The organism is Pseudomonas sp. XK-1, assembly GCF_038069885.1.
Taxonomy (GTDB): Bacteria; Pseudomonadota; Gammaproteobacteria; order Pseudomonadales; family Pseudomonadaceae; genus Aquipseudomonas.
In genome coordinates this window covers 113,785-171,455 of the sequence record NZ_JBBPES010000002.1, presented here as the reverse complement: position 1 = coordinate 171,455, position 57,671 = coordinate 113,785, and the positions used below count along the sequence as shown (strand labels likewise).

Genomic DNA, 57,671 nt, shown 5'->3' with positions numbered 1-57,671 from the left:
CTGCGCCTGCGCATCGACAACCTCGATGAAAAGATTCTCGAGCTGATCAGCGACCGTGCGCGCTGCGCCGAAGACGTCGCGCGAGTGAAGATGAAGGCCCTGCCGGAAGGCGAGAAGCCGGTGTTCTACCGCCCCGAGCGCGAAGCCCAGGTGCTTAAGCGCATCATGGAGCGCAACCAGGGCCCGCTGGGCAACGAGGAAATGGCGCGGCTGTTCCGCGAAATCATGTCCTCCTGCCTGGCCCTGGAAAATCCGCTCAAGGTTGCTTACCTCGGCCCAGAGGGTACTTTCTCCCAGGCTGCGGCGATGAAGCATTTCGGTCATGCGGTGATCAGCGTGCCGATGGCCGCTATCGATGAAGTGTTTCGCGAAGTGGCCGCCGGTGCGGTGAACTTCGGTGTGGTGCCGGTGGAGAACTCCACCGAAGGCGCGATCAACCACACCCTGGACAGCTTCCTCGAACATGACATGGTCATCTGCGGCGAAGTCGAACTGCGCATTCACCACCACCTGCTGGTCGGTGAAACCACCAAGACCGACAAGATCACCCGCATCTATTCCCACGCCCAGTCCCTGGCTCAGTGCCGCAAGTGGCTGGACGCGCATTACCCCAATGTCGAGCGCGTGGCGGTGTCGAGCAACGCCGATGCGGCCAAGCGGGTCAAGAGCGAGTGGAACAGTGCGGCCATCGCCGGCGATATGGCGGCCAGTCTGTATGGCCTGACCAAGTTGGCGGAGAAGATCGAAGACCGTCCGGACAACTCCACGCGCTTCCTGATCATTGGCAGCCAGGAAGTGCCGCCGACCGGCGACGACAAGACCTCGATCATCGTCTCCATGCGCAACAAGCCGGGCGCGCTGCACGAGCTGCTGGTACCGTTCCACAACAACGGCATCGACCTGACCCGCATCGAAACCCGCCCCTCGCGCAGCGGCAAGTGGACCTACGTGTTCTTTATCGACTTCGTCGGCCACCACCGCGACCCGCTGATCAAGGACGTGCTGGAAAAGATCAATCAGGAAGCCGTGGCGCTGAAAGTGCTGGGGTCGTATCCGAAGGCGGTGCTCTAAGGCAAAGCTCCCTCATCCGAACGCGGCCCGCCCCGGCCCCTCTCCCGGAGGGCGAGGGAGGCTCGATCACGGCGCTTTTCGAATAGTGTCCGGTCAGCTAGATCTTGCGCAGGCTTAAAGTCACAGCGCTTGTCTCCCCCTCTACCTCCGGGAGAGGGGCCGGGGTGAGGGAAGGGGCATAACAGATAAATTAAGGAGGCAAGGATGCCATCCCGACATAAACCATTACCCGCGTGGCACAAGCAACGCGCCCGCGAGCTACGTGCTACTGCGACGGATGCCGAGTCCTTACTCTGGCATCACCTGCGTTCGGGGCAATTGGATGGCCTCAAGTTCCGCCGCCAGCACCCGATGCCGCCTTATATCCTCGACTTCTACTGCGAGGCGGCAAAGCTGGTGGTGGAGCTGGACGGTAGCCAGCACGGCGAAGAGGTCGATGCCCGGCGGACATTGAGCCTTGAGGCGCAAGGGGTTATGGTGCTGCGTTTTTGGAATGATCAGGCGCTTAGGGAAACAGTGCCGGTCCTGCAAGAGATTTATCGGGTGGCGATGGAGCGTGTGGCGCTTTTGCGGGAATAGAGTGCAGTCGCGGCCCTCACCCCCGGCCCCTCTCCCGAGGGAGAGGGGAGTTTGACTGCAGCGTGCTTGTAATCGCATCTGGTCAGCAGAATTCGGCTGCGCAGCGCGGGTTCCAAGTCACAGCGCTCGTCTCCCCTCGCCCTCTGGGAGAGGGGCTGGGGGTGAGGGAGGGGCGCAACGCAAAACTCAAACCGAGTGGCCCCTGGCGCGCGACTCAAGAATTGGCTGTATCGAAGAGGCAAGCAATGAGCTGTGATTTCCTCGCCCTGGCCCAGCCAGGCGTACAAAAGCTGTCGCCCTATGTGCCGGGCAAACCGGTGGACGAGCTGGCCCGTGAGCTTGATCTGGATCCGGCCAGCATCGTCAAGCTGGCCAGCAACGAAAACCCCTTGGGCCCCAGCGCCAAGGCGTTGGCGGCGATCCGCGGCGAGCTTGCCGAGCTGACCCGTTACCCCGATGGCAATGGCTTCGAGCTGAAAAGCCGTCTGGCCGCGCGCTGCGGCGTGCAGATCAGCCAGGTCACCCTGGGCAATGGTTCCAACGACATTCTCGACCTGGTCGCTCGCGCCTACCTGGCCCCCGGCCTGAACGCGGTATTCAGTCAGTACGCCTTTGCCGTTTACCCCATCTCGACCCAGGCCGTAGGCGCTCAAGGCAAGGTGGTGCCGGCCAAGGACCATGGCCACGATCTCGAAGCCATGCTGGCGGCCATCGACGCCAATACCCGCGTGGTGTTTATCGCCAACCCGAACAACCCGACCGGTACCTGGTTTGGCTCCGACGCGCTGGAGCGCTTTCTTGCCCGCGTGCCGCAGAGCGTGCTGGTGGTGCTCGATGAGGCCTATATCGAGTACGCCGAAGGCGATGAGTTGCCGGATGGCCTCAAGTACCTGGCCCGCTATGACAACCTGCTGGTCTCGCGCACCTTCTCCAAGGCCTATGGCCTGGCGGCGCTGCGGGTCGGCTATGCGCTCAGCTCGGCGCAGATCGCCGATGTGCTCAATCGTGTCCGTCAGCCATTTAACGTCAACAGCCTGGCCTTGGCGGCGGCGTGCGCGGCGCTGGATGATGCCGATTACCTGGCGCAAAGCCGTCAGCTCAACGATGCCGGCATGGCGCAGCTGGAGGCCGGCCTTCGCGAGCTGGGTCTGAGCTGGATACCCTCGAAAGGCAACTTTATCGCCGTGGACTTTGGCCGTGATACCGCCGCGATCAACCAGGCGCTGTTGCACGAGGGCGTTATCGTGCGCCCGGTGGCCGGTTACGGTATGCCGAATTTTCTGCGGGTTTCCATCGGTCTGCCGGCGGAGAACGCACGCTTTCTCGAGGCCCTGGCCAAGGTGCTGAGCGCGTGAGTGCAGCGAAGTCGTCTGTTGCAGCTGCGCCCATGATTGGTCGCCTGCTGGTGATCGGTCTGGGGCTGATCGGTGGCTCTTTCGCCAAGGGGCTGCGCGAGCGCGGTCTGTGCCGCGAAGTCGTGGGCATGGATCTGGACCCCGAGTCGCGTCGTCTGGCGGTGGACTTGGGTGTGGTGGATCGCTGCGAAACTGATCTGGCTACCGCCTGTCAGGGTGCCGATGTGATCCAGTTGGCGGTGCCCATTCTGGCCATGGAAAAACTGCTGGGCGAACTGGCCGCGCTCGACCTGGGGCAGGCCGTGCTCACCGATGTCGGCAGTGCCAAGGGCAATGTGCTGCGCGCCGCGCGCCAGGCCTTTACCGGCAAAGCGGTGCGCTTCGTGCCTGGGCATCCGATTGCCGGCTCCGAGCAGAGTGGGGTGGAGGCGGCCAATGGCAAGCTGTTCCGCCGCCACAAGGTGATTCTCACGCCCTGCGAGCAGAGCGACGAGCAAGCCCTGGCCCTGGTCGACAGTCTGTGGCGCGAGCTGGGCGCGGATGTCGAGCATATGGAGGTCGAGCATCACGACCAGGTGCTGGCCGCGACCAGCCACCTGCCGCACCTGCTGGCCTTTACCCTGGTGGACTCGCTGGCCAAGCGCAGTGAGAACCTGGAGATTTTTCGTTACGCCGCTGGCGGTTTCCGCGACTTTACGCGGATCGCCGGCAGCGACCCGGTGATGTGGCACGACATCTTCCTCGCCAACCGCGAGGCTGTGCTGCGCACCCTGGATGTATTTCGCGACGACCTCGACGCCTTGCGTGAGGCGGTCGACGCAGGGGATGGGCATCAACTGCTGGGCGTGTTTACCCGCGCCCGGGTTGCCCGTGAGCATTTCGGCAAAATTCTGGCCCGCAGGGCTTATGTGGACGCTATGCACTCGAATGATCTGATTTTCCTGGCCAGCCCTGGCGGCAAACTCTCCGGGCGTATTCGCGTACCGGGTGACAAATCCATGTCCCATCGCTCGATCATGCTCGGCTCCCTGGCCGAGGGTACTACCCAGGTTGAAGGCTTCCTCGAGGGTGAGGATGCGTTGGCGACCATTCAGGCGTTTCGCGATATGGGCGTGGTCATCGAGGGCCCGCATCACGGCCGCGTGACCGTGCATGGCGTTGGCCTGCATGGTCTCAAGGCACCGGCTGGCCCGCTGTATATGGGCAATTCCGGCACCTCGATGCGCCTGCTCTCGGGTCTGCTGGCCGCGCAACCCTTCGACACCACCCTGACCGGCGATGCGTCGCTGTCCAAGCGCCCGATGAATCGCGTGGCTAAGCCGCTGCGGGCGATGGGCGCGGTGATCGAGACCGGCCCCGAAGGCCGGCCGCCGCTGACCATTCGTGGCGGCCAGCGCCTGACCGGTATGGATTACGAAATGCCCATGGCCAGTGCCCAGGTCAAATCCTGCCTGCTGCTGGCGGGTCTGTATGCCGGCGGTACCACCTCGGTCACCGAGCCGGCACCGACCCGTGACCATACCGAGCGCATGCTGCGCGGCTTCGGCTACCCGGTAACGGTCGAGGGCAGCACCGCCAGCGTCGAGTCGGGCCACAAGCTGACGGCTACCCATATCGAAGTGCCGGCGGATATTTCCTCGGCGGCCTTTTTCCTGGTCGCCGGCAGCATTGCCGAGGATTCCGAGCTGGTGCTGGAGCATGTCGGCATCAACCCGACCCGCACTGGTGTGATCAGTATTCTCAAGCTGATGGGCGGCGATATCACCCTGGAGAACCAGCGTGAAGTCGGTGGTGAGCCGGTGGCGGATATTCGCGTGCGCAGCGCCAAGCTGAAAGGCATCGATATCCCCGAAGACCTGGTGCCCCTGGCCATCGACGAGTTCCCGGTGCTGTTCGTCGCCGCCTCGGTGGCCGAAGGCCGCACCGTGCTGCGCGGTGCCGAAGAGCTGCGGGTCAAGGAATCCGACCGTATCCAGGTCATGGCCGATGGTCTGATCGCGTTGGGCGTCAAGGCCGAGCCGACCCCGGATGGGATTATCATCGAAGGTGGCAGCCTTGGTGGCGGCGAAGTCTGGGCTCACGGCGATCACCGTATCGCCATGGCCTTCAGTGTCGCCTCGCTGCGTGCCACCGCGCCTATTCGCATCCACGACTGCGCCAACGTCGCCACATCCTTCCCCAACTTCCTGGCGCTGTCGGCCCAGGTCGGTCTGCGGGTCGCGGAGGAGGGTAAGGCATGATCGTCGCTCCGGTTATCACCATCGACGGCCCCAGCGGTTCGGGCAAGGGCACCATCGCCGGCCTGCTGGCCAAACAGCTGGGCTGGAACCTGCTGGATTCCGGTGCGCTGTATCGCCTGCTGGCCTTCGCAGCGCGCAACCATGGCGTCGACCTGACCAACGAAGAAGCGATGAAGCTGCTCGCCGCTCATCTGGATGTACAGTTCGTCGCCGGCGGCGGTGGGCACGGCCAGCGCATCATTCTCGAGGGCGAGGAAGTCACGGACGCCATTCGCAACGAGCAGATCGGTGCCGGGGCTTCCCTGGTGGCCTCCCTGCCGGCGGTGCGTGAGGCGCTGCTGACGCGTCAGCAGGCGTTTCAGGAAATGCCCGGCCTGGTCGCCGATGGCCGCGACATGGGCACCGTGGTATTTCCCGACGCGCCGCTCAAGGTGTTTCTCACCGCCAGCGCCGAGGAGCGTGCGCGCCGGCGCTACTTGCAGTTGAAGAATAAGGGCGATGATGTTAATCTCGCGAGTCTTCTTGATGAGATTCGGGCGCGCGATGAGCGTGATACCCAGCGCGCAGTGGCTCCGCTTATACCGGCAGCCGATGCGATCCAGCTGGATTCCACCGAGCTTTCCATCGAGCAGGTCATGGAACGTATTCTGAGTGAAGTCGCCAATCGCGACCTCGCCGGATAACAAGAGCCCCGGCTGCTTAAGTCGGTCAGCTCGCAAGGAGGCCACGGGAACCCAGTCCTAGACCCGTAGGCTTCTTTTTATATGAACGTACCCACATTGTCTGGAATGTGGTTTGGGCGGATTCCCCGCCCTGAATCAACAGGAATTAAAATGAGCGAAAGCTTTGCTGAACTGTTTGAAGAAAGCCTAAAAACCCTGAATCTTCAGGCTGGCTCGATCATCACCGCCATCATCGTCGACATCGATTACCAAGCTGGTTGGGTAACCGTTCACGCTGGTTTGAAGTCTGAAGGCCTCATCCCGCTGGAGCAGTTCCACAACGACGCTGGCGAGCTGACCATCAAGGTCGGTGACGAAGTTCACGTTGCTCTGGACGCGGTTGAAGATGGCTTTGGTGAAACCAAGCTGTCCCGCGAAAAAGCCAAACGTGCCGAGTGCTGGATCGTTCTGGAAGCAGCTTTCGCCGCTGAGGAAGTGGTTACGGGCGTTATCAACGGTAAGGTTAAGGGCGGCTTCACTGTCGACGTTAACGGCATCCGTGCGTTCCTCCCAGGTTCCTTGGTCGATGTCCGTCCGGTGCGTGATACCACTCACCTAGAAGGCAAAGAACTCGAATTCAAAGTCATCAAGCTGGACCAGAAGCGCAACAACGTTGTCGTTTCCCGCCGCAGCGTGCTGGAAGCCGAGAACAGCGCCGAGCGCGAAGCTCTGCTGGAATCCCTGCAGGAAGGTCAGCAAGTCAAAGGTATCGTCAAGAACCTCACCGACTACGGCGCGTTCGTGGATCTGGGTGGCGTCGACGGCCTGCTGCACATCACCGACATGGCTTGGAAGCGCATCAAGCATCCGTCGGAAATCGTCAACGTTGGCGATGAAATCGACGTCAAGATCCTCAAGTACGATCGCGAGCGCAACCGTGTTTCCCTCGGCCTCAAGCAGCTGGGCGAAGATCCATGGGTTGCCATCAAGGCGCGTTACCCGCAGGACACCCGTGTCACTGCGCGCGTAACCAACCTGACCGACTACGGCTGCTTCGCAGAGCTGGAAGAGGGCGTGGAAGGCCTGGTGCACGTATCCGAAATGGATTGGACCAACAAGAACATCCATCCTTCGAAAGTCGTTAACGTCGGCGACGAAGTGGAAGTTATGGTTCTGGATATCGACGAAGAGCGTCGTCGTATCTCCCTGGGTATCAAGCAGTGCAAAACTAACCCGTGGGAAGACTTCTCCGGTCAGTTCAACAAGGGCGACAAGATCTCCGGCACCATCAAGTCGATCACCGATTTCGGTATCTTCATTGGTCTGGATGGCGGCATCGACGGCCTCGTTCACCTGTCCGACATCTCCTGGAACGAAGTAGGCGAAGAAGCTGTACGCCGCTTCAAGAAGGGCGACGAGCTGGAAACCGTTATCCTCTCCGTTGATCCGGAGCGTGAGCGCATTTCCCTCGGCATCAAGCAGCTGGAAGAAGACCCGTTCTCCGACTACGTTGCTGTTAACGATAAAGGCACCATCGTGCGCGGCATCGTTAAAGAAGTTGACGCCAAGGGCGCGATCATCACCCTGGCCGATGGCATCGAAGCCACTCTGAAAGCCTCCGAAATCAGCCGTGACCGCGTTGAAGACGCGCGCAACGTACTGAAAGAAGGCGAAGAAGTTGAGGCCAAGATCATCAGCGTTGACCGTAAGAGCCGCGTAATCAGCTTGTCGGTCAAGTCGAAAGACGTTGAAGACGAAAAAGAAGCCATCAAAGAAATGCGCAAGCAGGAAGTTGAAACTGCTGGTCCGACCACCATTGGTGATCTGATCCGTGCGCAAATGGAAAACCAGAACTAAGTTCAGGTAATCCAGAAAAAGGGCGACTTCGGTCGCCCTTTTTTGTGCCTGCAGAAAAGTGCAGCCTAGTCGGGCGTTGTTGTCGGGCGGCTATGCATAAGCCTGTGGGGGTGAGGCTGCGCTTGTTATGCATACAGCCTGTGGGAGGCGCTTGAGCGGCGACGGCGCGGTGTGGTTGATGCCCTGTCGCGGATGAAGCCCTTTCCACGTACGCGGTGACGCGTATATCGCCAGTGGAACAGGGCGCTGCTTCCAGGAGTTCGGCCCGTAGGGTGCGCCGTGCGCACCAGGGTTTCCTCGGTCGCATTGGGGTAGTACCCGCCTCCTACCCCGCGCCGCTCTTTGCCAGCTGGCCCAAGCGCCACCTAATTGGCGTATGGCAAGCCCAATATCAATCCATTCCTGCATAAAAACTCACCCAACCATCGCATTACCCACAAATTTTCAGGCTGTTCAAAACTGACTCAGCATGCTAAAACCGTTCTATCTAGTGATCTAGCCGCTTGAAAAAGAAGGGAAAACCATGACCAAGTCGGAGTTGATCGAGCGCATCGTTACCCACCAGGGTCAGCTTTCATCCAAGGATGTCGAGCTGGCCATCAAGACCATGCTGGAACAAATGTCCCAGGCATTGTCGACCGGTGATCGCATCGAAATCCGTGGCTTCGGCAGCTTCTCGCTGCACTACCGTGCGCCGCGCGTAGGTCGCAATCCCAAAACCGGCCAGTCGGTGCGCCTCGATGGCAAATTTGTTCCGCATTTCAAACCGGGCAAAGAGCTGCGCGACCGAGTGAATGAGGACGAGTAATCGTCCTTTGATGTATTCGGGCTACAAATAGCCTGAAAGCGCGATTCTTTGCGCTGTGGTGTCATTGCTTCTGTAGTTCTCATTTCTTCTGCAGAAACATCAGTCGCCGCCGAGCCTCTCCCAGGCTTGCGCACAACGTCCTTCCTTCACGTTATGGATTTCTGTATGGCGCGGTACAGTTCCGCGCCAATGATCACGCTACGCAAAACTTTTGTGCTGCTGTAATCAATTTGTAGTGGTTATGGGAACATTTCAGGCAAAAAACTGCCATATTTCTCCTAGGCGCATAGGGAAGCGTGCTCTCTGTGTCGCAAGTGTGACAAGTGGAGTCTCATGGAGGCGCGATAGAAACCTATTTTTTATGGAGCTTCCCTGAAAATGCAGGACCAACCCCAGCGATCCTTTCACGACGACGAGATCGATCTGGTCGAATTGTTTCACTCCCTCTTCAAGCAAAAGTACCTGATTCTGGCTGTGGCTGGTGCGGTGACCCTGGTGGCGGCTGCTTATGCTTTTCTGGCAACGCCGTATTACCAGGTGCAGAGTGTGCTGCGTCCAGTGGATCGGGGCAGCATCGACGAGCTCAACGGTACCGGTGTCTACGAGCTGACGCCCGTGGAGGCGCTTAATCTGGTGGGTGCAGGTTTGTCTTCCTATGAGAACCGTCTTGCGTTCTTTCGGGGTAATCAACAGCTCTTTGCCGGGTTGATCGAGCCGGGTCGTTCACTAGAGCAAACTTTTGAAGAGTTCAATCGCTCGGCATTCACCATGCTGCAAGTCGACCCTAAAAAAACGGCCGGTCAGAGTGAGTTCGTCGGGCTGTCGCTGACGTACCCGCGCGGCGTGGATGGTGTTGAGGTGGTCAATGGGCTGGTAGCCTTTGTGCTGGATGCGGAACGTGCGCGAATCGACGCCGATCTCAAGGTATTGATCGCCAACCGGCTGTTCAATATCGAGCAAAAGATCGAAGCGGCGCGCGCCAGCTACGAGGCGAGCAAGGAGACACAGATTGCTTCCCTGCTTGAGCAAGATGCTTTGAGCCGTGCCCAGCTGCAGGACGAGCTGCAAGCCTTGCGGGCAGAGCTGAAAACTCGCCGCCAGTCTCGGATCATGGTTCTCGATGAGGCCATCCAGATTGCCGATTCATTGGGCATCAAAAAACCGACTACACCCTCGTCCATGTCTGACTCGCAGCGCCAGGGGCAGGTGGTGCGCACCGAGGTAAATAGCCGGGAAATCCCGCTTTATTTTATGGGCAGCGAGGCGTTGAGAGCCGAGCGGGATGCTTTGAGTGCGCGTCGTTCGGATGATTTTGTAGAGCCGCGAATTTCGGAGATTGAGAAGGAACTGGCGTTGTTGAGCCACAACCGTCAGGTCGAGGTTCTGGAAAAGCGCGAAAACGAGGATCTTTATCTCAAGGACCTCGCCGAGTGGCGCCAAGAGGCTGCGCAACTTAAAGGCATCAAGTTCGACAGCAGTCAGCTACGGCTGGTTAGGCTCGATCAGCAAGCGCTTGAGCCGCTCTCGGCGGTCAAACCGAAGAGGGCGTTGGTCATGGTTTTGGGTCTTGGCGTTGGCTTGATGTTGGGTGTTTTTGTTGCGCTTCTACGCAATATATTTCGTCCCAAAGCCAAAGCGCCTGGGCTGGCCTAGCTTGAAGCGTGGGGGCGTCTCGGGCGATTGTCTGAATCCGGCTAGCGGTTTAACTCAAAATCGCAGGAATGTTGTCTGCAGGCATTATTCCTGCGAAGTGTTGTATCGTCGATGGGCTGCCGGCGGGGTGGGCGCTGGGCCTTTTAATCGCAGTGCAGCGAAGCCCTGCAGTCATGCATTCTCCCAGTGTTGCCGCTTCATGTTTTGTTTACCCGTGCGGTAGGGGTCACACTAAATTCCCTTGCTTATTGTGCGTCTTACAATGTTGTCAAGGCTTGTAATCTCATTCAGTGCTGGCACAATGCCGCGCATCACTGCTAACAGGATTGGCGCAAGCCCTTGTGCTGTGTGCTTTCGAGCACCGGCCGAGTCGGATAACAAAAAATCAAGGATCGTGATCCCCTTGTTGGCGAATCAGTGAAGCCCTAATAAAAGATGGATCTTCGTCGTGAATGCAATTTCCCCTGCAAGACAACAAGCCTCAAGTGATGAAATCGATCTGGCGGCATTAGTCCGCGCACTCTGGCAGCAGAAGCTGCTGATCGCGCTGGTAACTACCGCTGTCACTTTGGCGGCAGCAGCCTATGCATTTTTGGCTACAGCTGAATATCAGGTGCAAAGCATACTGCGCCCAGCAGTGATCAAAGACCTCGACGCGCTTAACCGCACCGGTGTCTATGAGCTCACACCAGATCAGGCCATGCAGCGAGTGGGGGCTTCCCTGGAGTCCTACGACAGTCGGTTGGAGTTTTTCCGTTCCAATCAAGAGCTGTTTGAGGCCTTGCGCCAGCCCAATCGCAGTCTTGAGCAGACCTTTGAGCGCTTTAACGATAAAGCCTTCGTGATGCTCCAGCCCGACCCCAAGAAGACGAACAACCTCAGTGCCTATGTCGGAATTCAGCTGACATACCCTGAAGATGTCAACGGCGTCGCCTTGGTCAATGGGCTTGTCGAACATGCATTCCAGTTGGAGCGCGAGCGTATTGCCTCCGATCTTGCTGTGGTTATCCAGAATCGGCTCAACCAGCTCGAGTTGCAAATAAGTGCTGCACGTGCGAGCTACGAGGCGACTAAAGAGTCGCAAATTGCCAGCCTACTTGAGGCTGATAGCTTAAAGCGCGCGGAGTTGCAGGATGAGCTCAAAGCCTTGCGCCAACAGCTCAAGACTCGCCGGGATAACCGTATTACCCAGCTGGACGAAGCCATTCGTATTGCCAAGTCGCTCGGCATTACCAAGCCGACCACTCCTTCGGCGCTCGGCGAAGGCGAGCGTTTGGGGCAGGGCAGCGTGATCCGTACCGAGGTTAACAACCAGCAGATTCCTCTCTATTTTATGGGGGCTGATGCGCTAGAAGCCGAGCGTAATGCCCTGCTGCAACGGCGCTCGGATGACTTCACCGAGCCACGTGTTGCGCAAATTGCCAAAGAGTTGCAGCTACTGGCGAACAATCGCCAAGTTGAAGTGCTCAACAAGCGTGAGAACGAAGACCTTTTTCTTAAGAAACTGGCGGTGTGGCGTGAGGAAGCGGCACGTTTGCGCAATCTCAACGTCGATGTCTCAGGCCTGAAACTGGCCAGCCTCGATCAGCGGGCCACCCAGCCAATCAAGCCCGTCAAACCCAAGAAGCTGCTGATCCTGGCTTTGGGTATGGTTCTGGGGGGGATGCTCGGTCTGTTCTTAGCCTTGCTGCGCAATATGCTGCGCAGTAACACTGCAGGGCCGAAGCTGGCCTAACTTTTGCCGTTCGATATCCGAATACCTAAGGAACCTCGCGGCTGGCAGTAGAGCTGATGTCCTGCAATTCTTTGTAGCGCCAGCAACACGCAGGTTGTTGGAATAGTTAATGGACTGACGCAGATCGATAACATGGACTACCCGGAAATTCTGCATCATGGGGCCACGGGCGGTGTGACGGGTTCCTGCCATCAGTTGCTGATGGATGCTCAGCACAGCCTGCTGATCGATTGCGGCCTGTTTCAGGGAGCTGAAACCTCGGCCGATGGCAAGTCCGCAGCTGATCGCCTAGCCATCGAATTCCCGCTGGATACCATCAAGGCCCTGGTCGCGACCCATGTGCATATCGACCATGTCGGGCGCATTCCCTATCTCGTGGCTGCCGGCTTTAAAGGGCCGATCCTCTGCAGTGAGCCATCGGCCAAGCTGATGCCCATCGTCCTGGAAGATGCCTTCAAGCTCGGCTTCAGTCGTGATCAGAAACAGGTCGAGCGTTATATAAAGCTGATCGAGCAGCGCATTATTGCGTTGCCTTACAACGCCTGGTTCACCCTGCATGACAGCGAGGCGCTGATCTGTCGTATTCGCTTGCAGCGCGCGGGGCATATCCTCGGTTCGGCCTATGTGGAAATCGACCTGCATTACCCCGCCCGCGGAGAGAAGAAACGCATTGTCTTCTCCGGCGACCTGGGTGCCCCCCATGCGCCCTTGCTACCGGCACCGAAGCCCCCTTACCGTGCCGACATTCTGGTCATAGAAAGCACTTACGGCGACCGCCTGCACGAAAACCGCCGCACCCGCCGGCAGCGTCTGGAAAGCGTTATAGAGCAAGCCCTGGCCAATAACGGCACAGTCCTGATCCCCGCCTTCAGCATCGGCCGTACCCAAGAGCTGCTCTACGAGCTAGAAGACATCATCCACAGCAAAAAACTCAATACCCTCAGCAAAGGACAGGCGAACAAAGCCGCGATTAATCCCCCTCTCCCTCCGGGAGAGGGGCTAGGGGTGAGGGACGAGGTTAAGGGTCGCGCCAATAATAACGACCAGCCAGAAATCGACTGGCCCACACTCCCCATCATTCTCGACTCTCCCCTGGCCACCCGCTTTACCCAGGTCTATCGCGAGCTGAAACCCTTCTGGGATAACGAGGCACTGCAGCGAGTCAAGCAGGGCCGCAACCCGCTGGGCTTCGAGCAATTACTCACAGTCGATAGCCACCAGGCCCATTTGGCGATGGTGCGCCATCTGGCTTCTACCGCTCGTCCGGCCATTGTGATTGCCGGGAACGGGATGTGCAGCAGCGGTCGAATTGTGAATTATCTAAAAGCGATGCTGCATGACCCCCGGCATGACGTTCTGTTTGTTGGTTATCAGGCCCAAGGCACACCCGGCCACGCGATCCAGCTATATGGTGCACGGGGCGGATATGTGGATTTAGACCAAGAGCGCTATAAGATTGCCGCCAAAATCAATACCATAGGCGGCTACTCGGCCCATGCGGATCAGCAAGGCTTGCTGCGCTTTGTAACAGGCATGCGCCGCTGGCCTGAGCAAGTACGGATCGTACACGGCGAGGCCAGGGCCAAAGGGGAGCTTGGCGAGCACCTAAAGGCGCTCTACAAGCAAGCCCAACGTAACCTGGAGCTATTAATCCCCAGTGGTGTTAACGATGCCTCACTTTAGGAGCCAGCTTGTGACCCACATGGGTGTTGAAAATGTCCGTTTTTGTAGGACTAGCTTGCTGGTGATCCAGAACTCTAGGCGATCCCACAGGCCGTCACCTGGCAACACACATCAATGAGGCCTCTATGGCCTAAAATCCTTTCTGGACTCCCCTCGCGTCTGACCAGATGGGAACGGATCATGCTTCCGGCTCAATAGCCAGTTGCAAACAGGAGTGAACGGTCGGTGAGGCAGGTGTCGCATCGGCAGGGTTGTTACGTATATGAATGTACCTGTTGCAAATACCCCCTGCATGGAAGGGCCTGCCCCAGCGTGGTACCTCGTGCACTGCAAGCCCCGCCAGGATGAGCGCGCAGAAGAACACCTGGTGCGCCAAGGCTATGTCTGTTATCGACCGAAGCATTGCTGCGAGCGGGTTGTGCGCGGCCGTGGGCAGGCCGTCGTCGAATCGCTGTTCCCCGGTTATTTATTTATTCAACTGGCAGCTGATGCCAACTGGGCACCTCTGCGTTCAACCCGTGGGGTCAGTCGCGTAGTGGCTTTTGGCGGCATGCCGCTGCGGCTCGACAACAGCTTGATCGTGCAGCTGCAACAACGCACGGCTGCCCCCGTTAAAGCGGCCCTTGAAGCCGGGGACAGTGTACGCATTACCGAAGGCGGCTTTGCCGAGCTGGAGGCCATCTTCGTGGCTATGGATGGCGAGCAGCGTGTGCTGCTGTTGCTCAATATGCTCAATCGCCAGCAACAGATCAGCATGCCGCTGGCGAACATCGTTAAAAACTGAATAAGCCTCGACACTGGCTGTGAACAAGGGTGTGCACCCTGCTAAGCCAGCAAAATTTGATGATTGCGACGTTCTCAGGAAACCAACGGTAAATCCTGGGGCGGTAGCGTTTCTGGCATCAAGTGGAATGAGGCCAAGCCTTGTTGAAGGCTTGCACTTAGCACTGGTCTTTGGCTGTACAAGGGGAAGAGCTGGTTTCAGGGAAGCACAGCCAAGTATGTATTTTGTTTTTAAAATGGAGAAAAAGATGTTTAAAAAGACGTTAATTTGTAGTTTTTTTGCTGTGCTTGCGGGTTGCGATAACTCATCGGTAGAGCAAGGTGCGACTGAGCTGAAAACAAATGGCAGCACTACAGCAATATACTTTCCGGGGGGAGGTGTCGATTTTGGTAAAAAACCGCTTTTTGACAACAGTAAGAAAGATGAATCTGGTGCACATGTAGGTTCGATTACATACTCCTTTGATCAGTCAGTAGAGGCACTCTCAAAAGAAACGAGGGCCGTAATGATTGCTCAAGGGTATTCTGAGAGTAAGACCAAGAGCGATAAATGCGATCCATGCATGATTTACTCAAAGGATGGTGTTGATATCGCTTTTGCCTATAACTCGGTGAATCGTGAAGGTGCCGACGACGGTGCGCGCCTGTTGATATGGTGGAAAGGCGAAAAGTAAGCAACGTTGTGATGAAAATAACGCGCGCTAGGTTAGATGTTTACTAACATTGGTGCGCATTATTTTTATGACAAAAGTCAAGTTGGGTCGGTGTGTGAAGCCCTGTCAATGCGTATGTTTAAATTGGATTAATATTAATTGTTTAAAAATGACTCTTTTAGGCGTTATTTTTTCAATTCATCCTGGATGATGGCTGAACAATTTTTGCGCATTCTCTCTGGGGTTTTTGTTGGGATCTATATTGCCCGATATCTCGGGCCTGAAGATTTCGGTGTACTGAGTTATGTATTAGCCATTGCGACGTTCATGATAGCCATTTCCCGTTTGGGGATGGATGCTATTTTGGTGCGGGAGTTAGTCAGTACGCCAGAAAAAGAGCAGCTGTTAATGGGCACTGCCTTTTGGATGATGGTTGTTGCCGCGTTGGGTTGCTATACATTGGTTGGTGCCGTGATATGGAACACTGCTGAGCTTGTGAGTGTAAAGATTTATGCGAGTATTATTGCGGTCAGTACAATATTTACTTCTTGTTTGGTTGTGGATTTTTATTTTCAATCACAAATAAAGGCCAAATACTCGGCGATCTGTAAATCTATTGCATTGTTCTTGGTGTCAGTTGTAAAACTCTATCTGATTTTTATTCAGGCGGATTTGATATGGTTTGTTGTTGCGTTTTTAATGGATTATGCAGTATTGGGCATAGTATTCATTTTCGCGGCAATCGGCGGTAAGGGTTGCGGGTTTTTAAAATATTTTTCTTGGCCGGATGCAAAGCAGATGCTTAGAAGTGCCTGGCCATTAGTGTTGGGTGCTGTTGCTATTCAGATATATATGCGCATTGATCAGGTAATGATCAGAAATATGCTCGGCTTGCATGAAGTAGGGATATATTCCGCTGCCGTGAGGATCTATGAAGCGTGGGCTATCGTAACGGCGATCATTACTGTTTCGCTTCTGCCCGCCATCGTTAAGCTAAAACAGGGTAATGAGGAAAATTATCATACGCGGATGACGCAACTTTTCAGGTTGGTCATCTGGCTGAGTGTTTTCGCTGCCGTTGCAGTGTCTCTGGTAAGCGAACAGTTAATGGTTTTGGCATTTGGCGAAGAGTATCGGGACTCTGCCCCTGTCGTAGATATCATAATGTGGACAGCGGTATTTGCTGCCATGGGGTCTGTTTCGGCACGCTACTTCAATGTTGAAAAGATGGAAAGAAAGTTTGCTCTGAGGACAGCGTTGGCAGCAGTGCTCAATATTGGTTTGAATTTTTTGTTAATTCCGATTTACGGTATAAAAGGGGCGGCAATTGCCACCTTGAGTTGTACATTTTTTGCAAATTATATGATGGACTGGTTTGATCGGGATCTGAAGTTGTTGCTCAGAATTAAGCACAAAGCAATGTTCGGCCATCCATTTAGTTGAGGGGATTATTCTAATGAAACCTGTCGTGCTTTTAGACTGTACCCTGCGTGATGGTGGTTACTATAACGCTTGGGACTTTTCCCAAGAACTGATTGAAGACTATCTTCAGGCCATGCAAAGCATCGGCACGGACTACGTCGAGTTAGGGCTTCGTTCGTTTAATAGCGAAGGTTTCAAAGGCGGTTGTGCCTACACCACCGATAACTTCATCCGTAGCCTATCGATTCCGCAAGCCTTGAAGTTGGGGGTGATGATCAACGCCAGTGAAATACTAGGCACCCACGATGGTCTGCACGCAAGCTTGCAGCGTTTATTTTGCGCGGCAACGGAGTCGCCGGTTACGCTTGTTCGCATCGCCTGCCATGTTCATGAGTTTGAAAAAGCGTTGCCTGCGGCCACTTGGCTAAAAGAGCAAGGTTACACCGTCGGCTTCAATCTGATGCAGGTTGCCGATCGGGCGCTTGAGGATATAACCCAACTAGCAAAAATGGCCAGTGCTTATCCCTTGGATGCACTTTATTTTGCCGACTCCATGGGCAGCATGAGCCCGGCACATACCCGCCAGGTGGTGGAAGCCTTTAAAGCGGGCTGGTCGGGCCCCTTGGGCATTCACACACATGACAATATGGGCCAGGCATTAGCGAACTCGGTGGCTGCGGTTGAGGCTGGCGTGACGTGGGTGGACGGCACTGTTACAGGTATGGGGCGTGGCCCCGGTAATGTCAAAACCGAATACCTGGTACTCGCCCTCGAAGCCCAGCGCAGCCCGACAGCCAATATCACCCCCTTGTTGGGGGTGATCCGCAAGCACTTCCAGCCAATGCAGGCTCATTACGGCTGGGGCAGTAACCCGTATTACTACTTGGCCGGCAAACACGGTATTCACCCCTCGTATATTCAGGAGATGCTTGGTGACAGTCGCTACAGCGAGGAAGACATACTCGCGGTAATCGATCACCTGAAAACGGAAGGAGGCAAAAAATTCAACCTGACCACGCTGGAGGCGGCTCGACACTTCTTCCGTGGCGAGCCGAGAGGCAGTTGGAACCCCGCAGACATGATCAAGGGGCGTGATGTTCTGATACTAGGGACTGGGCCCGGGGTGCAGGCACACCGCCCTGCACTGGAAAGCTTCATTCGCCAGAAAATGCCTTTTGTCATAGCACTGAACACGCAAAAAAGCCTGGATGATGAACTCATCGACATTCGCGCAGCCTGCCACCCGGTACGCCTGCTGGCCGATTGTGATGAGCACGCGCGTCTACCGCAGCCTTTGGCAACTCCGGCGTCGATGCTGCCGGAAGATGTACAGGCGGCGCTTGCGGGGAAGCAACTGCTGGACTTTGGCCTGAGCGTCCAGCCTGATGCTTTCGCTTTTCACCAGAACTTCGCCCAACTGCCGACGTCCCTGGTGATTGCCTATGCCTTGGCGATTGCTACCAGTGGCCAGGCTAAATCAATTTATCTGGCTGGTTTTGATGGATATGGTGCAGATGACCCGCGCCGGCAGGAAGCCGACAAGATCTTTCATGCCTATCAGGCGGCGGCAGGGGCTCTACCGCTATTGGCCATTACACCGACGCTGTATGAGCTGAACAGTACCTCCGTCTATTCACTTAATGCCTAGCCTAGAGTTCAAGTTTATGAGAACTGTCATCATCATTCCGGCACGTTTCCAATCGTCACGTTTTCCGGGTAAACCGTTAGTGCCACTGCTGGGCAAACCCATGATTCTTTGGGTCGCAGAACTCTGTGCAAAAGCACTGCCGAAACAGGATGTGTACATTGCTACTGAAGATCAACGCATTGCCGACGTTGTAGAAGAGGCAGGGTTTAACGCGATTATGACCAGCGATAAAGCGCTGACGGGTACTGATCGCTTGGCCGAAGCCGCTGCTAAAATTGATGCGGATATTTACCTGAACGTCCAGGGGGATGAGCCATTACTTGATCCGCAAGATATTTTGAATGTACTGGCGTTCAAAAAGCGTTATCCGAATGACGTCATCAATGGCTATTGCCCGCTAGGCGTTGGAGAAGATCCACATAGCGTCAATATTCCCAAAGTTATTTTTACTGAAGCCCACCAGTTGGTGTATATGTCGCGCCAAGCATTGCCGGGTTTCAAGAGTAAAGAGAACCAGCCTGCAACTTATTATAAGCAGGTCTGTATTTATGCTTTTAGCCGGGAAGACCTGCTGAAGTACAGCGAGTTCGGGCGAAAAAGCACCTTGGAGCAAAGCGAAGATATTGAAATACTGCGTTTTCTTGAGTGGGGAACCTCTATTCGCATGATTGAGACCCAGCCGGGAAGTTTGGCGGTGGATATACCTGAGGACGTTCTTGTTGTTGAAGATGCCTTACGGAAAAATATTTCTGTATAAGTTGTTAGGATGGAATTTTTATAGCTCGATGTAAAGGATTTTCCTTGAAACTAAAATATTTTAAGTGGCATGTGTTTATTCCGATTTTTCTATTATTTTTTAGCTACGTTTTTGGTGTGGCTGTTGAACTTCTTGGTGGGGCTCAGTTGTTTGTTAGGGCTTTTGTTCTGGTCTTTTGTGTCGCCAGTAGTTTATTTATGGCAATTAGTTTTAATTTACGGAGTTGTATCTTTTTTATATTTTTTTTGATTTATGCTTCAGTGCTTTATTCGATAAATGGTGGGGTGATAGTTCTAAATTTTGTATATCTGGCTGTCGTGTTGTTTTACTTTTACTCACTAAGAGTTGGGCGTGATGACTTTTTGTATTATTCGTTAGTATCAGGTTTTTTGGTTGTTTTTTTGTATCTTGTATACTTGTTTGTTAACGGGGTTAGCCTTGAGCCAGTGGTGCTGGGGGGGCGAGCACGCTATTACTTTGGGTTTACGAATCCTAATAAAGTAGGCATTGTTGCCTATTCTTTTATTGTGTTGTCTGCGTTGTATTTGTTTGGGCGAAATAACTTTTTACTGTTTTTGATCTGTATTCCTTTTGTTGTTGTTGCTGTTTATAGTGACTCTAGAACTGCGCTGTATGCGCTGGTTTTGTTTGCAGGATTGGCATGTTTTCCATCCCTGACGCGTTTTAGGCGATTAATGTTTTTGATTCCAATTATTTTTTTTATTGGTTCATTTTATATCGCGACACTGAATGAGAGTGATTTTTTAAATTTAGCCCTCAGTAATAGGCCGATTGATTTTCATGATTTTATAAGTAGTTTGGGGGCTTACGATTTTATAGTGGGTTCTAGTTCTGATGGGTACAGGGTGGATAATTCTTATATATTAGCGTATTTTGCTATTGGTCCTATAGGTGTTTTGTTGTTTCTCTGCTTATTATTTAGGGCAAGTTGTGGGGTTTTTAGCAGCCTGGAATTTTCTTTCATGGTGTCAATAATGGCATATGGCCTGATGGAAGGGGTGTTGGTGAGAGTTGAGTTTCCTGTGGTGATATATTTTTATTACTTGATTTTGGGGCGTGACAATGCGGTTTCCAGAGTTGGCGGAACAGCTTGATTATGCATGTTTCAGGCGGTGGCTGTATTTAATTGAGCGCGATTTTCTTTAGAGGCTTTTAGTATGGGCTGTTTAAGTATCTATGATGTAATTATTTTTGATTGTGACGGTGTAGTTCTTAATTCCAATAAAGTTAAAACTGATGCGTTTTATGAATCAGCGCGTTCGTATGGTGAGAGCTATGCGCGGGCTTTGGTTGAGTATCATGTGAGAAATGGTGGAGTCTCACGTTATAAGAAGTATGAATATTTTTTTACCGACATACTGAAAGTCGATATTGTTCAGGAGGAGTTAGATTTTTTATTGAGTGACTTCGCTATTAAAGTAAGGCAAGGGCTATTGTCTTGTAATATAGCAGATGGATTGGAGGAGCTACGTAGTCAGAGCCAGCATGCCAAATGGTTTATCGTCTCCGGAGGAGATCAGGCTGAGCTGCGAGAGATATTTTCGTTGCGTGGCTTAGAGCGTTTTTTTGACGGAGGTATCTTTGGTAGTCCTGATAGTAAAGACTTGATTTTGCATAGAGAGGTAGCAGGAAAATTAACAACTGGTGTAGGACTCTTCATTGGAGATAGTCAGTACGACTACGAGGCGGCTACACGTGCGGGCCTGGATTTCATATTTGTAAAAGAATGGAGTGAGTTTTCAGGAGCTGAAAGCTATTTTGAAGGAAAGAAATTAAAATTTGTGAATTCTATTTCTGAGTTGTGCTTGTAAGGATATTTGCTTTGAAAGAAGCGGCTAAGTATATGCGTTCTGGGCGGTTAGTTGACCCGGATGCAAAAAATAATGACTTGGAAGCTAGTTACTCCAAAGACTTCGTTGAGGAAGTTGATAAGGCTGCAGGTGGTGTGTCTTGGTCCTCTGACTATATCAATGAAATCTTCATGCACTTCTACTTAAGAGTGCTCGAGATTGCTTCGCTGTTTAAGGCGAATAATAGTGAGCGTGTTGTGCTCAAGCGTTACAAGGGCGAGTGGTCAAGTGCTGTAGTAGCAGCCAAAAAAGAAGGTCTTTATGTGGGGCTTCTTGATCTGGCCTGTTTCTATATTTTAGGGACACTGCTGTATGCCGTATCTTTTTTTGCAGTTGTGCTTAGTGCGTTTGTTCTTCCAGGGCTGGCACTGCTTACTAGAAAAAGAAGGCTGGCTGAGGTCGCGCCTGAATTTTCAGTTGTCCGTAGTCCGGCGGCCTTTGACAAAATGCGCTTTTTGAGTGATTCGGGGAAAGTGGATTTTTATTACGACGACCTTCTTCAGAAGCAGCCCGCTGTCGCGTCGCTCTATGGCTTCGGGACAGTGAGTGAAAGAATACTTTCTCTGCTGATTGTGCCGATTCTGACGTTTCGAGATTACTTCAGGGTGGCGAATGATTCTCGAAAGTTACTGGGCTGGGCGGGGGGGGGCTTTGCTCTTTATTATTTTTCGAAGCGAATCGCTCATAAATGCACCTTCGAGTATTACCTAGACTTGTTGATTAAACGAAGTGGCCTTGATACGTACTACACCGGAAACAAGGAGGATCGCTTCGCAATTCTTGAGAAGCGCTTGTGCAGGAAATATGAAGTGCGCTGCGTATGCGTACCGCATGGTATTGAATATGCATTTAAAACCCCGGCGGGATTGGTTGGCGACGTTTTCTATTGCACGACCGAGCATGCGCGGCAGCATTTATCTAATTTGTATGCGGGCGCACAGGTGTTTGTCTATGACAAGGATGTTGCACAGCAAATGTTCTCGCGTCACCAGGTGGTTGCACCCGTCAAAGGAATAGTTTTTTTTCCCGAGTCCAGAGGGGCGGACGTAAACCTCTCAATACTAGGTGATTTGCTTGGTTTAGGTTATGACATAGCCGTCAAGCTTCACCCTAAGGATGATGTGGCGAATTACAAACACTATGCCGAACAAATAACATTCGTCAGTGATTTTGATTCTTCAATATCGAACAAGATTTGTTTGGCTAGGAAGTCCACGGTATTGGTGGAGGCGATTTATAACAATTCAACACCCATAGCGATATTGACGGATCCGCGCGACAGGGGATATGTCGAGCATATGTTGCCCTCGTTGTCCGATGATCAGATCATGCGAGTCTATTCGGTTGAGGAATTGGCTAGTGTACTTGCTAAATTGCAGGCGTCAGCTTAAAAATATTCATGATTCAGTTTGGTGAGGATGTTTATATGTTCAACGGTAAAAAGTTACTCATAACTGGCGGGACGGGGTCATTCGGTAACGCAGTTCTTAAGCGATTTTTGCATACTGATATCGATGAAATTCGCATTTTCAGCCGCGATGAGAAAAAACAAGATGACATGCGCAAGCAGTATGCCAACTCTAAACTGAAGTTCTATATCGGTGATGTGCGTGACTACCGCAGCGTGTTGAATGCGACTCGCGGTGTGGACTACATTTTTCATGCCGCTGCATTGAAGCAGGTACCATCCTGCGAGTTTCACCCGATGGAAGCAGTGAAAACTAATGTGCTGGGCACTGAGAACGTGCTCGAGGCGGCTATCCAGAATGGCGTCAAACGGGTGGTTTGCTTGAGTACTGACAAGGCTGTTTACCCCATCAATGCCATGGGTATTTCCAAGGCGATGATGGAGAAAGTCATGGTTGCCAAGTCGCGCAATGCTGATGACGACAAAACAGTAATTTGCGGCACTCGTTACGGTAACGTCATGGCCTCACGTGGTTCGGTGATCCCGCTATTTATCGAGCAGATCCGCGCGGGCAAAGCGCTGACGTTGACCGACCCGAACATGACCCGTTTCATGATGACGCTGGCCGATGCTGTGGATTTGGTGCTGTATGCCTTCGAGCACGGCAACAATGGTGATCTTTTCGTTCAGAAGGCTCCTGCCGCTACAGTGGAGACCCTGGCGCGGGCACTGACACTGATGCTCGACAAACCTGAGCATCCGATTCAAGTGATCGGCACCCGTCATGGCGAGAAACTCTACGAAGCGTTGCTCAGTCGCGAGGAAATGGCCTGTGCCGAGGATCGCGGTGAGTACTTCCGTGTGCCGCCAGACCTAAGAGACCTGAATTACTCCAAGTTCGTGGAGCAGGGCGAGGAGAAAATTTCCCGCACTGAAGATTACAACTCACACAACACAGAACGCTTGGATGTTGAAGGTATGCAGCGCTTGCTCCTTAAGTTGGATTTCATGCGCGCCATTCAGCGTGGCGAACACGTTGCGGCCGAGGAGTAAGCGATGAAAGTGCTGATCACGGGGGCCGATGGCTTTGTCGGCAAAAACTTGCTGGCTCACCTTGGTGAGCGCAGCGACGTTGAGGTGCTCCGCTTCACTCGCGATGACCCAATGGCTGTGCTGCCGGCCTTGGTGGCCCAGGCGGATTTTGTTTTCCACTTAGCAGGGGTCAATCGTCCTGAAGACCCTGGTGAATTCAAGCGCGGCAATACAGATCTAACTCGTGCGCTCTGCGACGCGATTGTATCTAGTGGCCGTCAGACTCCGTTGCTCTACACCTCATCCATCCAGGCGGAGCTGAACAACCCCTACGGGATCAGCAAGCGTGGGGCTGAGGAAGCCATGCAGGCGCTGGCTGCCCAGCATGGATCGCCGGTCTATTTATTTCGTTTACCGAATGTGTTTGGCAAATGGGCGCGCCCGAACTACAACTCGGCGGTTGCGACTTTTTGCCACAACATTGCGCGTGATTTACCGATACAGATCAATGATCCCCAAGCCTGCATCAGCCTTGTGTACATTGACGATGTAATTGAGAGTTTCATGGCAGTAATGGAGGGTAAGCGGGTTGGTCAGTCCTTCGTAAGTGTCTCGCCAGAGTACAGCATTACCGTTGGCGAGCTGGCTAAGCAACTTCATACCTTCCGTGACAGTCGGGCGTCGATGATTACCGAGCCAGTTGGTACTGGATTGGTGAGAGCATTGTATTCCACCTACCTCAGCTACTTGCCGCCCGAGCGCTTCACCTATGAAGTACCAAAGTATGGCGATCAGCGTGGCGTGTTCGTGGAAATGCTCAAGACCAAAGACTCCGGGCAGTTTTCCTACTTTACCGCTCATCCGGGCATTACCCGTGGCGGACACTACCACCACTCCAAGACCGAGAAATTTCTGGTCATCAGAGGCAAGGCCTGTTTTCGGTTTCGCCAAATTGTATCGGGCGAATTTTATGAGTTGTTCACTGATGGTGAGCAACCGGAAATCGTCGAGACAGTACCCGGCTGGACCCATGACATCACCAATGTCGGCGATGAGGAAATGATCGTGATGCTGTGGGCAAACGAGATTTTCGACCGTGAGCATCCAGACACCTTCACTCGTCCAGTTGGTACCGAAGCCTAAGTCGCTTTGAACAAGGATTTGCAATGAAAAAGCTGAAAGTTGTTACCGTGGTAGGCACTCGCCCGGAAATTATTCGCTTGTCGCGGGTCATGGCCAAGCTGGACGAGCATTGTGATCATGTGCTGGTGCATACCGGTCAGAATTACGACTATGAATTGAATCAGATTTTTTTTGATGATCTGGGTATTCGTAAACCGGATCACTTTCTTAACGCCGCCGGTGCTTCAGGTGCCGAGACTATCGGTAACGTAATCATTGCAGTGGATCGTGTGCTGGCTGAAGTGCAACCCGAGGCTTTGCTGGTGTTGGGCGATACCAATAGCTGCATGGCGGTGATTCCAGCCAAGCGTCGCAAGATCCCGACTTTTCATATGGAAGCTGGCAACCGCTGCTTCGATATGCGCGTGCCTGAAGAAATCAACCGCCGGATTGTCGATCACACGGCCGATATTAATCTGACTTACAGCACTATCGCGCGTGATTACCTGCTGCGCGAGGGCCTGCCGCCAGATATGGTGATCAAGACCGGTAGCCCAATGTTCGAAGTGCTCAATCACTACCGTGATGGTATCGAAGCTTCGGACGTAATAGAGCGCCTAGGCCTAGAAGCAGGCAAGTTTTTTGTAGTCAGCGCCCACCGTGAAGAAAACATCGACTCCGACCAGAACTTCCTCAAGCTGGTCGCGGTGCTTAATACCGTGGCTGAGCATTATGGCTATCCGGTGATCATCTCCACCCACCCGCGTACCCAGAAGCGCGTGGACGCCATGGGCGTGCAGTTTCATGCAAACGTGCGCCTGCTCAAACCGCTGGGTTTCAAGGACTACAACAAGCTGCAGCTCACCGCTAAGGCGGTGCTGTCGGACAGTGGCACCATCAATGAAGAGTCCTCAATCCTCAATTTTCCGGCATTGAATATCCGTGAGGCCCATGAGCGCCCGGAAGGCATGGAAGAAGCTGCGGTGATGATGGTGGGGCTGGAGGTTGAGCGTGTCATGCAGGCGCTGCAGATCCTGGAAAGCCAGGAACGTGGTGGTGATCGTAGCTTGCGTCTGGTGGCAGATTACAGCATGCCCAATGTCGCAGACAAAGTGGTACGGATTATTCATAGTTACACCGACTATATAAATCGTGTGGTGTGGAAGAAATTTTAAATGCGGATTTTGTTTATAAGTCAATTATTTGATCCGGAGTACTCAATAAAAGGCCTCGGTTTTTTGCAGGAGATGCAAAAACAGGGCTTTGAAGTAGATGTTATTACGACCTTTCCAAATTATCCGACGGGTAAAATATTTCCCGGATATAAAGTAAAGCCATGGCAAATTGAAATGCATGGTGGTGTGAGGGTCATCAGGGTGTTTTCCTATATCTCTCACTCCCGATCGAAGCTTTCGAGAGCGTTGAATTATGCATCATTTATGGTCAGTGCATTTTTGGCAGCTGCGATAATTCGTAAGCCCGATGTTATATATGCGTACCATCCTCAGTTGACAACAGGGCTTATTGCTTCGGTATTCAAGAAGGTCAGCAGTACGCCCTTTATCACCGACGTGCAAGATCTTTGGCCTGACGCGCTTGCGGCAACTGGCACGCAGAGTAAAGGTCTTGTATACAGTGGGATCAATAAGATTTGCAATTTTGTGTACAAGACCTCGACGCGGATTGTCGTGTTGTCAGATGGGTATAAAAATGTATTGATTGATCGGGGTGTACCGGCAAACAAGATTGTTGTTGTATACAATTGGCATGCCGACGAATCTGTAACTATTGACGGTCGAGAAGAACGTCTATTGCCCCAGGGCTTTGATCATACATTTGTCTATGCGGGAAACTTAGGTGCCGCCCAATCGCTTAAAAATGTCATTTCTGCATTCTCCAATAGCGCAGAAAAGTCTGTGTGCTTAGTCGTCATAGGGTCGGGTGTTGAAGAGGACGAGCTGATCAGTCATGCACGTACAATAGGTGCGAAGAATATCTTTTTTCTTGGTTATGTATCTTCCCAGAAAATAAAAAAATATCTGAGCCAAGCAGATGTTCTTGTTGTGCACTTAAGAGACGAACCATTATTTAAAATTACGATACCTTCCAAGATTCAGGCGTATTTGAGCTCGCAAAAGCCCATTTTGATGGCGGTTGGAGGGGAAGCAAATCAGATTATCTGTGATGCAGAGGCCGGGGTGAGTGCGGAGCCAGACGATATCTTGAGCATAGAGTCAGCGATTATAGAACTGCTATCTAGACGCAATGAATGGGAAGAAATGGGACGCAATGGCCGGCGGTTTTATGAGACTGAAATGTCACGGGGTCGAGGTGTGAGCAAGATCGTTTCATTATTGAAAGACCTGCAAAACTGATCAGTAGACAATCCAGGCAGTTTATCTATCGAGGCGATAGTTTATGAAGTTAAGATTTGCAGATGAGCGTGATATTGATGCTGTGGCAAGCGTGCACCTTGCTGCCTTCCCTGGTTTTTTTTTGACAAGCCTGGGGAGGAGGTTCTTGATCGAGATGTATAGAGGCTTTTTAAGTCATCCCAGTGGTATTTTTTTTGTAGCTGAAGAACAGGGGGAGGTCATGGGGTTTGCCGCTGGGACCAGTGCTCCTGACGAGTTCTTTTCAGAGCTGCGTCGACGTCGAGCGATATTTTTTCTCTTGTGGGCTCTGCCTGCATTGTTGCGTCATCCCGCGATAGTTATTCAAAAATTACGCTCAGCTATTTTTTACCGTGGTGATAAGCCAGCAGGTTTGGAGGGGGGGGCGCTGTTGAGCAGTATTGGCGTGTGCCCCGATGTTATTGGTAAGTCCGTTGGTAAAAGGCTTCTTCATGACTTCGAGAGCGAAGCGTTTTCCCGTGGAGTAGGGTTCGTCTATCTGACCACTGACGAAGCTGGAAATGATCGAGTCAACAAGTTCTATAAAAATAATGGATATTTTGTTGAGTCTAGATTTTGCCAAGGAGCCAGTCGTGCAATGTTGCGATATGTTAAAAATAGTCAGTCGCAATGAGTGTTAATGGGTCAAGTTAATTTTTTATCAATTTTACTTAATGCCAAATTTAAAATATAGGTGGGTTACAATTTGAGCACAACAGCGTTTATCCCATTCGCTTTGCCAGAAATCGGTGAGGAAGAAATTCAAGAGGTTGTGTCTGCCCTACGTTCCGGTTGGGTGACTACTGGTCCTAAGACTCGACAGTTCGAACAGGACTTCTCGGCGTTCCTCGGTAGTGATGTTGAGAGCATAGCTGTCAACTCGGCTACGGCAGGCCTGCACTTGGCGCTAGAGGCTATTGGTATTGAGCCAGGCGATGAAGTTATTTTGCCAAGTTACACATTTACTGCAACGGCAGAGGTAGTACGCTATCTCGGCGCAATCCCGGTAATGGTGGATGTGCTTGATCAAAATTTTAATATCGATCCCCTGGCTGTAGAGGCGGCAATAACCCCGCGTACTCGCGCAATTATGCCTGTGCACTTTGCAGGCTTGAGTTGTGATATGGATGCCTTGCTTGCGATTGCACAACGTCACGGACTGAAGGTTGTGGAGGACGCTGCGCATGCCCTGCCTACTACCTGGGCAGGACGTAATATAGGTACTTTGAGCTCAGATGTGACTGTCTTTAGCTTCTATGCCAACAAAACCATGACCACGGGCGAGGGTGGTATGGTTGTGACTCGCAACCCGGAGATTGCCAAGCGGTGTCGCATAATGCGCTTGCATGGCATCAGTCGGGACGCTTTCGATCGCTATGTGTCAACTTCGCCAGCCTGGTTCTATGAGGTGGTTGCACCTGGTTTCAAGTACAACATGACCGATGTGGCTGCAGCCATGGGTATTCATCAACTACGTCGGCTGAAGGGTTTTCAACTGAAGCGTGAAGCAATGGCGTTGGTATATGATGCGGGGCTTGAGGGGTTGCCGGTTATTTTGCCTTGCCATGCACCGGCTGGCGATATCCATGCTCGTCATCTTTATCCTGTGCGTTTGTTACCTGAAGCCGGTATTAGTAGAGATGAGTTCATTGTGAAAATGTCTGAGCAGGGAGTGGGGTGTTCTGTTCACTTCATTCCTCTGCATTTACATCCTTATTGGCGAGAAAGCTGTAAGCTTACTCCAGATATGTTTCCCGTTTCACAGAAACTATTCGAGCAAGAGGTTTCCATTCCACTCTATACACGCATGACCGAGGAAGATCAGCAGCATGTAATTAATGCTATTCATAAGGTGCTGCAGGATGTCTAAGCGAGTATTTGATTTGTTCGGCTCGGGAATAGGCTTGATTTTTTTATTCCCTGCGTTCCTGTTGATTATGCTCTGGATAAAGCTAGATTCTCCTGGGCCGATTTTTTTCAGACAAGTACGTGTTGGCCGCTTTGGTGAGCCATTTCGTATTCATAAATTTCGGACTATGCGAGTTGATGCTGAACAGTCCGGTCGCTTAACTGTTGGTGTTGACAGCCGGATCACTCGCTCAGGGCTTTTTCTGCGCAAGTACAAGCTTGATGAGCTTCCTCAGTTGATCGATGTGTTGATTGGGCGTATGAGTCTTGTGGGGCCGCGGCCTGAAGTCCAAGAGTTTATTGATTATTATCCTTCCGCGGTGCGCGATAAGGTGTTGTCAGTAAGGCCAGGAATAACTGACTGGGCGTCGATTGAAATGGTCGATGAAAATCAGTTGCTGGCAGGCTATGATGATCCACGTCAAGCGTATATTGATATTGTGCTCCCCATCAAGCAGCGCTTCTATCTTGCGTATGTAGACCAGCAGGGTTTTATTACGGATATAAAAATTATTCTCTCGACTATTCTGAAAGTATTCTCAAGATAATGGTCCTCCTCGCAATTGGTTAGTGTGTTCGGGCTATATCCTAGTCTAGGTATTCTCCGATTGTATTTACCAGCGGCGACTATTAGCATTGAGGGCTTTGGAACGGTCTGCCACGGTGGTACGCACACTAGGAGCTGGGGTAATACTTTTACGGTCTGCGCAGCCCCAGGTTCCGCGGCAGGCCTCTAAGCCGTCGAGACCTGCCCTAAGGGCTAGGACTTTTCTGTTTACAGCTAGGAGCAGTTGGAGCCATTGCCCGCGGGCTGAAAATTAGGTCACGTAGGCGCTTGAACTGGAAGTGCTCGCTGGACGTGATGGCGGCCGTTATGTGGAAACTATGTTGATTTAACAGTTGGACCTGCCCCAGCGCAATAGCCGTGTTGCGCTGAGCTTCTGCAACCAACTCGATTGTTGTTTGCTTCAAATATTATTGTCCCTTTGCGGTGTTCTCACTCGGTACTAACAATAATGAAAATACTGGTGACTGGTACTACTGGCTTTGTGGGTCGGGCTTTGTGTAAACGGCTAGAGAATGAGCCTGAGCGCTATCAAGTAGTTTGCGCACATAGGCAACGGGAGGGTGCGGTTGATAGTTGTTTGATTGACCTTGCCACTGTTGCAGATTGGAGTTCCTGCTTGACTGGAGTTGAGGTAGTGGTGCATCTCGCCGCTGCCGTTCACGGTGCGGATGGTGAATCTCCGATAGCTATGAATCATCATGCGCGGATCAATGCACATGGCACCTTACAACTTGCTCGGCAAGCGGCCGATGCTGGTGTGAGGCGATTTGTGTTTGTTAGCACTATCAAGGTGAATGGCGAGGAAACCGAGTCGGGTGAGAGTTTTACGTCAGTGAGCGCAGCAAACCCGTGCGGCGCTTATGCGTACTCCAAATATCAAGCGGAGAAAGGACTGTTCGAACTGGCATCTCGTATGGCGATGGAGGTCGTCGTCATCAGGCCGCCATTGGTTTATGGGGCCGGGGTCAAGGCTAACTTTCGCAGTTTGTTGAGTTGGGCGCAGAGCGGTTTACCTTTTCCCGTGCCCGCTCAGTCGAATGTGCGGACTCTGGTGTCGGTCGAGAATTTAGTGGATCTGTTAGTGGTGGTACTAACTCATCCGGCGGCTGGGAATCAGGTGTTGTTGGCCGGAGATGGAGAGTCGTTTTCGACCGGAGAATTGTTTACGATTTTAGCCAGTGCTTTAGGCCATACGCCAGTATTATTGCGGTTGCCAATGCGCGCAGATGGTTTGTTGGGTAGAGTGTGGCCTGCATATCGAAAACTGTCACGCTCGCTAGCGGTCGATATTGGGCGCACCCAGGAGTTGCTCGAGTGGTCTCCACCGATTAAGCCTCGCCAAGCCTTAATCGAAACTGCTTTGGCTTTCCGCGAGGAGGGGCGATGACTTTGGCATTGTTCTTGTTAGTGGGGGCTTTTTCTTTATCTTTCCTGTTGACCATGACTTATCGTCGTTTTGCACTTCGTTTTGCGCTGTTCGATGTACCTAATGCACGCAGTTCACATTCTGTATCGACTCCGCGTGGAGGTGGAGTTGCTATTGCATTAACAGTTCTTGTTGTTGGACCACTCTGGTTTTGGAGTAGCGGTGATGCCATACCGGCAGAGTGGCAGGCAGTGTTAGTTGCGGGAGCTTGGTTTGCCTTCATCGGTTGGCTTGACGATTTAGGTGTATTTTTTTCTACCTTGCCTCGTCTCGGCGCGCAGTTTTTTGGTGCGTTCCTAGCCTTAAGTATGCTTTCAGGCGTGCCGCCCATAATGTTTGGGGGTATTCCGTTGGGTACCGGCTGGTTGGGGGTAGTAGTTGGGTTGCTGTATATGGTCTGGATGATCAATCTGTACAATTTCATGGACGGTATCAATGGGCTTGCTAGCCTTGAGGCTGTAACCGTTTGCGTTGGGTTACTTATCATTAGCAGTGTTTCACATTGGGAGCAGGGATTGAGCTTTATGCTTGCGGTCTTGGCTTCGGCATCTGCCGGTTTTGCTCTATGGAACTTCCCTAAGAGCAGAATATTTATGGGCGATTCTGGTAGTTATTTTCTCGGTGGAACCTTGGCAACGCTTTTGCTGGCTGGTAGCTGGGTGAATCTTGATTGGTTGTGGTGTGGCTTAATCATGTTGGGCGTTTTTATCACCGATGCCACGTTGACCTTAGCGCGAAGATTGGCCCGAGGGGAGAGGCTTTACCAGGCACACCGTGAGCATGCATATCAGCATGCTGCCCGGGCTTTTGGGAAGCATGCACCAGTTACGCTGGCGGTTTGTGTTATCAATGTAGTCTGGCTTTTGCCGATGGCGCTATTGCTTGCTATCGGGGTTTTGTCTGCTCACATGGCAATTATCATCGCTTATGCACCATTGTTGTTGCTTGCGCTTTATTTGCAGGCAGGCTTGCCTGAGCGGAATAAACCTGATGGATTGGTCGATGGACCATCATGATGAGAATCCTCGATGTCCATGGGTATATTGCTGCGCAATAGCTTTCTCGGTACAGAGTTGGGTCCTTGGTGTGCTCTAGCTGCAGGCAGTCTGAGTGGCTCTGCAGGAGCTGTGGAGTTGGTTAATTTTGCTGAGGTTGTCGATTGCCTATGCTGCTCTATTGGTGCTGGCAGTTGAACTGCCGTACCTGTGAGCGAGAGTCTGGGTCGTGAGTGAGCTGACATTACTAATTATCGGCGCGGGCGGGCATGGCAAAGCTGTTGCTGAGGCGGCGCTACTGAGTGGCGAGTGGCGAGTGGCAGCGGATCGCGTTTGCCGATGACCGTTGGCCCGCGTTGTGCGAAACCTTTGGCTGGCCTGTTGTGTCCGATGTAGCGGGCTTGACTGTGCTGAAAGTTGCGGTGGCGGGCGCTATAGCTGCGGTTGGTAATAATGCTGTGCGCGAACAGTGCGTTAAGGCCATTCATGCAGCTGGGCTGCCTCTGGTAACGGTGGCGCATCCCCGTGCCTGCGTGAGTACTGCCGCTGTTATAGGCGCGGGTACGGCGATCATGGCGTTGGCGATGGTGGGAGTCGACGCGGCTATTGGCGAGGGCGCTATCGTCAATGCCAATGCAACTGTTGATCACGATGCCAGTCTCGGGGATTTTGCCCATCTTGGGGTTGGTGTTCAGTTGGCCGGTGGGGAGAATATTGGTGCCCGGGCATGGCTACAAGCTGGCTGTAGCGCGGGGTATAAGGTCGTAGTCGGCGATGGTTGATATGTGCGCAGGGAACGGTAATGCGAGCTGATGCGTAGACTTTAGCCAGCGGTTGATGGACTGTCTGCTTTGTCGATACGGCGTTTGATATTACTCTGCACACCGTATGGTGTTGCGTTAAGCGTTTTGCAGAGCGGTTCTGTCTATGCGTTAGTAATGGCTAGTGTGCCGTCCCTAATAGCTTCAGCCGTGGGCTTTGGTACGTCCGGTGCACCCTACGACGTGGCTAACGCGTTTTAGCACGACCCGAAGGGCGATCATGTGCGTCAGGCTCATCTACAACACGTACACTGCATCTGGCCCTCCTCATGTGGGAGGGCGTTACTGCTAGGGTGCTTGGCTCGGCTAGCCCACCGATAGTGCGTGGCTGATTACAGTTACCTGACGCTCTTTTGGTTGGATGGCTGTTGTCTCCCTACTGCAGATGAGACAGCTATTACAGGGGAGGGAGAGTTTTTTTATTTGTAAGTGCGCTGTATTTGCTGCAAGGGTTTCATGTTAATGATTGTGTTTTTTACTCGGCGGGGGGGCGTTGACTCGCCGTTTTTGTGCTCCAAGGATTGAGGTGTTTTTGTGTTAAGACTTGCTGAAATTTTGCGCAATCGTCTCGTCAAGTTGCCTCGCCGCCACAAGCGATTGATGCAGGTTGCAATGGATGTGGTACTGGTCTGGGCTGCGTTGTGGCTGGCATTTGTTGTGCGCCTGGGGGATGCAAGAAGTATCGAGCCCTTTGCAGGGCATGCCTGGTTGTTTGTGCTTGCCCCGTTTATCGCGATTCCTTTATTTGTTCGTTTTGGCATGTATCGGGCTGTCATGCGTTATTTCGGCAATGATGCCTTGGTAGCGATTGTAAAGGCCGTTTCACTATCAGCCTTGATTTTAGCGTTGGCGGTGTACTGGCATCAGGGTGCACCAAAATTGATTCCTCGTTCTATGGTGTTTAATTATTGGTGGCTGAGCCTAGTCATGATCGGCGGCTTGCGCCTGATGATGCGCCAGTATTTTATGGGCGATTGGTATTCGTCGGATAAACCCTATCGTCTCCAAGGGCGTGATCAAGGGTTACCGAAAGTTGCGATCTACGGCGCGGGTGCGGCCGGTAATCAGTTGGCCGCAGCGCTGCGGCTTGGTCGAGGGATGCGGCCCGTGGCTTTTATCGACGATGACTCCGGTATTGCCAACCGAGTCATCGCCGGGCTGCGGGTTTATACCTCCAAACATATTCAGCAAATGATCAATGAGACGGGGGCCGAGGAGATACTGCTGGCAATTCCGTCCGCTTCGCGCGCAAGACGGCGAGAGGTGCTGGAGAACCTTGAGCAGTACCCTTTACATGTGCGCAGCATACCGGGCTTTATGGATCTGGCCAGCGGTCGGGTCAAGGTCGACGATGTGCAGGAAGTAGACATTGCCGATCTGCTTGGGCGCGATGCGGTACCGCCGCAACAGGCTCTTTTTGAGCGCTGCATCCGTGGTCAGGTGGTTATGGTGACGGGAGCCGGTGGCTCCATAGGTTCGGAGCTGTGTCGACAGATAGTGGCGAGCGGGCCGACGACTTTGCTGCTGTTCGAGCATAGCGAATTCAATCTTTACAGTATTCATAGCGAACTTGAGCGGTTCCTCAGGCGTGAGTCATTGCCGGTGCGGCTGGTGCCGATTCTGGGGTCGATTCGCAATGCCGGGCGCCTGTTCGATGTGATGCGGACCTGGAAGGTAAACACGGTTTATCACGCAGCGGCTTATAAGCATGTGCCTATGGTCGAGCACAATATTGCCGAGGGCGTTCTGAATAATGTGTTGGGCTCAACCTTTACTGCACAGGCGGCAGTTAAGGCTGGAGTTGAGCATTTTGTGTTGATCTCCACCGACAAGGCTGTGCGGCCTACCAATGTTATGGGCAGTACCAAGCGCTTGGCCGAAATGGTTTTACAGGCATTGAGCCGCGAGTCAGCTCCTGTGTTGTTCCGTGATGGCGAGTCTGTGCATCGGGTCAACAAGACCCGTTTCACCATGGTGCGTTTCGGTAATGTGCTGGGGTCTTCGGGCTCGGTTATTCCGCTTTTCCGTGAGCAGATCCGTAAGGGTGGGCCGGTCACCGTCACTCATCCGAATATCACCCGCTATTTTATGACCATCCCCGAAGCCGCGCAGTTGGTGATTCAGGCGGGGGCTATGGGGCAGGGCGGTGATGTGTTCGTGCTGGATATGGGCCAGCCGGTAAAGATTGTCGAGTTGGCGGAGAAGATGATCCACCTCAGTGGTCTTAGTGTGCGATCGAGCAAGAACCCACATGGCGATATCGCTGTTGAGTTCAGTGGCTTGCGTCCCGGTGAGAAATTGTATGAGGAGCTGCTGATCGGCGATAACGTCAGCCCGACCGATCATCCGATGATTATGCGCGCAAATGAAGAGTGCTTGTCTTGGGAGGCTTTCAAGAAGGTCTTAGCCAATTTACTCAATGCAGTGGAGCACGATGATTACGACCGCGTGCGCCAACTGCTGCGCGAATCGGTGAGCGGCTACGCGCCCGAGGGTGAGATCGTCGATTGGATCCACCTACAACGCCGGATTGAACCCTAGTGCGCGATTTGTAGGTGATGGCTGCTAGTACCTATAGCGTTCGGTAGGAGCCTGCTTGCTGGCGATCTCCTCTTGCAACCTCGGAGTCACCCCGCGAGTAGTATTGCGGCCTAGGCAAAAATTATTGCGAGCCAGATCACTAGCGCGTGTTTTCGCTGGTATGTCGAGTTGGTTGGTACCAAGGAATTAGAAGGAATATTTGTGCGTTTGACTCAGCGATTGACGGTCCCTAGCGCGATGTTACCCAAAGCCTGGTTCTTGGTTTTAGTACTTGGTTTATTTGTGCAGTTGACCGGGCTACTGTTCAACAGCGATGGCAGCCGCTATGCAACGCAGACTTACTTGTTGCTATTTGTCCCTGCATTGATTCTTCTGTTCTGGCAGCGCTTGTCTTTGCATACCTGGCGTCAGGTACCTGGCGTATTATTTTTGTGCCTGCTAGCTTGGGTGTTGGCGAGTAGCTTATTCAATCCAGGCTCAAATAATGATGCAGATTATTGGCTGAAGATAGTATTGCTGATACTGCTCTACGTCTTTGCTGTGGCCTCTCTGGTCAGCCATAAGAGAGCCTTTACTGGGTTGCTGGTGGCCGTGGTGACGTTGGTCGCTGTGTTTGCCTGGCTGACGATTTATTACCAATTTGTTGTATTGGATAAGCCTTTGGGGTACGCGGTGCTGCGCCATGCTCGGCTATATGAGCTAGGTTGGCGTGGACTGGCGGATCTTAAAAACCCGATTATCGCCGGCCTCTATTACGGCGTGTTCGCGGTGCTTCTGACTTATCTCTTGGTTGGGTTTAAGGTGCGCGCTTGGCAGGCTGCTCTACTGGTTGTCGGTATGGCGGGGCTGTTAGTCTATGTGTTGTTCACGGCCTCCCGTGGTGCCTGGTTTTCTACTGCAGCAGGGTGTCTAGCCGCGCTGTTATTGTTTCCTAATATCAAGTCGCGAACACTGATCGGGCTTGGCTGCTTAGTGGTGGCTGCCGCTGTTTATTTGTTTTGGCCAGAAATTCAGCATGAACGTGAGATAGGTGTAAGTGGCCGTGATCTCATCTGGGGTAACTGGGCTGATCGTCTTCCAGAGTTTTGGTTAATGGGGGCAGGGGCCGGTGCGGATTTAATATTTAATTTTCCGAACTCCAATCGGGGTTTTCTGCATGCCCACAGCCTCTATTTGCAACTGTGGTACGAATACGGCATCGTCGGTTTTGGTCTTTTTGTTTTGCTGTTACTGAGCCTGCTATGGAAGGGCTGGCAGTGTAGAGCTGAACCTTTGGCGCGCCTCGGTTTGGCGTTGTTGGTGTTGGCCATGGTGGCTATGGTTTCGGACGTTTATGCAATTTTCCATCGTCCAAGCCCATTTTGGGTGCTGTTCTGGTTCCCTGTAGGCATTCTACTTGGCGTAAGTCGGCACGACGGGAAGGCGTCTTTAAAGCAGAGTGCTCAGGAAAAGCCTGAAAATGCTCTCTGATGTTGACTAAACACGTCGATTTCATTCGCTAAACTGCTTGCTGAAACAGGCGGACATTGTGGGCACCGAGTACGCCGGTAAGCGTAAGCAAATTCGCAATCCAAGGATTAGGCCATATGGCTTCAGATCGAGTACTCGTCACCGGTGGTGCCGGCTTTATCGGCTCTGCCGTAGTGCGCCATCTGATTGACAAAACCGCTACCGAGGTTGCCAACCTCGACAAACTGACCTATGCCGGCAATCTGGAGTCGCTGGCTTCAGTGTCTGGTTCGCCTCGTTACCATTTTTATCAGGTGGATATCTGCGAGGGGCGCGCACTGGATGCGGTGTTTGCCGAGTTCAAGCCGACGGCGGTGATGCATCTGGCGGCGGAGTCCCATGTGGATCGCTCCATTGATGGCCCGGCGGATTTTATCCAGACCAATATTGTTGGCACTTACAGCCTGCTGGAGGCCGCCCGCCGCTATTGGAGCGCCTTGGCAGGCTCACAGAAGGCGGCGTTTCGCTTTCATCATGTTTCCACCGATGAGGTGTATGGCGACCTTGAGGAGGCCAGCAGCCCGTTCACCGAAACCACAGCCTATGCACCAAGTTCGCCTTACTCGGCCTCCAAAGCCAGTTCCGACCATCTGGTTCGTGCCTGGCAGCGTACCTATGGCCTACCGGTGTTGTTGACCAATTGTTCGAACAACTACGGGCCTTACCACTTCCCGGAGAAGCTGATTCCGCACGTTATCCTCAATGCGCTGGCTGGCAAGCCGTTGCCCGTATATGGCGACGGCTCGCAGATTCGTGACTGGTTGTATGTGGAAGATCATGCGCGGGCGCTGTGTGAGGTGGTCAGCCGCGGGGTAGTGGGCGAGACCTACAACATCGGTGGGCATAACGAGAAGCGTAATCTGCAGGTGGTGGAAAGCATTTGCGACCTGCTCGATGAGCTGGCACCAGCAACCGATGATCGCGACGCAAGGACTGGGCGTCCCCGCCTCTCCTACCGAGAGCTGATTACCTTTGTAAAGGACCGGCCGGGGCATGACCGTCGCTACGCCATCGACGCCAGTAAGATCGAGCGTGAGCTGGGCTGGAAGCCGGAGGAGACATTCGAAACGGGACTGCGCAAGACCGTGCAGTGGTACCTGGACAACCGCCAGTGGTGGGAGCGGGTACTGAGCGGCGAATATCAATTGGGCCGTTTGGGAGAGCAGGCATGAAAGGCATCATCCTCGCCGGTGGTTCCGGTACGCGCTTACACCCCATTACCCGGGGCGTTTCCAAGCAATTGCTGCCGGTTTACGACAAGCCGATGATCTACTACCCCTTGTCGGTGCTGATGCTGGCCGGCATTCGCGAGGTATTGATCATTTCCACCCCGGAAGATTTGCCGAATTTCCGCAAGCTGCTGGGCGATGGTTCCGAGTTCGGCATCGAGTTGAGCTATGCCGAGCAGCCTTCGCCGGATGGCTTGGCGCAAGCCTTCCTGATTGGCGAGTCGTTTATCGGGGATAGCAGCGTCTGCTTGATCCTCGGCGACAATATCTTCTACGGCTATGGCTTCAGTTCCATGCTGCGCGATGCTGTCGGCCGTGAAAGCGGTGCCACCGTATTCGGTTATCACGTTTCCGACCCCGAGCGCTTTGGTGTGGTGGAGTTCGATAGCACCGGCAAGGCGATTTCGATTGAGGAAAAGCCCGCCATGCCGAAGTCCAACTATGCGGTGACCGGTTTGTATTTCTACGACAATTCGGTGGTGGAAATTGCCAAGCAGGTAAAACCGTCCGGTCGCGGAGAGCTGGAAATCACCGATGTGAACAACGCCTACCTGCAGCGCGGTGATTTGCATGTCAGCTTGCTTGGCCGTGGCTTCGCCTGGCTCGATACGGGCACCCATGACTCGCTGATGGATGCCGGCTACTTTGTGCACACCATCGAAGCGCGCCAGGGCCTGAAGGTGGCCTGTCTGGAAGAAATCGCCTATCAGCAGGGCTGGCTTTCGGCCGAGCAGTTGCAGCGGCAGGCCAACGCCCTGAGCAAGAGCGGCTATGGGCAGTATCTGCTCACCTTGTTGGCACAGAAGGCGACGCAATGAAGATTATCGAAACTCAACTGCCAGGGGTGCTGATCATCGAGCCGAAGGTGTTCGGTGATCATCGCGGTTTTTTTCTCGAGTCTTTCCAGGTCGAGCGTTATCGCCAGGCGGGGATCGATTTGCCCTTTGTCCAGGACAACCATTCGCGCTCGCAGCGCGGGGTTTTGCGCGGTTTGCATTTCCAGCGCAGCCGCCCTCAGGGCAAGCTGGTCAGTGTCAGCCGCGGTGCTGTGTACGATGTGGCTGTGGATATCGACCCGAAATCACCGACCTGCGGCGAGTTTGTGGGGGTGGAGTTGAATGATGAAAATCATCGTCAACTCTGGGTCCCGCCAGGCTATGCCCATGGTTTCTGTGTGCTGAGCGAGGTCGTGGACTACCAATACAAGTGCACCGACCTGTACTTCCCGGACGATGAAGGCGGGCTGATCTGGAATGATCCTGATGTGAATATTCCCTGGCCAATCAGCGATCCGCAGTTGTCCGCCAAGGACATGCGCCACCCTGTGTTGCGTGACCTGGTGCGTGAGTAACGGTGCTGGGGGGCAAGTGCGATAAGCTGCGCAGCTAGAACCCTGAGAGGATGTTTGCTGTTGCTGGGAATATGCTGTCGAACCTGCCATCTTCCCCCTCACCCCAGCACTTTCCCCAAGGGGTGAATGTGCACGTCGCTAGATGGCGGTGACAGGATCTAGGGCGGCTTCGGACGGTGACCGTTCAGGAGCGCAGCGACAAGCCGCCTGCTTATGTCGCGACGATCAACCATGGTGCACTGCCTGCGGCGAGTCACACCCTGCGGGCCGCCAACCCTGTGCGGGATATTTGCACAACCCTGAGATTTTTATATGCGTGTATTGATTACCGGTGCCCATGGCCAGGTCGGTCATGAGCTAATGCGCCTGGTGCCTGCGGGGTTCGAGGCGACAGGGATGAGCTCGGCGGAGCTGGATATTGCCGATGCGGCGCAAGTGTCGGCGGTGGTGGATCGGCTACAACCGCAGCTGATCATCAATGCGGCGGCTTACACCGCTGTGGACAAGGCCGAGAGCGAGCCGCAACTGGCTTACGCAGTGAACCGTGATGGAGTCGCGCACTTGGCCAGCGCCGCTGAGGCGCGGGCCATTGGGCTGCTGCATTTGTCCACCGATTACGTGTTTTCCGGGGATGCCACCACACCTTATTCCGAACAGGATGCACCTGCCCCCACCGGGGTGTATGGCGCGAGCAAGCTGGCGGGTGAGTCGGCGCTGGTGGCGGGCTGCAGCCGCTACATGATTCTGCGCACCAGCTGGGTGTTCGGTGCCCATGGCAACAACTTCGTCAAGACCATGCTGCGGCTGGGGCGTGAACGCGATGAGCTGTCTGTGGTGGCCGACCAGCAAGGCTGCCCGACCTCTGCAGCGAGTATCGCCCGCGCGCTATGGACCCTGGCTCAGCAGTACCGCGATAGCGGTGCGTTGCAGTGGGGGCTCTATCACTACAGCGGCATGCCTGCCTGCAGTTGGCATGGTTTTGCCCAAGAGATTTTCGCTCAAGCGCACGAGCTGGGCATATTGCCGCGGGTGCCAGTGGTACATGGCATCAGCACGGCGCAGTACCCCACGCCGGCGAAGCGCCCGGCATGGTCGGTCATGGATTGCAGTCGCCTGCAGCAGGCGCAGCAGATAACACCTGCCGACTGGCGCACGGAGCTGCGGGCGGTTTTGTTGGAGTTGGCGGGGCAGTAGCTGCCGCAAACAGTTTTATATGGGTGAGAGCAAATTTTTTCCTTCGGTTATTTGACAGCTTTCCAACAGCGGCTAGTTTTGAGGAAACGCGGAGCAGGAAGTCCCGCGTTTCTGAATAACAACCACGGAAGGACGCTCACCATGTTGAAACTGAAACTCTCTGCTCTGTTGTTTGCCCTGCTTGCCTCTATGTCGCTGGTGGTTTCGGCGGCCGAGGTATCCTCGAAGTCAGCCAGTCCGGGCGAACCTGTTCAGGTCGCCACCGCTGCCATGGTCAATCTCAATACCGCCGACGCTGCTACCCTGCAACGCGAGTTGCTGGGCGTTGGTCAGGTCAAGGCGGAGGCCATCGTGGCTTACCGCGAGGCGCACGGTGACTTTGCTTCGGTGGACGAGTTGCTTGAGGTCAAAGGTATTGGGCCTGCGATTCTGGAAAAGAATCGCGACAAGTTGAGTATTAACTGACGCCCCTGGGCGTGTATCGAAGACCGGTTATTCACCCGAATGCCGTTTACTTAATTCAAGTAAACGGCATTTTTTGTGGGCCGCATTTATGCACAGTTCTAGGTAGATCCTATGTTCCTGCGCCGGTCTCGCAGAACTTAGGAGCAGGGGACGTCTAGTCCATGCCTGCGATGACTTTGCCGAGCATGCCCTTTCGCGGCCATGGGCCGCTCCTACGAATCCCCTGAGCCCCCATGTCTGCCTCGCTCCCATCCCGTTCCCGGACTGCGCTGGCGCTTGTTCGGGCTACAGCTCACACCTGATTCCTTTGCCCGAGCTTTGGGGCTGTGATTGCGCTGGGGTGGGGTTACCCTGTGGGCGGTTGGTCGAATCGGGAAGGGCGTTGCGATGTTTGTGTTGCTGGCTGCGGATGCCGTGCTGCTCGCTCATCTGCTGTTTATTGTCTTTGTGTTGTTCGGCGGTCTGCTGGTGTGGCGCTGGTATCGGCTGATCTGGCTGCATGTGCCAGCGGCGTCGTGGGGCGTGACGGTGGAAGTGCTGCACCTGCAATGCCCGCTGACGCCCCTGGAGAACAGTCTGCGTCAGGCTGCCGGGCAGGCGGGTTATGCCGGCGGTTTTGTCGAGCATTACCTGGTGCCGGTGATCTATCCAGCGGGTCTGACGCCGCAGGTGCAACTGTGGCTCGGGGCTTTGGTGCTGCTGCTGAATGCGCTGATTTATGCCGGGCTGCTTGTGCGCCGCAGGCCCTGGCGACGCTGCTAGTCATGGAGGATTGGTCCCATGCCCATTAGCCATCGGGTTGCAGGAGCGGTTGGGCGGCACCCCGCTGGGCGGCACTCTGCCATGCCGGTGATTCGCACGCATGGCGTGCTCCTGCATCTTTGCGACATTTGAGCCTGGCCTTCATTTTGGCTATGCCTGAATTGGCTGTTGTCGACATGCTCAGCCCTTGTAGGAGCGGGCTTGCCCGCGAATCGTGGCCAATGGCTCAGATGCACGGCATGGCTTTCCGGGTTGTGAACGCTGCTCCGCGGCTGGTGCTATGCCGTCATTCATAAGGTTGATGGAGCATGGGGCGGGATAATTCCTTCGCTACACTGGGGCCATCTACCACAGCACAACAAGGCAGCCTTTATATGCAAAATCGCATGATGATTACCGGCGCGGGTTCGGGTTTGGGTCGCGAAATCGCTCTGCGGTGGGCGCGTGAGGGCTGGCAGCTGGCGCTTTCCGATGTTAACGAGCCGGGCCTGGCCGAGACCCTGCAGCTGGTTCGGGCCTCTGGCGGCGATGGTTTTACCCAGCGTTGCGATGTACGCGATTACAGTCAGCTGACGGCGCTGGCTCAGGCCTGCGAAGAGCGTTTCGGCGGCATCGATGTGATCGTCAACAATGCCGGCGTGGCGTCGGGCGGCTTCTTCAGCGAGTTGTCGTTGGAAGACTGGGATTGGCAGATCGCGATCAACCTGATGGGCGTGGTCAAGGGCTGCAAAGCCTTCCTGCCGCTGCTGGAAAAGAGTAAAGGCAAGATCGTCAACATCGCCTCCATGGCGGCGCTGATGCAGGGCCCGGCGATGAGCAACTACAACGTGGCCAAGGCCGGTGTGGTGGCGTTGTCGGAAAGTCTGCTGATCGAGCTGAAGATGCTGGAGGTGGGCGTGCATGTGGTGTGCCCGTCGTTCTTCCAGACCAATCTGCTCGACTCCTTCCGCGGCCCGACCCCAGCGATGAAGGCGCAGGTGGGCAAGTTGCTGGAGAGTTCGCCGATCAGTGCCAGCGATATTGCCGATTACATCTACCAGGAAATTGCCAAGGGCGAGTTTATGATTCTGCCTCACGAGCAGGGCCGCATGGCTTGGGCGCTGAAGCAGAAGAACCCGCAACTGCTGTACAACGAAATGACCACCATGGCCGACAAGATGCGCGCGGCAAAACCCAAGCAGGGCTGAGCCACAGGGGCTGTCCCAATAGCGTGTTGCATGGGCGATTCAGGCTTAGCGCCTTTTCGCATCGCTGGCACGAGTAGGGGGAGGCGGGCCGCCTAGGCCGTGCGCACCAACGCAGGCAACGAACACTGGTGCGCGCGGCGCACCCTACGGACCCAGACCACCTCAAACTCTGTGGCGATCATTGAACGCAGCACGCTATTGGTACATAGCCGGCCATAGCGGTTAGTTGATTTATCGGTCAGCTTTATTGCGTCCCGGGCTTGCCTGTCGCAGGTCCGGGGGGTAGGGTTTGCCGTCATGTCGGCCTGGCCGCGAAACCGATGGATGTTCTGTGAAACCTTTCCCGCGGGCCATGCTGTTGCTGGCCCTGATTCTGGCGGCGATCAATCTGCGCCCCGGCATCACCTCCCTGGCTCCACTGATCGAGCGCATCGCTGCCGAGCTGGCCTTGAGCCGCAGCCTGATCAGCCTGACCACAGCGCTGCCCGTTCTATGCATGGGGCTACTGGCTCCGTTGGCCCCGCGCCTGGCGCTGCGCCTCGGTCTGGAACGCACCCTGGCCCTGTGCATGGGGGTAATCGCCCTGGCGTTGCTGCTGCGTCTGGCTGGGCATAACAGCCTGATCCTGATCGGCAGTGCGGTGTTGCTGGGGGCGGCCATTGCGGTGGCCGGGCCGCTGCTGTCGGGTTTTATCAAACGCTATTTCATGGCCAGCATGGGCAGTGTGGTGGGCTGGTATTCCCTGAGTATGGCCGTGGGCGGGGCCGGAGGCGCGGTGTTGACTGCGCCGGCCACCCAGCTGCTGGGGGATGACTGGGCGCGTGGCCTGGCGGTCTGGGCCGTACCGGCCTTGCTGGGCCTGCTGCTGTGGCTGTGCCTGCCGAATCGGATCGAGGCGACGGATGCAGGGGAGGGCAACGTCGGTCTGCCATGGCGACAGCCCAGGGCCTGGTTGATCAGTGGTTTTTTTGCCTTGCAGGCCGGTTTGTTCTACGCCCTGGCGACCTGGGCGGTCGCACGTTATCACGAGGCCGGGCTAAGCCTGATGCACAGCAACAGCCTGTTCAGCCTTTCGATGTTGATGGGCTTGCCCGGCTCCTTTCTGATGCCCTGGTTGGCCCAGCGTTTTGACAATCGTTATCTGCTGCTCCTGAGCTGCGGGCTGCTGTCTTCCCTGAGTCTGGGGATGATCACCTTTGCGCCGACCTTCCTGCCGGAGCTGTGGGCGGTCACTATCGGCCTGGGTCTGGGCGGCTCTTTCGCCCTGTCTCTGGTGCTGCCGCTGTATGAGGCAGGCTCGCCCTTGGCGGTCAGTCGCTGGACCGCCATGATGCTGTTCGTCGGCTACAGCCTGGCCTGCCTGACGCCGGTGCTGACGGGACTGGCCCGGGATCTGGCCGGCAACTACCAGCTGCCCTTTATGGTGCTGACCAGCCTGGCGGCAGTGATGAGCCTGCTGGCCTGGATCATGGGTCGCGAAAGGCGGTCGCGCGCTTCGCGTTGACGGGCGTGCGTTGTGTCGGTGGATTGGGGTTGACTTGGTGCGCACGGCGCACCCTACATGAGATGCGCGGCCACGGTCCCGTAGGGTGCACCGGCCTGATCGGGTAGTCATGGCGTTCGCCTGCCTATTTCGCTTATTTAGCTGCAGTTCCTTCCTTGCTTACTGGTGCTGTGATAGAAGGCAGCCTGGTTTTTTTGGAGTGGCGATGTGGAGTCCGAGTCCATCGTTTATGGCTGTATCCGTGACTGGCCGTCGGACAGTCCAGCGGAGAGCCGTCTGCGTCGCGAGATCAATCGGCAGGTGCTCGATCAGTTGCCGGCGGGCGATGCCTGGAGCTTTCTCGGCCGGGAAATGTTCGCCTGCTGCGAGCAGCCGGGGGATGGTCTGTACCAGACCCAAGTGATCCACTTCGGGGCCAGCTACCGCACCGTTGAGTACGAGTGGAGCCTGTGGATCAAGCAGTTCGAGGCCTTGCTCAAGCGCCTGTACTGGGCCAGTGCGGTGGTGCACCTGGAAACCGAGTTGAACGGTACCCACACCTTTCGCTGGGAGTCGGACAACGGTTTTCACAGCCCCGACGAGGGCGAGTTGCGCGTGCGCTGTGCCTGGGAGCGCGAAGGCGGCCTGCGCAGTTAACGCAATGTTTCAGAGCCGTAGGTTGGTCTGTGCGGCAGCTTCGCTGCGCTTAGCGCCAACCTACGAGCATGCGTTTGCCCCCCTGTATTTATTCCTCCAGTTCCTGCAGCCATTCCTTGGGCACATCGCGCCTGAGTGCCAGCTGGCATTGCTGGCTTTCCGGGTCGAAGACAATCACTGCCTGGCCTTTGTCCAGGGCATGGCGCACGCGTTCGATGCGGGTGTGCAGCGGGGTTTCATCGCCGTTGTCGGTGCCGTCACGGGTGACGAAATCCTCGATCAGGCGGGTCAGGGTGTCAGCTTCGAGCAGGTGAAAAGGGATCAGCACGGTCAGTTCTCCAGAACGCAGCGGCGATGCTAACGCGCGCCGGCCCGGCTGGCCATGGCTGGCCGGGCTTCCGTTAGAGCGCGTTATCGGCTGCAGGCTGTTGCAGCAGGCGTTCCAGGGTGCTGTAGAGGCGCGCGCTGTCCAGTGGTTTGCCGAGGAAGTCGTTCATCCCGGCGTCGCTGCCGTGCTGGCGGTGTTCGTCGAGGATATGCGCGGTCAGCGCGACGATGGGCACCGCGGGCAGATTATGCTGGCGCTCGAGGCGGCGGATCTGCCGGGTGGCCTCGAAGCCGTCCATTTCCGGCATCTCGCAGTCCATCAGAATCAGCTGCGTGGCGCTCGGGTCGCGCTGGTATTCATTGACCGCGGCCAGGCCGTTGGTAACCAGGCGCACGTTATAGCCGCGCTTTTTCAGAAAGCCCTGCACCACCAGCTGGTTCACCGGGTTGTCTTCGGCCACCAGGATGCAGGGCGCGCCGCCGCTGTCGTGACGCGGCTGTGGCAGGGGGCGGATTTGCGGGCTGCGCGGTTCCTCGTAGAGTTCTTCCAAGGCCCCACGCAGCGCCGTGACGGCCAGCGGCTGAGCCAGACTGAGCAGGCGCAGGCCTGCGCTGTTGGGCGTCTGCTGGCACTGTTCGGGGGAACTGAGCAGCAGGATGCGCTGGCCGGGATGCAGCAGGGGGCGCAGGGCGTCCAGCCAGTGCTGGGTGCTACCGGGCCATGGGGCCATCAGCACCAGCAGCGGCGGAGCGGCGAAATCCTGCAGATAGCCCTGCAGGCTTTCCGGGTTCTGGCAGCGCTCGGTGCGCATGCCCCAGCGTCCGAGCAGGCGGCTGAGGGCGTCCAGACCCAGGCCGTCGAGGGAGGTGAGCAGGGCGGTGCGGCCCTTGAGCAGCTCGCAGAGCGGGTCGGCCGGCTGTTCCTTGATGGCCTGGGGGATATCGAAGGCAAAGCGGGTGCCCTGGCCCGGGGTGCTTTGCACCTCGATTCGGCCGCCCATCATTTCCACCAGTTCCTTGCTGATGGCCAGACCCAGGCCGCTGCCGCCGTAGCGGCGGGTGGTGCTGGAGTCGCCCTGGGCGAAGGATTCGAACAGCTGGGTCAGGGACTCATCGCTGATGCCGATGCCGCTGTCGCTGATGGCGAAGATCAGGTGGGGGTTGCCCTGGGAATCGCTGCGCCGCGAGACGTTGAGCGATACATGGCCCTCGGCAGTGAATTTGAGGGCATTGCTCAACAGGTTCATCAGCACCTGCTTGAGCCGCGTCGGGTCGCCCTGGATGCGCCGCGGTACGCCTGCCTCCAGGCTGATATAGAGACGCAGGCGCTTGTCCAGGGCCTGGCCGGTGAACAGGCTGAGGGTGTCGGAAATCAGCTCCTCCAGATCGAAGTCGATATGTTCCAGGCTGAGCTTGCCGGATTCGATACGGGCGTAATCGAGGATGTCGTTGATCACGGCCATCAGTGAGCTTCCCGAGCTGGAAATGGTGTCGACATAGAAGCGCTGGCTGCGATCCAGCGGGGTTTCCTTGAGCAGTTGCAGCATACCCAGCACGCCGTTGAGCGGGGTGCGGATCTCGTGGCTCATCTTGGCCAGGAAGCGGCTCTTGGCCAGGTTCTCGATTTCCGCCTGTTCGGCGGCGCGGCGCGACTGGAAGCCTTCTTCCTTGAGCATATTGATGCGGTCGGCCAGGCCGATGGACAGGGTGATCAGCTCGATGGTCACGCCCACCTTGACCACTGCATCGCCATACAGGCCCAGCAGTTCGAGGCCCAGAGAACCGGACGTGGCGATGATAAAGGATGCCAGCAGAATGCCCCAGGCGAGGATGTAGTACGAGCCATAGCGCAGGCCCTTGCGCCATACGTAGGCCCCGCTGAGCAGCAGTACCAGGGACACCGCCAGCACGGTGAGGCTGGCGAGGATGTTCCAGGCCTGCAGGCCGATCAGCGGCAACGACACCAGGCAGCTGCCGACCAGCAGCATAAACAGGCGCAGGCCCAGATCCAGGCGCGGGAAATACTGCTGGGTGTGCAGGAAGTGGCGGCTGAACTGGGTGGCGGTGAGGCAGTGAATGTACATCAGGATATAGATGCTGACCGACTGCAGGCCGACATGCTCGGGCAGCAGCTTGAACAGCATGCCGTCGAAGCTGGCGGCGAACAGACCGATATTGAAGCTGTACACCAGGTACCAGAAGTAGGCCGCCTCGCGCAGCGAGATAAACAGGAACAGGTTGTAGCAGAACATGGCGAACAGTACGCCGTAGAAGGCCCCGTTGATGCCCATCAGGTTTTCCTGGGCGGCGGCGCTGGCGTGGTAGGTGCTGAAGAACAGCGGCACGAAGACCGTGCTGGTGGTTTCCACACGGATCAGCAGGGTGCTGCTGCCGGGCTGCAGGTCGACCGGGAACCAGAAGTTGCGCACCTGTACCGGGCGCTGGGAGAAGGCGTACTTGTCGCCGCTCTCCTGCGTCTGCCAGTTGCCGTCGGGGCCGGCGAGGTAGAGCTGCAGGTGATCGAGCAGCGGGTAATTGACTTCCAGGTAACCGGCCAGGTCGCTGGGCAGGCGGTTATCCAGCTGCACCCTGAACCACCAGACCGAGTCGTTCTTGCCGAGGTTGGCGTGTTCGCCGGCAACCGGGGTAAAACGCTGGTCGGGCAGGTTGCCGACCTGTTCCAGGGTCAGGCTACCGTCGGGATCTTCCAGGTAGCCCATGCTCGGCCCGAGAGAAAGGCGCAGGTCGTTGCTTTCGAGCAGCGCAGGCTGCAATGCCCAGGCGGGCCCACATAGCCAGAGCAACAGCAGCGCAAGCCAGATATGAGGCATCCGCAAACCTCTTGGTTCTTATTGGGCCGGTGGCAGCCAGTTTTGATGCTGTCACTTTGCCCGGATGCGCGTTGCCCTTCAAGCGTCCTGATCGCGGTGGCCGAGCAGGCTTTCCACGGTGGGTACGCGGGTATCGCTCTCCATCTGCGCGTCGTGTTCCAGTTGGTGGCTGAAACGCTCCAGGGAGCCCTGGGCCGGTTGGGCGTCGCTGGCAAATACCGGTGGGCTGAGCAGGTAGGCGGCGAGCAGGCTGCTGAGGGCCTTGAGACTGTCGATATGGGTGCGTTCGTAGCCATGGGTGGCGTCGCAGCCGAAGGCCAGCAGCGCGGTGCGGATATCGTGGCCGGCGGTGACGGCCGACTGCGCATCGCTGTGGTAGTAGCGGAACAGGTCGCGGCGCACCGGGATCTCATTTTCGCTGGCCAGGCGCAGCAGCTGGCGCGACAGGTGATAGTCGTAGGGGCCGCCGGAATCCTGCATCGCCACGCTGACCGTGTGCTCGCTGGACTGCTGGCCCGGGGCGACCGGGGCGATATCGATGCCGACGAACTCGCTGACATCCCAGGGCAAGGCGGCGGCGGCCCCGGAGCCGACTTCCTCGGTGATGGTGAACAGCGGGTGACAGTCGATTTCCGGCTCCAGCCCGCTCTCCTGAATGGCCTTGAGCGCGGTGAGCAGGGCGGCGACGCCGGCCTTGTCGTCGAGGTGGCGGGCACTGATATGGCCACTTTCGGTGAATTCCGGCAGCGGGTCGAAGGCCACGAAGTCGCCCACCGAGATGCCCAAGGATTCGCAGTCGGCGCGGGTGGTGCTGTAGGCGTCCAGGCGTAGCTCGACGTGGTCCCAGCTGATCGGCAGAGTATCCACCTCGGTATTGAAGGCATGTCCCGAGGCCATCAGCGGCAGCACGCTGCCGCGAATCACCCCGTGGTCGGTGAACACGCTGACCCGGCTGCCTTCGGCAAAGCGGCTGGACCAATGGCCGACTGGGGCCAGGCCCAGGCGGCCGTTGTCCTGCAGGGTGCGGACGATGGCACCGATGGTGTCCAGGTGCGCCGATACCGCGCGGTCCGGGCTGCTCTGCTTGCCCTTGAGGGTGCCGCGAATGGTGCCGCGGCGGGTCATCTCGAAGGGGATGCCGATCTCCTCCAGGCGCTCGGCGACATAGCGCACGATGGTATCGGTGAAGCCGGTGGGGCTGGGGATGGCGAGCATCTCCAGCAGCACCTTCTGCAGGTACGCGAGGTCGGGTTCGGGGAGTTTCTGCATATAGGTTCTCCTTGCGAAAACTGTCTGGGTGGCTTGCGATCCGCTATCAAGTCCGCTCCCGGACTGCGCTGCGCTTGTCCGGGCTACGGTTGAGCTGTAGCCGGCTTGGCGCAATCCGGGAACTGGCAGCGCGGCGCAGGCTTAATCCACCTGGCTAAGCGGAAACAGCAGGTCGATAAAGCGCTCGGCGGTGGGTTGCGGCTGGTGGTTGGCCAGGCCGGCGCGTTCGTTGGCTTCGATAAACACGTAGTCGGGTTGATCGGCTGCCGGTACCAGCAGGTCGAGGCCAACCACGGGGATGTCCAGGGCGCGAGCGGCCTTGACCGCGGCATCGGCCAGCGTCGGATGGAGGGTCGCGGTGACATCTTCCAGGCTGCCGCCGGTGTGCAGGTTGGCGGTCTTGCGCACGGCCAGGTGCTGTCCGGCGGGCAGGATGCTGGCGTAGTCGACGCCAGCGGCATGCAGGGTGCGCAGGGTCTCGGCATCCTTGGGAATACGGCTTTCGCCGTCGGTGGCGGCCTGGCGGCGGCGGCTCTGGGCGTCGATCAGATCGCCGATGCTGTGCCGACCGTCGCCCACCACTTGCGCCGGCCGGCGGATGGCGGCGGCCACCACCTCGAAGCCGATCACCAGGATGCGCAGGTCGAAACCTGGGTGAAAGCTTTCCAGCAGCACGCGGCTGTCGAAGGTGCGGGCGCGCTCGATGGCATCCTGCACGTCCAACGGCGTGCGCAGGTCCACCGCCACCCCCTGGCCCTGTTCGCCATCCACCGGTTTGACCACCAGGCTGCCGTGCTCGGCGAGGAAGGCGGCATTTTCCTCGGCGCTGCCGGCCAGGCGCTGCGCCGGCAGGCTCAGGCCGGCGCGGGCCAGGGTGCGGTGGGTCAGGCGCTTGTCCTGGCACAGGGTCATGCTCACCGCGCTGGTCAGGTCGCTCAGCGACTCGCGGCAGCGGATCCGCCGGCCGCCGTGGCTCAGGGTGAACAGGCCGGCTTCGGCATCGTCGACCTGCACTTCGATGCCACGACGCAGTGCCTCATCGACGATGATCCGCGCATAGGGGTTCATCTCGGCCTGGGGCCCGGGGCCGAGGAACAGGGTCTGGTTGATGCCGTTCTTGCGTTTGATGCTGAAGGTCTGCAGTTCGCGAAAGCCCAGCTTGGCGTAGAGCTGCTTGGCCTGGCCGTTGTCATGCAGCACCGACAGGTCGAGGTAGCTCAGGCCGCGGCTCATGGAGTGTTCGATCAGGTGGCGCACCAGCACTTCGCCCACTCCGGGCCGGGTGCAGCGCGGGTCGACGGCCAGGCACCAGAGGCTGCTGCCGTTTTCCGGGTCGTTGTAGGCCTTGTGGTGGTTGAGGCCCATGACGCTGCCGATCACCGCGCCGCTGTCTTCGTCCTCGGCCAGCCAGTAGGTGGGGCCGCCCTCGGGGTAGGGGGTGAGCTTGTCCGGGTCGATCGGCAGCATGCCGCGCATCCGGTACAGGCAGTTGATGGCCTGCCAGTCCGCCTCGTTCTGCGCCCGACGGATGCGGTAGCCGCGAAAGCCGCGGCGCGCCGGGCGGTAGTCGGTAAACCACAGGCGCAGGGTGTCGGAGGGGTCGAGAAAGAGTTGCTGCGGGGCCTGGGCCAGCACCTGCTGCGGCGCGGCGACATACAGGGCGATATCGCGCTCGCCGGGCCGCTCATCGAGCAGGGCCAGGGCCAGCTCGCCGGCATCCGGGTAGGTGTGGCCGATCAGCAGGCGGCCCCAGCCGCAATGCACGGCCTTGGGCTGGCTGGGCGCAGCGTTGTGATCCTCGGCCAGGCGCGCCTGCAGGCGTTCGTAGGAGGGTGTCTGGCCGCGCAGCAGGCGCTGGTTGTAGGCAGTGGCGCGCATTGGAAATTGTCCTTTGCTCATTCGCGTGACCCGGTCTGTGCCAGGTTGTGGGTTTGAGCCGCGACAACCCCGGATTGCATCCGGGCTACGGCGGTGTTGCAGGGAGCGCAGGGTGGATGCCGAATGGCACATCCACCCAGGTCATGGCGCTACAGCCCCTGTTCGTTCAGCCACAGGTTGAGCGCCGCCATCTGCCACAGCTTGGAGCCGCGCAACGGAGTCAGCTGGCCATGGGGATCGGTCAGCAGGCGGTCGAGCATGGTCGGGTTGAACAGGCCGCGATCCTGGCTCGGATCGAGCAGCAGATCGCGTACCCAGCCCAGGGTCGCGCCCTCCAGGTGCTTGAGGCCGGGCACCGGGAAGTAGCCCTTGGGCCGGTCGATCACCGCGCTCGGAATCACCTGGCGCGCCGCTTCCTTGAGCACATGCTTGCCGCCATCCGGTAACTTGAACTGACCGGGAATGCGCGCCGAGAGTTCTGCCAGGCGGTAGTCGAGGAAGGGTGTGCGCGCCTCCAGGCCCCAGGCCATGGTCATGTTGTCGACCCGCTTGACCGGGTCATCGACCAGCATCACCGTGCTGTCCAGGCGCAGGGCCTTGTCCACCGCGGCGTTCGCCCCGGGTTGGGCGAAGTGCTGGCGAACGAATTCTCCGGCTGCATCGTCGGTCAGCCACTGGGGCTGTACGCAGGCGGCGTATTCCTCGTGCTCGCGGTCGAAGAAGGCGCTGCGGTAAGCGGCAAAGGCATCCTCTGCGCCATCCACCAGCGGGTACCAGTGGTAGCCGGCAAACAGCTCGTCGGCCCCCTGGCCGCTCTGTACCACCTTGCAGTGCTTGGCCACTTCCCGCGACAGCAGGTAGAAGGCGATGCAGTCGTGGCTGACCATCGGCTCGCTCATGGCGCGGAAGGCCGCCGGCAACTGCTCGAGAATCTCGTGCTCGCCGATGCGCAGCTGGTGGTGACGGGTGGCGAAGCGTTCGGCGATCAGGTCGGAGTACTGGAATTCGTCGCCACGCTCGCCGCCGGCATCCTCGAAGCCGATGGAGAAGGTCGAGAGGTTTTCCACCCCGGCCTCGCGCAGCAGGCCCACCAGCATGCTCGAATCGACCCCGCCGGAGAGCAGCACGCCGACATCCACCGCCGCACGCTGGCGGATCGACACGGCCTGGCGCATGCCATCCAGCACCAGGTCGCGCCATTCTTCCAGGCCGTAGCCGCTTTCATCGGGGCGTGGGCCGAAGGTCAGGTTCCACCAGGTCTGCTGCTCGCAGTTACCCTGGGCGTCGACACGCAACCAGCTGGCCGGCGGCAGTTTTTCCACGCCAGCGAGGATGGTGCGCGGAGCCGGGACCACGGCGTGGAAGTTCAGGTAGTGGTTGAGCGCGATGGGGTCCAGGGTCTTGCCGATATCACCACCGGCAACCAGGGCCGGCAGGCTGGAGGCGAAGCGCAGGCGCTGGCCGGTGCGCGACAGGTACAGGGGTTTGACCCCGAGGCGGTCGCGGGCGATAAACAGCTGCTGGCTGTCGCGCTCCCATATGGCGAAGGCGAACATGCCGTTGAGCTTGGGCAGCAGCGCCTCACCCCAGGCGTGATAGCCCTTGAGCAGCACTTCGGTGTCGCCATCGGAGAAAAAGCGGTAGCCCAGGTCTTGCAGCTCGTGGCGCAGTTCCGGGTAGTTGTAGATGGCACCGTTGAACACCATCGACAGGCCCAGGTCGCTGTCGATCATCGGCTGGCCGGAAGCTTCGGCCAGGTCCATGATCTTCAGCCGGCGATGGCCGAGGGCAATCGGGCCCTGGCTATGGAAGCCGTGGGCGTCGGGGCCACGAGGGGCCAGGTGGTGGGTGATGCGCTCAACCGCAGCCAGGTCGGCCGGGCGTTGATCAAAACGTAGTTCTCCAGCTATTCCGCACATAGTTCCTTACCGGTATTGCCGTTGGGGAGGGCTCGGTGGAGCAGCTGGCTGCCTGCGAACTGCTCGCCGAACATTTTACACCAAAACAAATAAATGCTTTCATGTCAAAGTTTAATGTCGGATAGAAAGGCAGTTATGACCGATAAAATAGTTTCTACTGAAATAGATTTGTCATCTGTCGTGGCCTTCGAACTACCGCTGTTCCAGGCCCTGCGACGCCTCCAGCAGGCGGGTGAAGTGCATGCCAAGCGCCTGAGCCGCTTTGGCGGGCTGACGCCGATGCAGTTGATGATCCTGCAGGTGCTGGCCGGGGAGAAACGGCTGACCGCCAGTGACCTCAGCGGCCGGGTCAGCCTGACCGCGGCGACCCTGTCGGGCATGCTCGACCGCCTGGAAGAGCGCGGCCTGCTGCAGCGTCAGCGCGACGATCAGGACCGGCGCCGGCAGTGGCTCTTGCTCAGCGCTGCCGGGCGCGAGCTGGTGCAGCAGGCCCCTAGCCTGTTGCCGCCGGAATTTCGCCAGCGCTTTGCCGCCCTGACCGACTGGGAACGACACAGCCTGACCGCAGCGCTATTGCGCGCGGCCGAGCTGTGCGGGGAGATGGAGTAGGGGGGCAGCCATGAAATGTCGGAGCCGCGTAGGGTGGGTTAGCGGTGCCAAGCGCTGATCGGTCAGGTACCGCGATCGTGGCGCGCCGCGTAACCCACCAAGCGATCTCCTGTGTTGCGCCGGTGGTGGGTTACGGCGCAACGAGTCTTGCTGGATCATTGCTATCTGCAGCACGCGCCTAACCCTCCCTACGACCTGGAGGAATTCGCGTCTATCGGCTTGTAGGCACCTTGTAGGAGCGGAGTGCCGCCCAGCCGCTCCTACAGGCGAAGCTTTTGATCTGAACCTATCCCAGATCGCCAGCCAGCTGACTGCTACCCAAGCAACGGCATCGCGCCGTGCTTGTGCAGCGCCCTTTTAGCGCTGGGCGCTGATCTTGGGCTGGCGATACAGGTCGATCAGCACCTGATCAAGAATCGACGATGCGCCCCAGGGGCGAGGGTCGTTGAGGATCGCCACCACGGCCCAGCTATTGCCGTTGCTGTCGCGGCTGTAGCCGGCGATGGCGCGCACGTTGTTCAAGGTGCCGGTCTTGATCCGCGCCTGGCCCACCAGCGGCGTCCTGTGCAGGCGGCGGCGCATGGTGCCGTCCATCGCCACCAGCGGCAGCGAACTCATGAACTCGGCGGCGTAGGGGCTTTGCCAGGCGGCCTCCAGCAGTTCGGCCATTTCCCGGGCGCTGACCCGCTCGGCGCGGGACAGGCCGGAGCCGTTTTCCATCACCAGATGCGGGGCGGTAATGCCCTTGCGCGCCAGCCAGGCGCGAATCACCCGTTGCGCTGCCTTGCCGTCGTCCTGGTCGGCGGGGTCGCGGAACTGTGCCCCCAGGCTGAGGAACAGCTGTCGGGCCATGGTGTTGTTACTGTACTTGTTGATGTCGCGGATGATCTCCACCAGGTCCGGGGAATAGGCCCGGGCCAGCAGGCGCGCATTGCTCGGCACATTGGCCAGGCGGTCCTTGCCCTGGATGCTGCCGCCCAGCTCCTGCCAGATGGCGCGAATGGCCCCGGCGGCGTAGCTGGGGTGATCGAGCAGGGACAGGTAGGTCTGCGAGCTGCAACCCTCAGCCAGCTGGCCGCTGACAATCACGTTGGTGCCGTCGAACTCGGTCACCGGGTTATAGCGCACATCCGGCCAGCCCGGGCATTTGGCGGCGGGCAGGGCCTTGACCCGGTTGTCGATGCGGATATTGGCAATCGGCGGCTCGGCGGCGATATGCACCTTGCCATTCTCGGTGCGGGCGATAAAGCGCAGCGCCTTGAGGTTCACCAGCAGCGAGTCGGGAGCCACCAGGAAGGGTTTGTTGGAATCGCCGCCGTCGTCGTTGAAGCTGGGCAGTTGCGGCTGCACGAAGTGACTGCGGTCGAGCACCAGATCGCCGCTTACCTGTTGCACGCCGTTGGCGCGCAGGTCACGCAGCAGCAGCCAGAGCTTCTCCATGTTCAGCTTGGGGTCGCCGCCGCCCTTGAGATACAGGTTGCCGTTGAGCACGCCGTTTTTCAGTTGGCCGTCGGTGAAGAATTCGGTTTTCCACTGGTGGGTCGGGCCAAGCAGTTCGAGCGCCGCATAGGTGGTGACCAGCTTCATGGTGGAGGCCGGGTTGACGGAAATGTCGGCGTTGAAAAAGGTGCTGCTGCCCGGGCCATTGAGCGGCACTGTCACCAGCGACAGGGATTGGGTGCTGATCTTGTTGGCTTTCAGCGATTGTTCGACCTTGTTCGGCAGGCCGGCGGCGTGCAGGGGCAGGGCCAGGGAGGCGAACAGGCTGCCGAGAGCCAGGCTACGCAGGGTATTGATCATGGGCAGGTACCCTCCAGCTGAGGGATAGAGATGACGCGAGACATGGATAGCGATCCCATCGCGATTTGGGATGTAGTTGGCAATTATGCCCCAAGCCCGCGCGGCTTGCCTGATCGGCAGGGCTCAGAGGGCAGGTTTTCTTGGTGCGAGGGCGTTGGAGTGGCCTTTGCCGCTATGGGCGTACAGTCCGTGCTCGCCTCGTTTGGTCGTCCGCCTGGCTGCGGAGCGGGCGTTCGGGCGGCGAAACTGCTAGAGTGCGCGGCGTTATCACTTTTGAGGATTGTTCCATGGCTACTAACCGTTCCCGCCGTCTGCGCAAAAAACTCTGCGTGGATGAATTCCAGGAGCTGGGTTTTGAGCTGAACCTGAACTTCAAGGACGATCTGACTGAAGAAGTCATGGATGCGTTCCTCGATCAGTTCCTGAGTGACGCCATGACCGCCAATGGCCTGGGCTATGTGGGCGGCGACGACTACGGTCTGGTATGCCTGGCCAAGCGTGGCTCGGTCAGCGAAGAGCAGCGCGCCCAGGTTGAAGCCTGGCTGAAAGGCCGCGCTGAGCTGGGGGATTTCACCGTCAGCCCGTTGATGGATGTGTGGTACCCGGACAGCGCGATCAATCAGGCCTGATCCTTCAGCCGGGTTCGCCGACAAGGCAAAGCCCAGGCTGGCAATAAACGAGGCTGGGTATGCACCATGCATACCCGGCCTCGTTTGTTTTGGCTATTCGCAGTTACCTGTTGCAAGCAGATTTCGTAGGGTGGGTTAGCCGCATGTGCGGATTTCCAGGCATCACGTCACCCTGAACGCGGCGTAACCCACCATCGGCGCAACGCATTCCATTGGCTGGTGGGTTACGCGCCGCACCACTTTCGCGGGTGGATTTTCGGACGGTGTTGGCGTCGCTAACCTGCGCGGCCCGACCCACCCTACGAATCGGGGCACCCTACCGATCGCGCCTCCGCCGCGTACCTACGCCTGCCCCGGCAGCCCGGCCTTGGCCAGTATGGCGGCCTCGTCCACTGCATCGATTTGCTCGCGCCCGAGAAAGCGTTCGGCATAGGTTTGGTAGATTTTCTCGCGCACGAACAGGCCGAACAGCTGGGGGTCGATATGCGCACCCTGGCACATGCCGGCCATGATATTCAGCGCCTCGGAGAGCAGTTTGCCTTTCTTGTAGGGGCGATCCACCGCCGTCAGTGCCTCGAAAATATCGGCGATGGCCATCATCCGTGCCGGCAGGCTCATGTCCTCGCGCTTCAGGCGTTTCGGGTAGCCGCTGCCGTCCATCTTTTCATGATGGCCGCCGGCGATTTCGGCGACATTGCGCAGGTGGGGCGGGAAGGGCAGACGATTGAGCATCAGGATGGTCTGCACGATATGGTGGTTGATGATGTAGCGCTCCTCGCCGGTCAGGGTGCCGCGGGTGACGCTCAGGTTGTACAGCTCGCCGCGGTTGAACTTGTGCTGCGGCACTTCCAGTTTGAACCCCAGCGGGTTGTCGGCCGGGATCAGCTCGCTGGCGGGCCGCTCGATCAGGTGTTCGGGCTTGTCGGCCAGCAGACGCTCCTCGACCGGCAGCGCCGTGGCCGGGCAGCGCTCCTGGCGCTTGCCTTCTTCCCAGGACACGCCGAGGCGATCGTCCAGGGTGCGTAGCCAGGTGCGCGCGGCGATTTTACCCAGGCGCTGCAGGTCGGCCTCGGCCATGGCTTCGCCACCGATATTACTGCGTGCGACAAAGGCGAATTCGTCATCCAGCGCCGCCAGCAGCTCATCGCGCAGGCGCGCCAGCTGTGCGGCGTCGCCACCCTGCGCACAGCCCTGCCAGTAGGCGATCCAGGCATCGCGCTTGAGCACCTCGAAACGCATGCGCACCTCGTGGATACGGTCGTACAGGGTCTCCAGTTTGGTCGCCTTGTCCACCACGTACTCGGGGGTGGTGACCTTGCCGCAGTCGTGCAGCCAGGCGGCGATATGCAGGGCCTCCCATTCCTCATCGCTCGGCCGGTAGTCGCGAAAAGCCGGCTCGTCGCTGGCGGCGGCGGCGCGGGCGAGCATCAGGGTTACCTCGGGCACGCGCTGGCAGTGACCGCCGGTATAAGGGCTCTTGGCGTCGATGGCCCCGGCGATCAGCTGAATAAAGGCGTCCAGCAGCTGCTTCTGCCGTTCCAGCAGGCGCTGGCTCTCGATACAGAGCGCGGCGACCCCGGA

49 protein-coding genes (2 of these 49 only partly in view) are annotated in these 57,671 nt (G+C 56.6%); 42 read left to right on the top strand and 7 right to left on the bottom strand.

Annotated features, from left to right (window positions below; translation table 11 throughout):
• The 40 genes from pheA to WMW70_RS06285 form a co-directional block, all read left to right on the top strand.
• A protein-coding gene (pheA, locus tag WMW70_RS06475) for a prephenate dehydratase (RefSeq protein WP_341436697.1) crosses the window boundary here: on the top strand, window positions 1-1,071 show its 3' portion. It extends 36 nt beyond the left edge of the window; only the last 1,071 of its 1,107 coding nucleotides appear in the window; its start codon lies off the left edge, out of view; the stop codon is at window positions 1,069-1,071.
• A gap of 204 nt (window positions 1,072-1,275) precedes the next feature.
• Entirely contained in the window at window positions 1,276-1,650 is a 375-nt protein-coding gene (locus tag WMW70_RS06470) for an endonuclease domain-containing protein (RefSeq protein WP_341436696.1), read from the top strand.
• Window positions 1,651-1,895: 245 nt separating this feature from the next.
• Window positions 1,896-3,005 carry a histidinol-phosphate transaminase gene (gene hisC, locus WMW70_RS06465; protein WP_341436695.1) on the top strand — a complete coding sequence of 370 codons (1,110 nt, stop codon included), beginning with the start codon at window positions 1,896-1,898 and terminating at the stop codon, window positions 3,003-3,005.
• 32 nt (window positions 3,006-3,037) lie between these two features.
• The gene (locus WMW70_RS06460; protein WP_341436694.1) at window positions 3,038-5,245 is read left to right on the top strand and encodes a bifunctional prephenate dehydrogenase/3-phosphoshikimate 1-carboxyvinyltransferase; all 2,208 of its coding nucleotides are present in this window, start codon (window positions 3,038-3,040) and stop codon (window positions 5,243-5,245) included.
• Window positions 5,242-5,928 (top strand): (d)CMP kinase, encoded by a 687-nt coding sequence (gene cmk, locus WMW70_RS06455; RefSeq protein WP_341436693.1) that lies wholly within the window; start codon window positions 5,242-5,244, stop codon window positions 5,926-5,928. Before WMW70_RS06460 ends, cmk begins: the two co-directional genes overlap by 4 nt.
• A gap of 150 nt (window positions 5,929-6,078) precedes the next feature.
• Window positions 6,079-7,764: a 30S ribosomal protein S1 gene (rpsA, locus tag WMW70_RS06450; RefSeq protein ID WP_339461965.1), complete on the top strand. Its 1,686-nt coding sequence runs from the start codon at window positions 6,079-6,081 to the stop codon at window positions 7,762-7,764.
• A gap of 523 nt (window positions 7,765-8,287) precedes the next feature.
• The gene (ihfB, locus tag WMW70_RS06445) at window positions 8,288-8,572 is read left to right on the top strand and encodes an integration host factor subunit beta (RefSeq protein WP_143497302.1); all 285 of its coding nucleotides are present in this window, start codon (window positions 8,288-8,290) and stop codon (window positions 8,570-8,572) included.
• A 378-nt stretch (window positions 8,573-8,950) separates the two neighbouring features.
• Entirely contained in the window at window positions 8,951-10,225 is a 1,275-nt protein-coding gene (locus tag WMW70_RS06440; RefSeq protein ID WP_341436692.1) for a Wzz/FepE/Etk N-terminal domain-containing protein, read from the top strand.
• Between the two features lie 448 nt (window positions 10,226-10,673).
• Window positions 10,674-11,960, top strand: a complete 1,287-nt coding sequence (locus tag WMW70_RS06435) for a Wzz/FepE/Etk N-terminal domain-containing protein (RefSeq protein ID WP_341436691.1) — start codon at window positions 10,674-10,676, stop codon at window positions 11,958-11,960.
• 132 nt (window positions 11,961-12,092) lie between these two features.
• Window positions 12,093-13,643 carry an MBL fold metallo-hydrolase gene (locus WMW70_RS06430; RefSeq protein ID WP_341436690.1) on the top strand — a complete coding sequence of 517 codons (1,551 nt, stop codon included), beginning with the start codon at window positions 12,093-12,095 and terminating at the stop codon, window positions 13,641-13,643.
• A 292-nt stretch (window positions 13,644-13,935) separates the two neighbouring features.
• Window positions 13,936-14,427 carry a transcription/translation regulatory transformer protein RfaH gene (rfaH, locus tag WMW70_RS06425; protein WP_341436689.1) on the top strand — a complete coding sequence of 164 codons (492 nt, stop codon included), beginning with the start codon at window positions 13,936-13,938 and terminating at the stop codon, window positions 14,425-14,427.
• 19 nt (window positions 14,428-14,446) lie between these two features.
• On the top strand, window positions 14,447-15,100 hold the full coding sequence (locus WMW70_RS06420; protein WP_341436688.1) for a hypothetical protein: 654 nt from the start codon (window positions 14,447-14,449) through the stop codon (window positions 15,098-15,100).
• A gap of 189 nt (window positions 15,101-15,289) precedes the next feature.
• On the top strand, window positions 15,290-16,522 hold the full coding sequence (locus WMW70_RS06415; protein ID WP_341436687.1) for a flippase: 1,233 nt from the start codon (window positions 15,290-15,292) through the stop codon (window positions 16,520-16,522).
• 13 nt (window positions 16,523-16,535) lie between these two features.
• Window positions 16,536-18,149 carry an aldolase catalytic domain-containing protein gene (locus tag WMW70_RS06410; RefSeq protein ID WP_341436686.1) on the top strand — a complete coding sequence of 538 codons (1,614 nt, stop codon included), beginning with the start codon at window positions 16,536-16,538 and terminating at the stop codon, window positions 18,147-18,149.
• Between the two features lie 16 nt (window positions 18,150-18,165).
• Window positions 18,166-18,906: a 3-deoxy-manno-octulosonate cytidylyltransferase gene (locus WMW70_RS06405; protein WP_341436685.1), complete on the top strand. Its 741-nt coding sequence runs from the start codon at window positions 18,166-18,168 to the stop codon at window positions 18,904-18,906.
• A gap of 44 nt (window positions 18,907-18,950) precedes the next feature.
• A complete protein-coding gene (locus WMW70_RS06400) occupies window positions 18,951-20,021 on the top strand; it encodes a hypothetical protein (protein ID WP_341436684.1) in 1,071 nt (356 codons plus the stop codon).
• 63 nt (window positions 20,022-20,084) lie between these two features.
• Complete coding sequence (locus WMW70_RS06395) at window positions 20,085-20,738, top strand: HAD family hydrolase (RefSeq protein ID WP_341436683.1); 654 nt, start codon at window positions 20,085-20,087, stop codon at window positions 20,736-20,738.
• An 11-nt stretch (window positions 20,739-20,749) separates the two neighbouring features.
• The gene (locus WMW70_RS06390; RefSeq protein ID WP_341436682.1) at window positions 20,750-22,168 is read left to right on the top strand and encodes a hypothetical protein; all 1,419 of its coding nucleotides are present in this window, start codon (window positions 20,750-20,752) and stop codon (window positions 22,166-22,168) included.
• A gap of 35 nt (window positions 22,169-22,203) precedes the next feature.
• Window positions 22,204-23,238: a polysaccharide biosynthesis protein gene (locus WMW70_RS06385; RefSeq protein WP_341436681.1), complete on the top strand. Its 1,035-nt coding sequence runs from the start codon at window positions 22,204-22,206 to the stop codon at window positions 23,236-23,238.
• Between the two features lie 3 nt (window positions 23,239-23,241).
• On the top strand, window positions 23,242-24,360 hold the full coding sequence (wbjC, locus tag WMW70_RS06380; protein WP_341436680.1) for a UDP-2-acetamido-2,6-beta-L-arabino-hexul-4-ose reductase: 1,119 nt from the start codon (window positions 23,242-23,244) through the stop codon (window positions 24,358-24,360).
• 23 nt (window positions 24,361-24,383) lie between these two features.
• Complete coding sequence (gene wecB / locus WMW70_RS06375) at window positions 24,384-25,514, top strand: non-hydrolyzing UDP-N-acetylglucosamine 2-epimerase (RefSeq protein ID WP_341436679.1); 1,131 nt, start codon at window positions 24,384-24,386, stop codon at window positions 25,512-25,514.
• Window positions 25,515-26,714 carry a glycosyltransferase family 4 protein gene (locus WMW70_RS06370; protein WP_341436678.1) on the top strand — a complete coding sequence of 400 codons (1,200 nt, stop codon included), beginning with the start codon at window positions 25,515-25,517 and terminating at the stop codon, window positions 26,712-26,714.
• Window positions 26,715-26,757: 43 nt separating this feature from the next.
• Complete coding sequence (locus WMW70_RS06365; protein ID WP_341436677.1) at window positions 26,758-27,366, top strand: GNAT family N-acetyltransferase; 609 nt, start codon at window positions 26,758-26,760, stop codon at window positions 27,364-27,366.
• 72 nt (window positions 27,367-27,438) lie between these two features.
• Complete coding sequence (locus WMW70_RS06360) at window positions 27,439-28,602, top strand: DegT/DnrJ/EryC1/StrS family aminotransferase (protein WP_341436676.1); 1,164 nt, start codon at window positions 27,439-27,441, stop codon at window positions 28,600-28,602.
• Window positions 28,595-29,188 carry a sugar transferase gene (locus WMW70_RS06355; protein WP_341436675.1) on the top strand — a complete coding sequence of 198 codons (594 nt, stop codon included), beginning with the start codon at window positions 28,595-28,597 and terminating at the stop codon, window positions 29,186-29,188. Before WMW70_RS06360 ends, WMW70_RS06355 begins: the two co-directional genes overlap by 8 nt.
• A gap of 468 nt (window positions 29,189-29,656) precedes the next feature.
• The gene (locus WMW70_RS06350; RefSeq protein WP_341436674.1) at window positions 29,657-30,595 is read left to right on the top strand and encodes an NAD-dependent epimerase/dehydratase family protein; all 939 of its coding nucleotides are present in this window, start codon (window positions 29,657-29,659) and stop codon (window positions 30,593-30,595) included.
• Window positions 30,592-31,650, top strand: a complete 1,059-nt coding sequence (locus tag WMW70_RS06345; RefSeq protein ID WP_341436673.1) for an MraY family glycosyltransferase — start codon at window positions 30,592-30,594, stop codon at window positions 31,648-31,650. Before WMW70_RS06350 ends, WMW70_RS06345 begins: the two co-directional genes overlap by 4 nt.
• A 208-nt stretch (window positions 31,651-31,858) precedes the next feature.
• Window positions 31,859-31,972 (top strand): PglD-related sugar-binding protein, encoded by a 114-nt coding sequence (locus WMW70_RS22050; RefSeq protein WP_445942114.1) that lies wholly within the window; start codon window positions 31,859-31,861, stop codon window positions 31,970-31,972.
• The gene (locus WMW70_RS06340) at window positions 31,932-32,411 is read left to right on the top strand and encodes a PglD-related sugar-binding protein (protein ID WP_341436672.1); all 480 of its coding nucleotides are present in this window, start codon (window positions 31,932-31,934) and stop codon (window positions 32,409-32,411) included. The genes WMW70_RS22050 and WMW70_RS06340 overlap by 41 nt, the downstream gene beginning before the upstream one ends.
• A gap of 639 nt (window positions 32,412-33,050) precedes the next feature.
• The gene (locus tag WMW70_RS06335; protein WP_341437041.1) at window positions 33,051-34,991 is read left to right on the top strand and encodes a polysaccharide biosynthesis protein; all 1,941 of its coding nucleotides are present in this window, start codon (window positions 33,051-33,053) and stop codon (window positions 34,989-34,991) included.
• A gap of 201 nt (window positions 34,992-35,192) precedes the next feature.
• Complete coding sequence (locus WMW70_RS06330) at window positions 35,193-36,461, top strand: O-antigen ligase family protein (RefSeq protein ID WP_341436671.1); 1,269 nt, start codon at window positions 35,193-35,195, stop codon at window positions 36,459-36,461.
• 116 nt (window positions 36,462-36,577) lie between these two features.
• Window positions 36,578-37,672, top strand: a complete 1,095-nt coding sequence (gene rfbB / locus WMW70_RS06325; protein WP_341436670.1) for a dTDP-glucose 4,6-dehydratase — start codon at window positions 36,578-36,580, stop codon at window positions 37,670-37,672.
• Entirely contained in the window at window positions 37,669-38,547 is an 879-nt protein-coding gene (rfbA, locus tag WMW70_RS06320) for a glucose-1-phosphate thymidylyltransferase RfbA (protein WP_341436669.1), read from the top strand. Before rfbB ends, rfbA begins: the two co-directional genes overlap by 4 nt.
• Window positions 38,544-39,080, top strand: coding sequence for a dTDP-4-dehydrorhamnose 3,5-epimerase (rfbC, locus tag WMW70_RS06315; protein ID WP_341436668.1), 537 nt, complete (start codon window positions 38,544-38,546; stop codon window positions 39,078-39,080). Before rfbA ends, rfbC begins: the two co-directional genes overlap by 4 nt.
• 312 nt (window positions 39,081-39,392) lie before the next feature.
• On the top strand, window positions 39,393-40,274 hold the full coding sequence (rfbD, locus tag WMW70_RS06310) for a dTDP-4-dehydrorhamnose reductase (RefSeq protein WP_341436667.1): 882 nt from the start codon (window positions 39,393-39,395) through the stop codon (window positions 40,272-40,274).
• Window positions 40,275-40,415: 141 nt separating this feature from the next.
• Entirely contained in the window at window positions 40,416-40,739 is a 324-nt protein-coding gene (locus tag WMW70_RS06305; protein WP_341436666.1) for a ComEA family DNA-binding protein, read from the top strand.
• Window positions 40,740-41,126: 387 nt separating this feature from the next.
• A complete protein-coding gene (locus WMW70_RS06300; RefSeq protein ID WP_341436665.1) occupies window positions 41,127-41,501 on the top strand; it encodes a DUF2784 domain-containing protein in 375 nt (124 codons plus the stop codon).
• Between the two features lie 374 nt (window positions 41,502-41,875).
• On the top strand, window positions 41,876-42,688 hold the full coding sequence (locus WMW70_RS06295) for an SDR family oxidoreductase (RefSeq protein WP_341436664.1): 813 nt from the start codon (window positions 41,876-41,878) through the stop codon (window positions 42,686-42,688).
• 331 nt (window positions 42,689-43,019) lie between these two features.
• Window positions 43,020-44,192: an MFS transporter gene (locus WMW70_RS06290; RefSeq protein ID WP_341436663.1), complete on the top strand. Its 1,173-nt coding sequence runs from the start codon at window positions 43,020-43,022 to the stop codon at window positions 44,190-44,192.
• Between the two features lie 207 nt (window positions 44,193-44,399).
• Window positions 44,400-44,828 (top strand): hypothetical protein, encoded by a 429-nt coding sequence (locus WMW70_RS06285; protein ID WP_341436662.1) that lies wholly within the window; start codon window positions 44,400-44,402, stop codon window positions 44,826-44,828.
• A gap of 88 nt (window positions 44,829-44,916) precedes the next feature.
• Here WMW70_RS06285 and WMW70_RS06280 read toward each other — a convergent pair whose 3' ends face one another.
• The 5 genes from WMW70_RS06280 to WMW70_RS06260 all read right to left on the bottom strand — a co-directional run bounded on the left by WMW70_RS06280 (window position 44,917) and on the right by WMW70_RS06260 (window position 53,052).
• Window positions 44,917-45,156, bottom strand: a complete 240-nt coding sequence (locus WMW70_RS06280) for a YheU family protein (RefSeq protein ID WP_341436661.1) — start codon at window positions 45,154-45,156, stop codon at window positions 44,917-44,919.
• 73 nt (window positions 45,157-45,229) lie between these two features.
• Complete coding sequence (locus WMW70_RS06275) at window positions 45,230-47,986, bottom strand: hybrid sensor histidine kinase/response regulator (protein WP_341436660.1); 2,757 nt, start codon at window positions 47,984-47,986, stop codon at window positions 45,230-45,232.
• 78 nt (window positions 47,987-48,064) lie between these two features.
• The gene (locus WMW70_RS06270) at window positions 48,065-49,255 is read right to left on the bottom strand and encodes an osmoprotectant NAGGN system M42 family peptidase (protein WP_341436659.1); all 1,191 of its coding nucleotides are present in this window, start codon (window positions 49,253-49,255) and stop codon (window positions 48,065-48,067) included.
• A gap of 141 nt (window positions 49,256-49,396) precedes the next feature.
• On the bottom strand, window positions 49,397-51,133 hold the full coding sequence (gene ngg / locus WMW70_RS06265) for an N-acetylglutaminylglutamine synthetase (RefSeq protein WP_341436658.1): 1,737 nt from the start codon (window positions 51,131-51,133) through the stop codon (window positions 49,397-49,399).
• A gap of 149 nt (window positions 51,134-51,282) precedes the next feature.
• Entirely contained in the window at window positions 51,283-53,052 is a 1,770-nt protein-coding gene (locus WMW70_RS06260) for an N-acetylglutaminylglutamine amidotransferase (RefSeq protein WP_341436657.1), read from the bottom strand.
• A gap of 135 nt (window positions 53,053-53,187) precedes the next feature.
• On the opposite strand from WMW70_RS06260, the gene WMW70_RS06255 reads away from it, so the two are divergent.
• Window positions 53,188-53,661 (top strand): MarR family winged helix-turn-helix transcriptional regulator, encoded by a 474-nt coding sequence (locus tag WMW70_RS06255; protein WP_341436656.1) that lies wholly within the window; start codon window positions 53,188-53,190, stop codon window positions 53,659-53,661.
• Window positions 53,662-54,018: 357 nt separating this feature from the next.
• Here WMW70_RS06255 and dacB read toward each other — a convergent pair whose 3' ends face one another.
• Window positions 54,019-55,461: a D-alanyl-D-alanine carboxypeptidase/D-alanyl-D-alanine endopeptidase gene (gene dacB, locus WMW70_RS06250; protein ID WP_341436655.1), complete on the bottom strand. Its 1,443-nt coding sequence runs from the start codon at window positions 55,459-55,461 to the stop codon at window positions 54,019-54,021.
• Window positions 55,462-55,748: 287 nt separating this feature from the next.
• On the opposite strand from dacB, the gene WMW70_RS06245 reads away from it, so the two are divergent.
• Entirely contained in the window at window positions 55,749-56,090 is a 342-nt protein-coding gene (locus WMW70_RS06245) for a YggL family protein (protein WP_341436654.1), read from the top strand.
• 342 nt (window positions 56,091-56,432) lie between these two features.
• Here the strand turns inward: WMW70_RS06245 and WMW70_RS06240 are convergent, their stop codons facing one another.
• Window positions 56,433-57,671, bottom strand: partial view of an HD domain-containing phosphohydrolase gene (locus tag WMW70_RS06240; RefSeq protein WP_341436653.1) — the end only. The gene runs 1,722 nt beyond the window's last position; only the last 1,239 of its 2,961 coding nucleotides appear in the window; its start codon lies beyond the right edge, outside the window — the gene reads right to left on this strand; the stop codon is at window positions 56,433-56,435.

Excerpts from the sequence above, each read along its gene's own strand:
- WMW70_RS06410 (WP_341436686.1), top strand. The coding sequence starts at position 16,536 with ATGAAACCTGTCGTGCTTTTAGACTGTACCCTGCGTGATGGTGGTTAC.
- cmk (WP_341436693.1), top strand. The coding sequence starts at position 5,242 with ATGATCGTCGCTCCGGTTATCACCATCGACGGCCCCAGCGGTTCGGGC.
- dacB (WP_341436655.1), bottom strand. The coding sequence starts at position 55,461 with ATGATCAATACCCTGCGTAGCCTGGCTCTCGGCAGCCTGTTCGCCTCC.
- WMW70_RS06385 (WP_341436681.1), top strand. The coding sequence starts at position 22,204 with ATGTTCAACGGTAAAAAGTTACTCATAACTGGCGGGACGGGGTCATTC.
- WMW70_RS06335 (WP_341437041.1), top strand. The coding sequence starts at position 33,051 with ATGCAGGTTGCAATGGATGTGGTACTGGTCTGGGCTGCGTTGTGGCTG.
- WMW70_RS06355 (WP_341436675.1), top strand. The coding sequence starts at position 28,595 with ATGTCTAAGCGAGTATTTGATTTGTTCGGCTCGGGAATAGGCTTGATT.
- WMW70_RS06395 (WP_341436683.1), top strand. The coding sequence starts at position 20,085 with ATGGGCTGTTTAAGTATCTATGATGTAATTATTTTTGATTGTGACGGT.
- rfbA (WP_341436669.1), top strand. The coding sequence starts at position 37,669 with ATGAAAGGCATCATCCTCGCCGGTGGTTCCGGTACGCGCTTACACCCC.
- WMW70_RS06365 (WP_341436677.1), top strand. The coding sequence starts at position 26,758 with ATGAAGTTAAGATTTGCAGATGAGCGTGATATTGATGCTGTGGCAAGC.
- WMW70_RS06270 (WP_341436659.1), bottom strand. The coding sequence starts at position 49,255 with ATGCAGAAACTCCCCGAACCCGACCTCGCGTACCTGCAGAAGGTGCTG.
- WMW70_RS06300 (WP_341436665.1), top strand. The coding sequence starts at position 41,127 with ATGTTTGTGTTGCTGGCTGCGGATGCCGTGCTGCTCGCTCATCTGCTG.
- WMW70_RS06460 (WP_341436694.1), top strand. The coding sequence starts at position 3,038 with ATGATTGGTCGCCTGCTGGTGATCGGTCTGGGGCTGATCGGTGGCTCT.
- rfaH (WP_341436689.1), top strand. The coding sequence starts at position 13,936 with ATGGAAGGGCCTGCCCCAGCGTGGTACCTCGTGCACTGCAAGCCCCGC.
- WMW70_RS06255 (WP_341436656.1), top strand. The coding sequence starts at position 53,188 with ATGACCGATAAAATAGTTTCTACTGAAATAGATTTGTCATCTGTCGTG.
- WMW70_RS06415 (WP_341436687.1), top strand. The coding sequence starts at position 15,290 with ATGGCTGAACAATTTTTGCGCATTCTCTCTGGGGTTTTTGTTGGGATC.
- WMW70_RS06405 (WP_341436685.1), top strand. The coding sequence starts at position 18,166 with ATGAGAACTGTCATCATCATTCCGGCACGTTTCCAATCGTCACGTTTT.
- WMW70_RS06305 (WP_341436666.1), top strand. The coding sequence starts at position 40,416 with ATGTTGAAACTGAAACTCTCTGCTCTGTTGTTTGCCCTGCTTGCCTCT.
- hisC (WP_341436695.1), top strand. The coding sequence starts at position 1,896 with ATGAGCTGTGATTTCCTCGCCCTGGCCCAGCCAGGCGTACAAAAGCTG.
- rpsA (WP_339461965.1), top strand. The coding sequence starts at position 6,079 with ATGAGCGAAAGCTTTGCTGAACTGTTTGAAGAAAGCCTAAAAACCCTG.
- WMW70_RS06295 (WP_341436664.1), top strand. The coding sequence starts at position 41,876 with ATGCAAAATCGCATGATGATTACCGGCGCGGGTTCGGGTTTGGGTCGC.
- rfbC (WP_341436668.1), top strand. The coding sequence starts at position 38,544 with ATGAAGATTATCGAAACTCAACTGCCAGGGGTGCTGATCATCGAGCCG.
- WMW70_RS06470 (WP_341436696.1), top strand. The coding sequence starts at position 1,276 with ATGCCATCCCGACATAAACCATTACCCGCGTGGCACAAGCAACGCGCC.
- WMW70_RS06350 (WP_341436674.1), top strand. The coding sequence starts at position 29,657 with ATGAAAATACTGGTGACTGGTACTACTGGCTTTGTGGGTCGGGCTTTG.
- rfbB (WP_341436670.1), top strand. The coding sequence starts at position 36,578 with ATGGCTTCAGATCGAGTACTCGTCACCGGTGGTGCCGGCTTTATCGGC.
- ihfB (WP_143497302.1), top strand. The coding sequence starts at position 8,288 with ATGACCAAGTCGGAGTTGATCGAGCGCATCGTTACCCACCAGGGTCAG.
- wbjC (WP_341436680.1), top strand. The coding sequence starts at position 23,242 with ATGAAAGTGCTGATCACGGGGGCCGATGGCTTTGTCGGCAAAAACTTG.
- wecB (WP_341436679.1), top strand. The coding sequence starts at position 24,384 with ATGAAAAAGCTGAAAGTTGTTACCGTGGTAGGCACTCGCCCGGAAATT.
- WMW70_RS06370 (WP_341436678.1), top strand. The coding sequence starts at position 25,515 with ATGCGGATTTTGTTTATAAGTCAATTATTTGATCCGGAGTACTCAATA.
- WMW70_RS06345 (WP_341436673.1), top strand. The coding sequence starts at position 30,592 with ATGACTTTGGCATTGTTCTTGTTAGTGGGGGCTTTTTCTTTATCTTTC.
- WMW70_RS06440 (WP_341436692.1), top strand. The coding sequence starts at position 8,951 with ATGCAGGACCAACCCCAGCGATCCTTTCACGACGACGAGATCGATCTG.
- WMW70_RS06275 (WP_341436660.1), bottom strand. The coding sequence starts at position 47,986 with ATGCCTCATATCTGGCTTGCGCTGCTGTTGCTCTGGCTATGTGGGCCC.
- rfbD (WP_341436667.1), top strand. The coding sequence starts at position 39,393 with ATGCGTGTATTGATTACCGGTGCCCATGGCCAGGTCGGTCATGAGCTA.
- WMW70_RS06430 (WP_341436690.1), top strand. The coding sequence starts at position 12,093 with ATGGACTACCCGGAAATTCTGCATCATGGGGCCACGGGCGGTGTGACG.
- WMW70_RS06245 (WP_341436654.1), top strand. The coding sequence starts at position 55,749 with ATGGCTACTAACCGTTCCCGCCGTCTGCGCAAAAAACTCTGCGTGGAT.
- ngg (WP_341436658.1), bottom strand. The coding sequence starts at position 51,133 with ATGCGCGCCACTGCCTACAACCAGCGCCTGCTGCGCGGCCAGACACCC.
- WMW70_RS06260 (WP_341436657.1), bottom strand. The coding sequence starts at position 53,052 with ATGTGCGGAATAGCTGGAGAACTACGTTTTGATCAACGCCCGGCCGAC.